50 protein-coding genes and 1 tRNA gene (1 of these 51 running past the window's edge) are annotated in these 57,671 nt (G+C 44.9%); 23 read left to right on the top strand and 28 right to left on the bottom strand.

Annotation, left to right across the window (positions count from 1 at the left end):
* The 3 genes from priA to QT979_RS15260 form a co-directional block, all read left to right on the top strand.
* Positions 1-829: the 3' portion of a primosomal protein N' gene (gene priA, locus QT979_RS15270; protein ID WP_333310849.1), read on the top strand. The gene continues 1,733 nt to the left of window position 1, outside the view; the window shows 829 of its 2,562 coding nt (coding positions 1,734-2,562); its start codon lies beyond the left edge, outside the window; its stop codon occupies positions 827-829.
* 120 nt (positions 830-949) lie between these two features.
* The gene (locus tag QT979_RS15265; protein ID WP_333310847.1) at positions 950-1,258 is read left to right on the top strand and encodes a type II toxin-antitoxin system HigB family toxin; all 309 of its coding nucleotides are present in this window, start codon (positions 950-952) and stop codon (positions 1,256-1,258) included.
* Positions 1,233-1,640: a transcriptional regulator gene (locus tag QT979_RS15260; RefSeq protein ID WP_333310845.1), complete on the top strand. Its 408-nt coding sequence runs from the start codon at positions 1,233-1,235 to the stop codon at positions 1,638-1,640. The genes QT979_RS15265 and QT979_RS15260 overlap by 26 nt, the downstream gene beginning before the upstream one ends.
* A 2-nt stretch (positions 1,641-1,642) precedes the next feature.
* Here the strand turns inward: QT979_RS15260 and QT979_RS15255 are convergent, their stop codons facing one another.
* From QT979_RS15255 to gltD, 3 genes are all read right to left on the bottom strand, one after another.
* Positions 1,643-3,901, bottom strand: a complete 2,259-nt coding sequence (locus tag QT979_RS15255) for a tetratricopeptide repeat protein (RefSeq protein WP_333310843.1) — start codon at positions 3,899-3,901, stop codon at positions 1,643-1,645.
* A complete protein-coding gene (locus QT979_RS15250; RefSeq protein WP_333310841.1) occupies positions 3,879-5,246 on the bottom strand; it encodes a P-loop NTPase fold protein in 1,368 nt (455 codons plus the stop codon). Before QT979_RS15250 ends, QT979_RS15255 begins: the two co-directional genes overlap by 23 nt.
* Positions 5,247-5,587: 341 nt before the next feature.
* A complete protein-coding gene (gene gltD, locus QT979_RS15245) occupies positions 5,588-7,072 on the bottom strand; it encodes a glutamate synthase small subunit (RefSeq protein WP_333253831.1) in 1,485 nt (494 codons plus the stop codon).
* Positions 7,073-7,255: 183 nt separating this feature from the next.
* Here gltD and QT979_RS15240 point away from each other — a divergent pair, with 183 nt between their 5' ends.
* The 10 genes from QT979_RS15240 to QT979_RS29050 all read left to right on the top strand — a co-directional run bounded on the left by QT979_RS15240 (position 7,256) and on the right by QT979_RS29050 (position 16,579).
* The gene (locus QT979_RS15240) at positions 7,256-7,417 is read left to right on the top strand and encodes a hypothetical protein (RefSeq protein WP_333210105.1); all 162 of its coding nucleotides are present in this window, start codon (positions 7,256-7,258) and stop codon (positions 7,415-7,417) included.
* A 172-nt stretch (positions 7,418-7,589) separates the two neighbouring features.
* A complete protein-coding gene (locus tag QT979_RS15235) occupies positions 7,590-8,621 on the top strand; it encodes a sulfate ABC transporter ATP-binding protein (protein ID WP_333210106.1) in 1,032 nt (343 codons plus the stop codon).
* 228 nt (positions 8,622-8,849) lie between these two features.
* Positions 8,850-10,793, top strand: coding sequence for an ATP-binding protein (locus QT979_RS15230; RefSeq protein ID WP_333210108.1), 1,944 nt, complete (start codon positions 8,850-8,852; stop codon positions 10,791-10,793).
* A 156-nt stretch (positions 10,794-10,949) separates the two neighbouring features.
* Positions 10,950-11,681: a serine O-acetyltransferase gene (cysE, locus tag QT979_RS15225; protein ID WP_333231990.1), complete on the top strand. Its 732-nt coding sequence runs from the start codon at positions 10,950-10,952 to the stop codon at positions 11,679-11,681.
* 87 nt (positions 11,682-11,768) lie between these two features.
* Positions 11,769-12,353 (top strand): Crp/Fnr family transcriptional regulator, encoded by a 585-nt coding sequence (locus QT979_RS15220; protein WP_333083957.1) that lies wholly within the window; start codon positions 11,769-11,771, stop codon positions 12,351-12,353.
* 267 nt (positions 12,354-12,620) lie between these two features.
* Positions 12,621-13,577 carry a sulfurtransferase gene (locus QT979_RS15215; protein WP_333231988.1) on the top strand — a complete coding sequence of 319 codons (957 nt, stop codon included), beginning with the start codon at positions 12,621-12,623 and terminating at the stop codon, positions 13,575-13,577.
* A 55-nt stretch (positions 13,578-13,632) separates the two neighbouring features.
* The gene (locus QT979_RS15210) at positions 13,633-13,794 is read left to right on the top strand and encodes a hypothetical protein (protein ID WP_333210116.1); all 162 of its coding nucleotides are present in this window, start codon (positions 13,633-13,635) and stop codon (positions 13,792-13,794) included.
* A gap of 58 nt (positions 13,795-13,852) precedes the next feature.
* The gene (locus tag QT979_RS15205; RefSeq protein WP_333310837.1) at positions 13,853-15,070 is read left to right on the top strand and encodes a YeeE/YedE family protein; all 1,218 of its coding nucleotides are present in this window, start codon (positions 13,853-13,855) and stop codon (positions 15,068-15,070) included.
* Between the two features lie 384 nt (positions 15,071-15,454).
* Entirely contained in the window at positions 15,455-16,336 is an 882-nt protein-coding gene (locus QT979_RS15200; protein WP_445304790.1) for a sulfate ABC transporter substrate-binding protein, read from the top strand.
* Between the two features lie 24 nt (positions 16,337-16,360).
* Entirely contained in the window at positions 16,361-16,579 is a 219-nt protein-coding gene (locus QT979_RS29050; protein WP_445304789.1) for a hypothetical protein, read from the top strand.
* Positions 16,580-16,799: 220 nt separating this feature from the next.
* On the opposite strand, the gene QT979_RS15195 is transcribed toward QT979_RS29050, so the two are convergent.
* A complete protein-coding gene (locus QT979_RS15195) occupies positions 16,800-17,033 on the bottom strand; it encodes a hypothetical protein (RefSeq protein ID WP_333210122.1) in 234 nt (77 codons plus the stop codon).
* Between the two features lie 110 nt (positions 17,034-17,143).
* On the opposite strand from QT979_RS15195, the gene QT979_RS15190 reads away from it, so the two are divergent.
* Together QT979_RS15190 and cysK are read left to right on the top strand one after the other, a co-directional pair.
* Positions 17,144-17,581 carry an Rrf2 family transcriptional regulator gene (locus QT979_RS15190; RefSeq protein WP_333210124.1) on the top strand — a complete coding sequence of 146 codons (438 nt, stop codon included), beginning with the start codon at positions 17,144-17,146 and terminating at the stop codon, positions 17,579-17,581.
* An 18-nt stretch (positions 17,582-17,599) separates the two neighbouring features.
* Complete coding sequence (gene cysK, locus QT979_RS15185) at positions 17,600-18,580, top strand: cysteine synthase A (protein ID WP_333210126.1); 981 nt, start codon at positions 17,600-17,602, stop codon at positions 18,578-18,580.
* A gap of 73 nt (positions 18,581-18,653) precedes the next feature.
* Here the strand turns inward: cysK and QT979_RS15180 are convergent, their stop codons facing one another.
* The 9 genes from QT979_RS15180 to QT979_RS15140 form a co-directional block, all read right to left on the bottom strand.
* Positions 18,654-19,448 carry a sulfite exporter TauE/SafE family protein gene (locus tag QT979_RS15180; protein ID WP_333210128.1) on the bottom strand — a complete coding sequence of 265 codons (795 nt, stop codon included), beginning with the start codon at positions 19,446-19,448 and terminating at the stop codon, positions 18,654-18,656.
* 308 nt (positions 19,449-19,756) lie between these two features.
* On the bottom strand, positions 19,757-20,260 hold the full coding sequence (locus QT979_RS15175) for a hypothetical protein (RefSeq protein WP_333210130.1): 504 nt from the start codon (positions 20,258-20,260) through the stop codon (positions 19,757-19,759).
* 172 nt (positions 20,261-20,432) lie between these two features.
* On the bottom strand, positions 20,433-20,669 hold the full coding sequence (locus tag QT979_RS15170; RefSeq protein ID WP_333114783.1) for a hypothetical protein: 237 nt from the start codon (positions 20,667-20,669) through the stop codon (positions 20,433-20,435).
* A 19-nt stretch (positions 20,670-20,688) separates the two neighbouring features.
* A complete protein-coding gene (locus tag QT979_RS15165; protein WP_333210132.1) occupies positions 20,689-21,135 on the bottom strand; it encodes a DUF202 domain-containing protein in 447 nt (148 codons plus the stop codon).
* A 15-nt stretch (positions 21,136-21,150) separates the two neighbouring features.
* Entirely contained in the window at positions 21,151-21,573 is a 423-nt protein-coding gene (locus QT979_RS15160) for a YidH family protein (protein WP_333083967.1), read from the bottom strand.
* 146 nt (positions 21,574-21,719) lie between these two features.
* A complete protein-coding gene (locus QT979_RS15155; protein WP_333210134.1) occupies positions 21,720-22,385 on the bottom strand; it encodes a hypothetical protein in 666 nt (221 codons plus the stop codon).
* Positions 22,386-22,925: 540 nt separating this feature from the next.
* Entirely contained in the window at positions 22,926-23,588 is a 663-nt protein-coding gene (locus QT979_RS15150) for a cadmium resistance transporter (protein WP_333310833.1), read from the bottom strand.
* Positions 23,589-23,608: 20 nt separating this feature from the next.
* Positions 23,609-24,313: a cadmium resistance transporter gene (locus tag QT979_RS15145; RefSeq protein WP_333210137.1), complete on the bottom strand. Its 705-nt coding sequence runs from the start codon at positions 24,311-24,313 to the stop codon at positions 23,609-23,611.
* Positions 24,314-24,525: 212 nt separating this feature from the next.
* Entirely contained in the window at positions 24,526-26,028 is a 1,503-nt protein-coding gene (locus QT979_RS15140; protein ID WP_333210139.1) for an APC family permease, read from the bottom strand.
* Positions 26,029-26,419: 391 nt separating this feature from the next.
* On the opposite strand from QT979_RS15140, the gene QT979_RS15135 reads away from it, so the two are divergent.
* Positions 26,420-27,334, top strand: coding sequence for a LysR family transcriptional regulator (locus QT979_RS15135; RefSeq protein WP_333210141.1), 915 nt, complete (start codon positions 26,420-26,422; stop codon positions 27,332-27,334).
* Between the two features lie 137 nt (positions 27,335-27,471).
* On the opposite strand, the gene QT979_RS15130 is transcribed toward QT979_RS15135, so the two are convergent.
* Together QT979_RS15130 and QT979_RS15125 are read right to left on the bottom strand one after the other, a co-directional pair.
* Positions 27,472-28,317: a prohibitin family protein gene (locus tag QT979_RS15130; RefSeq protein ID WP_333210143.1), complete on the bottom strand. Its 846-nt coding sequence runs from the start codon at positions 28,315-28,317 to the stop codon at positions 27,472-27,474.
* Between the two features lie 53 nt (positions 28,318-28,370).
* Complete coding sequence (locus tag QT979_RS15125; protein ID WP_333210145.1) at positions 28,371-29,573, bottom strand: EAL domain-containing response regulator; 1,203 nt, start codon at positions 29,571-29,573, stop codon at positions 28,371-28,373.
* 421 nt (positions 29,574-29,994) lie between these two features.
* Here QT979_RS15125 and QT979_RS15120 point away from each other — a divergent pair, with 421 nt between their 5' ends.
* Complete coding sequence (locus QT979_RS15120) at positions 29,995-30,510, top strand: heme-binding protein (RefSeq protein ID WP_333210147.1); 516 nt, start codon at positions 29,995-29,997, stop codon at positions 30,508-30,510.
* On the opposite strand, the gene QT979_RS15115 is transcribed toward QT979_RS15120, so the two are convergent.
* The 3 genes from QT979_RS15115 to QT979_RS15105 form a co-directional block, all read right to left on the bottom strand.
* On the bottom strand, positions 30,497-30,913 hold the full coding sequence (locus QT979_RS15115) for a secondary thiamine-phosphate synthase enzyme YjbQ (RefSeq protein ID WP_333210149.1): 417 nt from the start codon (positions 30,911-30,913) through the stop codon (positions 30,497-30,499). The two genes, QT979_RS15120 and QT979_RS15115, sit on opposite strands and share 14 nt — an antisense overlap.
* Positions 30,914-31,009: 96 nt before the next feature.
* A complete protein-coding gene (locus QT979_RS15110; RefSeq protein ID WP_333310865.1) occupies positions 31,010-32,110 on the bottom strand; it encodes a glycosyl transferase in 1,101 nt (366 codons plus the stop codon).
* A 150-nt stretch (positions 32,111-32,260) separates the two neighbouring features.
* Positions 32,261-33,274 carry a hypothetical protein gene (locus QT979_RS15105; RefSeq protein ID WP_333210153.1) on the bottom strand — a complete coding sequence of 338 codons (1,014 nt, stop codon included), beginning with the start codon at positions 33,272-33,274 and terminating at the stop codon, positions 32,261-32,263.
* 122 nt (positions 33,275-33,396) lie between these two features.
* Between QT979_RS15105 and QT979_RS15100 the strand changes: the two genes are divergently transcribed.
* A complete protein-coding gene (locus QT979_RS15100; RefSeq protein ID WP_333210154.1) occupies positions 33,397-33,963 on the top strand; it encodes a hypothetical protein in 567 nt (188 codons plus the stop codon).
* Between the two features lie 4 nt (positions 33,964-33,967).
* Here QT979_RS15100 and QT979_RS15095 read toward each other — a convergent pair whose 3' ends face one another.
* Positions 33,968-39,307, bottom strand: a complete 5,340-nt coding sequence (locus tag QT979_RS15095) for an AAA family ATPase (RefSeq protein WP_333310830.1) — start codon at positions 39,305-39,307, stop codon at positions 33,968-33,970.
* Between the two features lie 446 nt (positions 39,308-39,753).
* Here QT979_RS15095 and QT979_RS15090 point away from each other — a divergent pair, with 446 nt between their 5' ends.
* Entirely contained in the window at positions 39,754-42,222 is a 2,469-nt protein-coding gene (locus tag QT979_RS15090) for an ATP-dependent Clp protease ATP-binding subunit (RefSeq protein ID WP_333210158.1), read from the top strand.
* A 108-nt stretch (positions 42,223-42,330) separates the two neighbouring features.
* Here QT979_RS15090 and QT979_RS15085 read toward each other — a convergent pair whose 3' ends face one another.
* From QT979_RS15085 to QT979_RS15050, 8 genes are all read right to left on the bottom strand, one after another.
* The gene (locus QT979_RS15085) at positions 42,331-46,380 is read right to left on the bottom strand and encodes a hypothetical protein (protein WP_333310828.1); all 4,050 of its coding nucleotides are present in this window, start codon (positions 46,378-46,380) and stop codon (positions 42,331-42,333) included.
* Between the two features lie 355 nt (positions 46,381-46,735).
* The gene (locus QT979_RS15080; protein WP_333310826.1) at positions 46,736-47,275 is read right to left on the bottom strand and encodes a redoxin domain-containing protein; all 540 of its coding nucleotides are present in this window, start codon (positions 47,273-47,275) and stop codon (positions 46,736-46,738) included.
* A 112-nt stretch (positions 47,276-47,387) separates the two neighbouring features.
* Positions 47,388-47,987 (bottom strand): peroxiredoxin, encoded by a 600-nt coding sequence (locus tag QT979_RS15075; protein ID WP_015178160.1) that lies wholly within the window; start codon positions 47,985-47,987, stop codon positions 47,388-47,390.
* A 126-nt stretch (positions 47,988-48,113) separates the two neighbouring features.
* Positions 48,114-48,186, bottom strand: a tRNA-Met gene (locus tag QT979_RS15070).
* Between the two features lie 138 nt (positions 48,187-48,324).
* Positions 48,325-50,787, bottom strand: coding sequence for a peptidoglycan DD-metalloendopeptidase family protein (locus tag QT979_RS15065; protein ID WP_333310824.1), 2,463 nt, complete (start codon positions 50,785-50,787; stop codon positions 48,325-48,327).
* 582 nt (positions 50,788-51,369) lie between these two features.
* Positions 51,370-51,831 (bottom strand): tRNA (cytidine(34)-2'-O)-methyltransferase, encoded by a 462-nt coding sequence (locus QT979_RS15060; RefSeq protein WP_333210165.1) that lies wholly within the window; start codon positions 51,829-51,831, stop codon positions 51,370-51,372.
* Positions 51,832-52,196: 365 nt separating this feature from the next.
* Complete coding sequence (gene gshA / locus QT979_RS15055) at positions 52,197-53,348, bottom strand: glutamate--cysteine ligase (protein ID WP_333310822.1); 1,152 nt, start codon at positions 53,346-53,348, stop codon at positions 52,197-52,199.
* 9 nt (positions 53,349-53,357) lie between these two features.
* Positions 53,358-53,639, bottom strand: a complete 282-nt coding sequence (locus QT979_RS15050; protein ID WP_333310820.1) for a hypothetical protein — start codon at positions 53,637-53,639, stop codon at positions 53,358-53,360.
* Positions 53,640-53,762: 123 nt separating this feature from the next.
* Between QT979_RS15050 and QT979_RS15045 the strand changes: the two genes are divergently transcribed.
* Positions 53,763-54,806, top strand: a complete 1,044-nt coding sequence (locus QT979_RS15045) for an AI-2E family transporter (protein ID WP_333210171.1) — start codon at positions 53,763-53,765, stop codon at positions 54,804-54,806.
* Positions 54,807-54,962: 156 nt separating this feature from the next.
* Here the strand turns inward: QT979_RS15045 and QT979_RS15040 are convergent, their stop codons facing one another.
* Complete coding sequence (locus QT979_RS15040; RefSeq protein WP_333210173.1) at positions 54,963-55,778, bottom strand: cobyrinic acid a,c-diamide synthase; 816 nt, start codon at positions 55,776-55,778, stop codon at positions 54,963-54,965.
* Positions 55,779-56,102: 324 nt separating this feature from the next.
* On the opposite strand from QT979_RS15040, the gene QT979_RS15035 reads away from it, so the two are divergent.
* The 3 genes from QT979_RS15035 to QT979_RS15025 all read left to right on the top strand — a co-directional run bounded on the left by QT979_RS15035 (position 56,103) and on the right by QT979_RS15025 (position 57,514).
* Positions 56,103-56,345 (top strand): hypothetical protein, encoded by a 243-nt coding sequence (locus QT979_RS15035; RefSeq protein WP_333083077.1) that lies wholly within the window; start codon positions 56,103-56,105, stop codon positions 56,343-56,345.
* Positions 56,312-56,410, top strand: a complete 99-nt coding sequence (locus QT979_RS15030; protein ID WP_445304788.1) for a Mo-dependent nitrogenase C-terminal domain-containing protein — start codon at positions 56,312-56,314, stop codon at positions 56,408-56,410. Before QT979_RS15035 ends, QT979_RS15030 begins: the two co-directional genes overlap by 34 nt.
* A gap of 240 nt (positions 56,411-56,650) precedes the next feature.
* Entirely contained in the window at positions 56,651-57,514 is an 864-nt protein-coding gene (locus tag QT979_RS15025; RefSeq protein WP_333310818.1) for an Npun_R2479 family HD domain-containing metalloprotein, read from the top strand.
* Positions 57,515-57,671 lie beyond the last annotated feature (157 nt).

Raw genomic sequence — 57,671 nt, 5'->3', positions numbered from 1 at the left:
AACAGCAGAAATATTGCGCTGTCACTACTGCAACCACACGGAACGACACCCCCAAAACTGCCCGGAATGCCGTTCTCCCTACTTCAAAAACTTTGGTAGTGGCACTCAGCGAGTAGAACAGGAATTAACCCGATTATTTCCCCAATTGCGGGCAATTCGGTTTGACAGCGATACGACTAGAAATAAGGGCGACCACCGCAGACTGTTAACGCAATTTGCTAATGGGGAAGCTGACATTTTGTTGGGTACGCAAATGCTGACGAAAGGGTTAGATTTAGCTGGAGTCACATTGGTGGGAGTTGTGTCTGCTGACGGGTTGCTAAACTTATCCGATTATCGGGCAAGCGAACGAGCTTTTCAAACATTAACTCAAGTCGCCGGCCGTGCGGGCAGAGGAGACGATCCGGGGCGGGTAATTATTCAAACTTACACTCCCGAACACCGGGTTATTCAAGCAGTTAGGCGGCACGAATATGCGGGTTTTGTGGAAACAGAATTAGCAGAAAGAGCGGCGCTGAATTATCCACCTTCGGGGCGGCTGGTATTGTTGCGATTGAGCAGTGTAGATGCGGCGGAAGTTGCGGTGACGGCGGTACAATTGGCGTCTGTTTGTCAGGAGTATATTGAGCGATTGTCTGTACCGGGGTGTGAGTTGTTGGGGCCTGCACCTGCGGCGATTATGCGGGTGGCAAATCGCTATCGCTGGCAGATTTTGCTGAAGTTGCCTTTGGATGAGTCGGTGGATTTGTCGGATTTGATCGGGTTGCGCGATCGCACGCCGCGTTCTGTTAGTTTAATTATTGATGTCGATCCGTTGAATTTTGGTTGATTGGTGGTGTAATCGTAGGGTGTGTCAGCTTCGACAATTGTATCAATAATCGAAAATCTCCAAGCTGACGCACCTTAAAAGCTATGATACTTATCAAGCAAGGAATAAAATAATTATCTAATGCGTGTCATCAGCCGAAAACCACTGAGAGAATTTTGGGAAAAACACCCCAATGCTGAACCAAGTCTATTAATATGGTATCAGCGTACTTCTGAGGCTGAATGGCAAAATTTTGTCGAGGTACGCCAAGTCTTTCCCTCCGCTGACTTAGTAGGTAATTTTACAGTCTTTAATATTGGTGGCAATAATTATCGGCTAATCTGTTTTATTGATTATGAATACCAAATAGTATTCGTCCGCAGTGTATTAATTCATTCAGAATACGACAAGGAGAATTGGAAAAATGACGATTGGTTTGAAAACTCCTAGTAGCGATTACATTGAGTTAATCGTAGCTTTTCCCCCGCGCCCGATTAGTTGTGAAGCTGAGTTAATTGCTACCCAAAATCGGATTAATTATATTTTGGATCGCCGAAAACTGACGCAAGATGACCGAGATTACTTAAATGTGCTCGGTATTCTTGTCTATGATTACGAACAAAAACATGAGCCAATGCCTGTGCTGAAGGGGATTAAATTGCTCAAGGCTTTGATGGTTGAAGCTGAGCTTTCAGAAAAAGACTTGGTTGATATTTTTGCTACTGAGTCTCTGGTGGCTGAGGTGTTGAATGGTAACAGGGAACTGACGGTGAGTCAAATTCAGAAATTAGCTGAGTTTTTCCACCTATCGCCTGCGGCATTTATTGAGTGAACTTAATCGGATTCCCACTCTCGCTCGATTCTTTCTAAGTCTTTCGCGGCTCCCAATTGTTGAAATATTTGATGGGCACTGTTGTAATGTTGTTGGGCAAGTTCTGGGTTGTTACGTTTGCGGTAAAGTCGTGCTAAATCATAGTTAGCCTCCGCAATGTTGCTAGATTCTCCCAGTTCTTGGAATTTCGCTAAATAGTCTTTTAAAAGTGGTTCTGCCGCATCTAAATTCCCCTTAAGCATTTCGATTTCTCCCAAACAACCGATCGAACTTGCTATATTAGAGCGATCGCCCAATTTTGTCTTAAATTCCAAACATTGTCGGTACAATTTCTCAGCTTCATCCCAATTGCCGAGATTTTTCTCTATATTTCCCAATAGTCCCCAACAAATTGCCATACCAGACCGATCTCCTAATTCTGTCCTTAATTGCAAAGATTGCTGATACAATATCTCCGCTTTATCCCAATTGCCACGTCTTAACTCGATATCTCCCAATAGCTCCCAGCAAGTTGCTATACCAGAGCGATCTCCCAATCCTCTCTCAACTTCCAAAGATTGCCGGTACAATCTCTCCGCTTCATCCCAATTGCCGCGATTTCGCTCGATATCTCCCAATTGTCTCCAACAAGTGGCCATACCAGAACTATCTCCCAATTCTGTCTTAAATTCTAAACATTGTCGGTATAATCTTTCAGCTTCATCCCAATTACCACGCTTTAGCTCAATATCTCCCAATACTCCCCAACTACTTGACATAACAGAGCGATCGCCTAATTCTGTCATAATTTCCAAACATTGTCGGTATAATCTCTCTGCTTCATCCCAATTGCCACGCCATCGCTCAATATCTCCCAATTGTCCCCAACAAGTTGCCATGCCAGAGCGATCTCCTAATTCTGTCCTTAATTCCAAACATTGTCGGTACAATCTCTCAGCTTCATCCCAATTACCGCGATTTCGCTCAATATCTCCCAATTGTCCCAAACAAGTTGCCATACCAGAGAGATCGCCCAATTTTGTCATCAATTCCAAAGATTGCCGGTACAATCTCTCTGCTTCATCCCAATTGCCACGCTTTAGCTCAATTTCTCCCAATAATAAACTAATTATCATAACAAAGGGAACATCTGGCAATTCACTGAATTTTTCTAAAATTTGTTGATAATACCACTCAGCCTCATTCAGATTCCACATTTCTTTTGCTACCCATCCTAACAGTAAATAGGCAATAGCTTGCAAGTAAATATTCCCTACTGCTTGTGCAATCTCTAAATATTCCTGATAAAAAACCTTTGCTTGTGACCAATCCCGCAACTTCTGAAAGACATTACCCAAACCATATAAAGCATTAGCTTCCCCGTGGCGGTTTTCCTGTTTGCGGGCAATTTCCAGCGATTTTTGATAGGCATTCACTGCCGCCAAAAATTGTTGCTCTTGCTGATAAGATTCTCCCAATCCCTGGTATACTTGAGCTTGCAGCGCTAAATTTTTTGTTTCAACAGTCAACTCCAATGCTTTTTCTAAATATTCTCTCGCTTTAGCTGGCTTTTCTTGACTGAGATAAGCAACTCCTAATTGATGTAAAATGTTGCTGCAAGCACTAGGATTTTTTTCAGAACCAGAATGGCTCGGACTGTATTCCATCAACAAAGACTCTAAAAGTTCTATTCTTTCTTTCTTCTCCGGTGGGTTTAATGTCCTAAAAATTTTTTCCAGATCGAGAGTCCTAGCAACGGCATCATCTCTAGTAGCTTGAGTAGTTTTAAAGAGAAACACACCAGATTTCCACGCCCAAAAATCCGGTGCAAACTTCGCCAAACGAGTAATCGCATAGTCCGGCAAAACAAACAGGATCGGATGGGGAACGCTGGTTTTATAAGCATCTCGCACCCAATTAAGGTCTTGTAATACTGGAGGATATTCGTCAAATTTGCCGATCGACTTTTCCAATCCCCGCACAATTAAAACTAATTTTTTATTTGGCTCTCGCTTAATAGTAGGTAAAATCTTGATAATTTCATCTCGGAGAAAACGCAAATTCTCATCAAAACTCACAACTTCAAATTGAGTTTCTTGAGAAATCGGATGATTTTTCAATCCCTCAATTAGCAAATCCGCTTCCGCATTAAAATTAACTTCTGCAAACCCGATAGTCAAATTCTCCGAAAAATCAACAAACGTCAAAAGTTGAGTAAATGCTTGCTGATTGACAGCTAAAAATCGCCCAATTTGTGAATTACGATCGTTCTGGGTTAACATTGGATTCTCTGGCATCTCGGAGAGCTTTTTGGAATTCTTCATTTTGCTTCACCACCGGATTCGGATAGTTCCATCGATTTTTGCCGTTGTATTCCAAAACCGAAAGATTGAATAACATCAACTCACTGATTTCATCTTTATTAATATTTTTTGTCAAACAAACTTGAGCTAAAAGTGGATAATGATTTTGCGGGATAATCCGTTCAAAATTAAATTGTTCTTGTTTGATTGCATAGGTAACATCTTCAGCCATTATTTTATCGTGACCGCGACCTCTAGCTGTTATGGAAGCAGTTCGCATAATCTGGATGAGTTGGCGAACATGACCACCGCTGGCTTTTGCCACTTCCAGCAATTGTTCGCGGGACTCAAAGATTGTGTCAACTTCAACTCGGCGTTCGATTAAACTAGCCATAGCATTTAAGCTAACTTCATTGTAGTTTAAGTCACAGCTATCTCGATTAAATTCATAAATATTGACCATCGGGACTATGTGAGGACAGTCAAAATTCTTGACGGCATTTTGAGACGAGTACAGAGCTCCCAGCGGAACTGTATAAATCATCGTACAGTTCAGTTCTTGAAGTTGAGCGGCATAGTCAAAAAATAAATGGTTTGCCACCTTGGGAGGAACGCGGTCTAAATTATCAAAGATAATTAAAAAACCTTTATAGTTAGGAAACTTTTTACGCAGCTTTTTGAGAGCATCATTTAACAGCAAGTTGATATCGGCTTTCAATCGAGAGATATCTTTTTCTAAAGTTTGGCGAATTGTTTTTTTCTGCTTATCAGAACCTTTAATTTGTGCCAGTAATTTTACCAACAACTTCGCTAAAAATGGAGCTTCCGGCCCCAAAGTTGCTTCTCCTTCGATGCTGATGGAACTTTCAACGGTTCGTTCTGTTTCTTCGGTGACATCCTTAAACCAAGCCTCAAAATTATCCATCAGCCGAGAATCTAATTTCAGCCCCAGCCGGCGCATTTCAAACTCAACTCGCTTAATGGCAATTAAATAGAAATCTGTATAACCGACATCATTAATATCTGTCTCTTCGTTGACTTCCAGATAAATGACGCGATAATCTTTTTCCCACTCTTTTTGAATTCGCTTCAATTCGGTACTTTTGCCAGAGCCGCGATGTCCGGTAAACAGGATTGTGGTAAACTGTTCTGGTTCTTGACAGTCTAAAATATTACTGACACCTGCGATCGCTTCGGTTTTGCGAACTTCTGATAAATCGACATAATAGCGATCGAGATCTGCACCTTCTAAGGATTGGAGAGGATTACAGACTTGATAGGCAGTTTTGAGGGTAGTGGCGCGGTTGATAGGATGAGTAGTCATAAGTTTTTAATTTAGTATATTTGTTGCAGGAAACCTGAACAATTTATCAAAATTATGTTATTTTTGTACTTCTATTTTCTCAAAAACTTGGGCGATCGAGAATAAGTTCGCTCGCAATTCCTGTAGGGGCGGGTTCGCCAAAATATCTGACACCCAACCACAAATTATCTAAACCCGCCCTCCCCCACCCAAATATTACGATTTCTCAGGATTTCGGTTATTTCGTAGGGTGGGGGCGGGTTTACAAGATTTACGGTTTTTTCCTCGAAATCTCGGCGAACCCGCCCCTACCAGCCCATGAACCAGCGGAAAATGAATAAGGGCGATCGACCCCCTACCAACTAAGGCAAATCCGTGCTCCCCATCAGATAAAGGTCGCACTCCCGGGCCACGCCGCGCCCTTCATTAATCGCCCAAACCACCAAACTTTGTCCCCGGCGACAGTCTCCAGCCGCGAAAACTCCCGGAATGCTGGTTGTATATTTTTCGTGTTCGGCTTTCACGTTGCTGCGGGCGTCGCGTTCCAATCCCAGCGCATCCAGCAAGGGCTGTTCCGGGCCGAGGAAGCCCATCGCTAGCAAGACAAGCTGTGCGGGCAACACTTTTTCGGTACCCGGGATGTGGTTCGGAATGAACTGCCCTTTCTCGTTTTTCGCCCACTCCACCTCAACGGTGTGCACAGCTTTGACATTGCCGTTTTCGTCGCCCTCGAACTTTGTCGCCGTGGTGAGATAGCCGCGGGGGTCGTCGCCGAATTTGGCTGCGGCTTCTTCTTGGCCGTAGTCGAGGCGGTAGACTTTTGGCCATTCGGGCCAGGGATTGTTGGCCGCCCGTTCCGAGGGCGGTTTGGGCAGGATTTCTAGCTGTACCAGGCTTTTGCAGCCGTGGCGAATGGAGGTGCCCACGCAGTCGGTGCCGGTGTCGCCGCCGCCGATGATCACGATATCTTTGCCTTCGGCGGAGATGAAGTTATCGTTGGTGCTCTTGTCTAAAACTGCTTTGGTGTTCGCAGTCAGGAAGTCCATTGCGAAGTGGATGCCTTTTAATTCGCGGCCGGGGATGCCCAAGTCGCGGGGTTTGGTGGCGCCGGTACAGAGGACAACGGAGTCGTATTCTTTTAGCAGTTGTTCGGCTGGTAAGTCTTTGCCGACTTCGGTGTTGCAGACGAATGTCACGCCTTCGTCCTCGAGGACTTTGAGGCGGCGCATTACGACTTGTTCTTTGTCTAGCTTCATGTTGGGGATGCCATACATTAGCAGGCCGCCTGGTCGATCGGCTCTTTCGTATACAGTTACCCAATGACCGGCTTTGTTGAGTTGCGCGGCGGCGGACAAACCGGCGGGCCCGGAACCGATAACGGCGATTTTTTTGCCGGTGCGTTTGGCGGGTGGTTCGGCAGTAATCCAGCCTTCATCCCAGCCTTTATCGATAATTGCGGCTTCGATGTTTTTAATCGTGACTGGCGGGTTGTTGATGCCGAGCACGCAAGCGCCTTCGCAGGGGGCGGGACAGACGCGGCCGGTGAATTCCGGGAAGTTGTTGGTTTTGTGGAGTCTGTCTAGGGCTTCTTTCCAGAGTCCGCGATATACGAGGTCGTTCCATTCGGGGATGAGGTTGTTAATGGGGCAGCCGCTTGCCATGCCGCTGATAATTGTGCCCGTGTGGCAAAACGGAATGCCGCAGTCCATGCAGCGCGCGCCTTGGGTGCGGAGTTTGTCCTCTTCCATCGGCAGGTGAAATTCGTCCCAGTTGTGGACTCTCTCGACTGGTGAGAGTTCGGAGGGCAATTCGCGCAAGAATTCGATAAAGCCTGTTGGTTTTCCCATAGTGGTGTTCTGGTTAGAATTTACTATTCTGGTAGTTTGTCAAAGCTGAAGCCTGTATGCTTATGAACTAACTATTGTCATATAAATTGTGGGCGATCGCACCTCAGATTGAGCAATTTGTACATGAAATCTTTAATATCGCCGGGAGTCGGGGAATTGTCGGCAGCGGTAAAATATAAATAGATGGACAGCAAAGAAACCGGGTTTTTTACGGGGATTAAAGGTTTTAAAGGTTATGAGGCTGTATTTGCGTCCATCAAACCCGGTTTCTACGTAATTTCAGCATTGGCTTATTCTCCGACGATCGCACGGCTACAGCCACATCTGGAAACCCTCGCGGGTTAACTCAGACGCCTTGCCAGCGTCAACTTTCAAGGGCCGTCCCCATCAGCAGGGCTCGAAATACAATACAAAAAGTTACAGGCCTTGCCAAATATTAATTTCAGGATATACTACTGTAAATCGGTCAGATATATGGAGTTAATACCATCAACTCCTAAAATAGGTACACAAAGTCATGAGCATTACAATTGAGAACGTATCGAAACACTTCGGCTCCTTCCACGCCATTGACAACGTGAGTTTGAAAATAAAAAACGGCTCTCTAGTCGCGCTTTTAGGGCCTTCTGGTTCGGGGAAATCGACTCTGCTGAGGATGATTGCGGGACTCGAACCGCCGGATAGCGGTCAGATTTACCTGATCGGGGAGGATGCTACCCAGCAGTCGGTGCAGGAACGGCATATTGGTTTTGTGTTTCAGCACTATGCTTTGTTCAAACACATGAGTATTCGGAAAAATATTGCTTTTGCGATGGAAATTCGCAAAGTTCCTAAAGACTCTATTCGCAGGCGGGTGGATGAACTTTTGGATTTAGTGCAGTTGACAGGTTTGGGCGATCGCTATCCTTCGCAACTTTCCGGGGGCCAGCGGCAGCGGGTTGCTTTGGCAAGAGCTCTCGCAGTTCAACCGAAAGTGCTGCTGCTAGACGAACCTTTTGGAGCATTAGATGCTAAAGTCCGCAAAGAATTGCGATCGTGGCTGCACAACCTTCACAAAGAAGTTAATATCACCACAGTTTTTGTGACTCACGACCAAGAAGAAGCTATGGAAGTAGCCGATGAAATTGTGGTGATGAACAAAGGTAGAGTCGAACAAGTTGGCTCTCCTGCTGAAATTTATGACAAACCGGCATCAGCTTTTGTGATGAGTTTTATTGGGCCGGTCAATGTGCTGTCGAATGCTGCGGGTTTGTTCGCCAGCAACGGCACAACGGCTCACAAGAACGGAGCAGCTCATTCTGAAGTAGTATTTTTGCGCCCCCACGATGTGGAAATTCAAACTAAGCCACAGTCGGGTTTTGCATTAGCAAAAGTCAGCCGCATCATTCATTTAGGGCGGGAAATACAAACCGAGTTAGTGTTAGAATCGGAGCAGGTAGTAACAGCTTACGTTAGTCGCGAGCGCTTCGATTCTCTACAGTTAACGCGAGATCAGCAGGTTTACGTCAAGCCCAAACACGCGATGACTTTCCCTGTTTATTCAATTTAAATCAGCGGCTGCATCTTACTCAAAATACTATCGGGGAGCTTCTACAAAACACTGCTGCCACATCGTTACCAGGCTCGTGCCTGGTAAAGCTGTCTCATGGCTCTAAATCGGAGATAGAGCCTCCTGAAATTCATTCCCAGGCAGAGCCTGGGAACGAGAAAAAGAGAAAAAAGAGAAATCTCAGGCAGAGCCTGGGACGGAGAACTAGAAACAAGATAGGTGAAGAATATGACTGCTAACAAATTCTTGAATTTAGCAACTAGCACTTTACTTGCTTATCGCCGTTACATCCAGGCAGGATTAACACTTTGTGCAGGATTGGGATTGTCTGCGATCGCCTCTTCAGTTGCGTACAATTGGGAATACAAATCCATGCAAGTCGAACTGCAAGACCGGCTGGACAAAATAGCTACAGACATTCAGAGGGATGTTAGCGGCAATTTAGAAATAATTCGGGCTGCTGGAGCATTTTACAGCGTATTTGACGGCGTTAAAAAACCAGAAATGAAGACATTTGTTGGTCCTGCCCTCTACCGGCATCCGAGCCTGAAGGCGATCGCTTGGCTGCCCCGTGTTTCTTACTCTCCCGAATTCCTAACAGATGAAATAGATTTAGGTTTAGACTTAAAAGCCAATCGGGTAGCGTTAGAAAACGCCACAAAAAGACAAGAAATTACCGCGACTGATCGCCAAAAATGGTCTTCCCAAAATCAACCCACCGTCTTCGTCTTCATGCCAATTTTTACTCAAAGTTCTGCTGACGATGGCGCAGAATTGCCGCCAAATTTACCTGATCGCTCACCAGAAAATTTGAAAGGTTTTACTTTTGGCGTTTTGCTGGTTGATGCGATTGTCAAATCGGCTTTACAGGAAACTAACCTCAACTTTGTTAACGTTTATCTTCAAGATGCCATGGCTCCTGAAACCGAAAAATTTCTTGCTTTTTATGAAGCCAAGACAAAAAGGATAATTACCGATGAAAACATTAAAAATAACATCCAAATTGGGGAAAGAGCTTACTGCCCGGACGGCAGCAGTTGCACCCGCATTCTCAATATTGAAAATCGCAGGTGGTTGCTGCAATTACGGCTAACACCCGAGTACATTAATCCTCTAAAATTTTGGCGTTCTTTGACTGTTTTGATTTTGGGGATAATCTTAACTTTGGTGGCGACACTTTATCTCATGAGCTTGTTAAATTATACCGAAAAAATTGAAAAAATAGCAGCAGAACGCACGGCTAAATCTAAACAACTAGAGCAAACTTTGCAAGAGTTGCAACAAACTCAAGCTCAACTGATTCAGCAGGAGAAAATGTCTAGTTTGGGTTTATTAGTTGCTGGTGTCGCCCACGAAGTCAACAATCCTATAAATTTCATTTATGGCAATATCCACCACGTCAGGGCATATAGTAGCGATTTGTTAGAGTTGGTAAAACTTTACCAAAAACACTCTTTATACCCTCAGTCGGAAATTTCAGAATATTTACAAAATATTGACTTTGACTTTCTCAGCAAAGATTTGCCCCAACTGTTGTCTTCGATGAAAATAGGAGCCGATCGCATTGTTCAAATTGTTCAATCTTTGCGGAACTTCTCTCGCTTAGACGAAAGCGAAATGAAACCTGTCAATATCCATGAAGGCATTGACAGCACTCTGCTAATTCTGCAAAGTCGCCTGAAAGCTACAGCCGATCGCCCGGCGATCGAGATTATTAAAAACTACAGCCATTTACCTTTAGTAGAGTGCTATGCCGGACAATTAAATCAGGTGTTTATGAATATTCTGGCTAATGCGATCGACGCCCTTGAGAGTTACAACCTCGATCGCGGGCCCACAGCAGCGAAAGCCAATCCGATCGCGATCGCCATAACCACAGAATATTCGATCCCCGACAAAATAATTGTGCGGATATCTGACAACGGCCCCGGTATGGCAGAAAATGTCAAAAAACGGCTGTTCGACCCCTTCTTTACGACGAAACCGGTCGGAAAAGGGACAGGATTGGGACTGTCCATCAGCTATAAAATTGTCGTAGAAAAGCACAAAGGTACGCTGCGCTGCGATTCGACACCGGGATTGGGGACGGAATTCTCGATCGAGATTCCGCTGCGACAAGAAGTCAGACAAGCACTACCGTTTGTTTCGCGGAAAATATCGGAGGCAGCTTAGAAGGGGCTGGGAAAGGAAAATTTTTTTCTCATTAACTACTGTAATTCGGTCGGATTACAGTATTATATGTAATAATGCCAAAACCAATACTGCTTTAAGCAGCTTAAACCGTCGGCACTGCCGATACTGTATAACCCAAGCACGGCGAGACTAAATATGTTCAGTGACTTGCAAATTATTTACGAACGCGACCCCGCGGCGCGCAACTGGCTGGAAGTATTATTTTGCTATCCCGGACTGCAAGCACTTTTTTTGCACCGGATAGCAAACTGGCTTTATTCGGCTGGCCTGCCGTTTATACCGCGCTTGATTTCCCAAATGAGTCGCTTTTTAACAGGTATTGAGATTCACCCAGGAGCAAAAATTGGTAGGGGGGTGTTTATCGACCACGGTATGGGGGTGGTCATTGGCGAAACGGCGATCGTTGGAGATTATGCTGTAATTTATCAAGGAGCGACCATTGGCGGCACGGGTAAAGAAATAGGAAAACGGCATCCAACGCTGGGAGAAAATGTAGTGGTAGGAGCAGGTGCTAAAGTTTTAGGCAATATTCAAATTGGCAATAATGTTCGGATTGGTGCGGGTTCGGTAGTGCTGCGGGATGTCCCTAGCGATTGCACAGTTGTGGGAATCCCCGGCCGCATCATCTCTCGGAAAAAGCAGGTGGAAGATGCTCAAAATTCTCAAGGTCTACCGGATTTGGAAGCTCAAGCGATTCGAGCTTTGTTCGATAGAATTAAGAATTTAGAAGAGCAGGTTGCTTTTTTGAAATCTCAATTATCTCCGCTAACAATAACTGGATCAGAGCAAAAAGAGGCAGAAAAACATGAATTATTTATGTATTCTAATTTATTTATTACAGATTTTTTAGACGGTGCAGGAATCTAGTTAAATTTCAATTTATATAGATTTTTTCCGACAAGACTATCCTGCTACCCTGGTACAAACTAACTTTAATTTATTCAGTAACTGGCTATGACTATTGCTTCTCTCTCCACTAAAACATTTGATGAAACGAGCAGACATATATTCTCTCGCCGCTCGCACTTGCCGAACAGAAGCAATGCTTTGTGGCGAATTGAAACTGGAGTAGTGCGAACTGTAACGTGGCTTGAAGATGGCACAATTATCACCTTGGGATTGTGGGGGCCTGGTGATACGATCGGCAAACCGATATCAAAATGCGATCCTTTTCAAATTGAATGCCTCACTAAAGTCGAGGCAATTCTATTATCTGGCGATCGCTGGCTCAATAGAGATATTTTGCTCACTCACATTCAGCAGGCTGAAGCTTTTATGGTAATGCGAGGTTACAAAAGAGTTGATTTTATGCTCTATCAACTATTAACTTGGCTGGCTAAGAGGTTTGGTTCTGAGGTAGAGCAAGGACATCTGATAGATATGATTTTAACGCATCAGGACATTGCAGAAATCATCGGCACAAGTCGCGTAACAGTCACTCGCACCCTCGGTCATTTTGAGCAGCAAGGCTTGATAGATCGTCTGCCACTCCACCGGATTATTCTGCAACCTTCCGAGGTGTGGCACTACGAAATCTAAGGGTAGAATCAATGTCTCGCACGCGCGTGCTCGCGAGCACGCGCATGCGAAGCTATTCCGAAGGGAATCGCCCCAAAATTCCTGTATCCTTCGCTACTAAAAAAAACTATTGACTTTCTGAGACTGTCTGTGCAACAATCAACAGCTATACCTATAATATACGGTAAATCAATCAACTTTAAGGTGATTACTGGAGAGAGCGATCGACTCTCTAGCAGCGAGGAGCTTTTTGTGCTTTTCGACAGAGACAATACAAGAGGAAAGAAAATGAAAACTAAATCCCTGAAAGCTCGATTTAAAAGAAACAAAATAGGGGCATTAATTGCCGTCCTAGCGGTGCTGGCGATCGCAATTCCTCTGTTCCCATTTTTCCAAACCCAAGCAGCGGAATCAAAAAGTAAAATTCAATTCGTTTCCCCCGCATGGGTTGCCCAAAACGCCAGCGACAAAAACCTGCGAATTCTCGATGTCCGTACCAATCCAATGGACTACTTTATCGGGCATCTTCCCAACGCAGTCAACATCGCCGACAACACCTTGCGCGGGCCGGACAGTGGTTTGCCAGTACAGTATCTAACGCCGGATAAACTGGGGCAATTACTGTCGCGGGCAGGAGTAACAGACAACAGCCGCGTCTTAGTTTATTCCGACGGCAGAGACATTCTCGGCGCGACAATGGTTGCTTACGTATTGGAGCGATTGGGACACTCGGACATCGCAGTTATCGACGGAGGTTATGCGGGTTACAAAGCAGCTCAAACTGTGACGAAAGAGTTTCCAAAATACGCGGCTGGTACACTGACTGTGCGCGACAACAAATCAATTCGTGTTACCCTAGATGAAGTCAAAAATTTAATTGGCAAAACAGGCGTCACATTCATCGATCCCAGACCGGAAAAACTATTTCAAGGGGAAGAAAAAATCTGGACGCGCAACGGACACATTCCCGGCGCTCGCAACCTTCCCTGGCCGACTTTTACCGATGCTGAAAACCCTCACAAGTTGAAGTCTCTCGACGAAATCAAGCAGATTTTGGCAGCTAAAAAGATCGATCGCAACAGCGACATCATCGTTACTTGCAGTACGGGGCGGGAAGCAACGCTGCAATATGTAGTTTTGAAACACTTGCTGAACTATCCGAAAGTCAGAATCTACGAAGGTTCTTGGACTGAATACAGTCAGACTAATTTACCTGTAGAAACTGGTCCGGAACAAGCAGTGTAGAAAACAAATCTGTAGTTAACAGCAATTTTGGCTAAAAATTGACCGAAGAGGTAGAATGAAAACAGCAATTATCTCGATATCAATGCTCGGAATAATCAGCTCGATGGGCTTGGGTTTATCAACAATAGCTGAGCACCGACAAGCAGATAATTCCGTTGCTTGCACTCCTAGCGAACAACCCGATGAAAAATCGGAGACTTCGCCGCGAAACACTTAGCGCTAAAATGGAGGCTCTGCCTCGCTTTACAGTTGTTTCTCGAGTCAAGTATCTTATTGTGAATAACACCGCAGAAATTGCTTTTTCACCCCTGACAAAAACTTCGCCACCCCGATCGCAGCGTCCGATCTTAGCTCTGATACTGACGCTATTTGCTGCTGGTGCGGCCGGTTTGAGCGCCTACGGCTGGCGGCAGAGCGTTTTATTTCTGATTGGAGGCTTGCTGGGCGCGAGTTTGTATCATGCAAGTTTTGGCTTTGCTTCTGCTTACCGCAAATTATTTGCCGATCGCGATATTACAGGTGTTTTAGCGCACTTGTTGATGTTAGGAATTGCTACTGTACTTTTTGCTCCCGTACTTGCATCAGGAGAGGCATTCGGACACAAAATAGCCGGGGCTGTTGCGCCTGTTGGCTGGCAAAATGCGATCGGCGCTTTTCTATTCGGAATTGGAATGCAATTGGGCAGCGGCTGCGCTTGCGGCACGCTTTGGACAATTGGCGGCGGCAGCACGTCAATGCTGTTAACGCTGCTGACTTTTTGCATCGGTTCTTTTGCAGGAAGTTTGACCAGACACCTGTGGAATTTGCCATCGCTGCCACCGATATCTTTAGGAAAAACTTTGGGATGGATGCCCGCAGTCATCTTGCAGCTAAGCGTATTTCTGTTAATTGCGATCGCCCTCTGGCATTGGAATCGCACCAATGGCAAGCAACCCTTAACAGCAGATTTTATCATTAAAACTCCTCAATCTCAAATCAAGAATCAATGGCTTTACGGGCCTTGGTCTCTCGCTGCCGGAGCCTTTTCTCTTGCCTTTCTCAACTGGGTAAAACTGTTAATTGACGGCAGGCCTTGGGGAGTGACTTGGGGGTTTACTTTGTGGGCCGCAGAACTTGCTACTGCTTTTGGGTGGAATCCCGCAAATAACCCGTTTTGGAATACTCCCGACAAGTTGGAATCCTTGCAAAAAGGCATTTTTGCTGATGTTACTTCCGTGATGAATTTTGGCATTGTTTTGGGAGCAGTTTTAGCGGCGGCTTTGGCTGGCAAATTCACCGTCAAAACAAACCTTTCGTTACCCAAAGTTACAGCCGTTTTGAGCGGCGGTTTCATGATGGGTTATGGAGCGCTGCTGGCTTTTGGCTGCAATGTTGGCGCTTTTTTTAGCGGTATTGCTTCTACCAGTTTGCACGGTTGGCTGTGGATTGCGACTGCTTTGTTGGGCAGCGTTGCGGGAATTAAATTGCGATCGCTCTTGCGACTTGAGAATTAATTTCCAACATGAATAGGCGATCGACCTGCGGGTAGGGACAAAGGCCAAGCCTTTGTCCCTACCCGCAGGTCGCGTTTTCCCGCCAAGCGCGCCTAAAACAATAAACCACTGTTTACCTATAGACATTAAGTATTTAATAGTGTAATGTATGAGATTAAGTAGAGAGAGGTGGCAAGCGCACTCAAAGATCGATCGCCAAACTTTTAGCACAACAGTCTCTCAATCTCGCCACTGTTGCCATTAATAAAAATTGCCACATCAGCGAAATCTTATAGATTATCCTGGCAAATCTCATCAGGCTGCATTTGCTCTATATCAAGCGCATTAAACTTAATTGTGCGCTCAATCCATCTGAGAAAAAATAAAAGGAACTAAGAAGCATCAATGCGGTATCATAATCTCCCAGATATTGTCTTGCAGCCATTAAATAAAAAACCTGGTTGGCCAGTATTTTCTATTAAATCAGCCGCTCTGCTAAAATCGTCCCTGTTCAAAGCTTTTACTTTCTTTTTTGCAGTAGGTTTAGGCTTGAGCTGGTTAATTCCTCAGCCTGCAATCAGCCAGGCAAAACCAAAAGATGTCGAACTCACCTTAGTTTCCTTTGCTGTTACCAAATCCGCTTACGACAAGATTGTTCCCCGCTTTGTAGCGAAGTGGAAACGAGAAAACAACCAGAATGTCACTATCAGCCAAAGCTACGGGGGTTCAGGTTCCCAAACCCGCGCTGTGATTAGCGGTTTGGAAGCCGATGTCGTACACTTAGCCTTAGCTTTTGATACCGATCGCATCCAAGAAGCCGGTCTAATTAAACAGGGTTGGGAACGAGAAGTACCCAATAACGGGATTGTTAGCAAATCAGTTGCAGCATTAGTAATGCGAAACGGAAACCCCAAAAAAATCCAAGGCTGGGCCGATTTAGCCAAACCGGGTATCAAAGTAATTACTGCTAATCCCAAAACCTCTGGTGTCGCGCGCTGGAACTTCTTAGCTTTGTGGGGTTCCGTAACTCGAAACGGAGGAAACGAACAAGCAGCCCGCACTTTTGTCAGCCAGGTTTACAAAAACGTGCCAGTGCTTCCCAAAGATGCCCGCGAAGCATCTGATACCTTCTACAAACAAAACCAAGGCGATGTACTGATCAACTACGAAAACGAAATTCTCTTGGCGAAGACGCAGGGCGAAGCTGAACCTTTCATCATCCCCCAAGTGAATATTTCCATTGACAACCCCGTGGCTGTAGTTGATAAATACGCTGCCAAACATTGAACTACTAAGGTGGCGGAGGCTTTTGTGAAATATCTTTACACGCCGGAAGCTCAGCGAGAATTTGCTAAAGCGGGTTTTCGACCTGTTAACTCGACGGTAGCGGGAGAATTTAGCAGTAAATTTCCCAGAATTGGCAAACTGTTTACTGTCGCCGATGTAGGCGGTTGGAATGCGGTGCAAAATAAATTCTTCGCTGACGGTACAATCTTCGATCAAATTCAGAATGGTCTGGGCAACAGATAATTTGTATCGAATGTGCGTTAATTAAATTTTCTCATCGACTCGTCAATAAGTTCAAAAGCAAGTGCGATCGTCGCACTTGCTTTTTTCTTTGTGTTGATTTCTTTCTTCTCACTGCCAACAGATCCGATATCTCGCACCTGTTGAGTGCCGTTAAGTAGCTGAGTATGAAGAAACTTAACGATGAGACAGCATATATCCGCCTACCTACTTAGTAGTTACTTTAAGGGGGCGGTATTGCCTCTAATATACTCGCTCCCTGCAACATTTGAGACTTTCGGGCTCTACCCGCTTCTGGGTATTCCCAAGACGGTGCAAAGGGTGGAATCAAAAACGGACAAGCTTTCCACCCACCCTTTACCCCCACGCCGAGCATCCGGCAGTTTCCGCCCCTGTGCCCGTGCTGCTCGTAATACCGACAGTGCCGACAGCTTAAACCTACATTTACGTTGCTCACGGGATTTCTCCAACCGTTTTTGTAATAAAAATATACTAACACCTGTATATCTACCGGAATTATGTACTATTATATAATGTACAATTTAAACTCGATCGCCAGTGGGGAATGTGGAACTATCTTCTAGAGTAGAATACGCCCTGTTAGCGCTCTTGGAATTGGCGAGTCACCACCCGAATGATTCGCCCCTAACAGTGAACGAACTTACTGCTTCTCAAGAGATACCGGAACGTTATCTAGACCAAATTCTTGCCGTGCTCCGGCGTGCAAGTATTGTCCAGAGTTTGCGGGGTGCTAAAGGCGGTTATTTGCTGGCGAAAGAGCCTTGGCAGATTACTTTGCTAGAGGTGTTTTCGACACTCGAAGGCGAAGGGAGCTGCAAGACCCAAAAAGTTTCGGAATCTGTAACAATAGAAAAAACTGCGGTGCTAGAAATCTGGCAGGAAGCTCAACAGGCATCTTGGGCTGTTTTGAGCAAATACACATTACAAGATTTGTGCGAACAGCGGGATGTTCGCAAACAAGCACATCCCATGTACTACATTTAATTGGAGAGAAATTAAGCCATGAAAATTGCTAAGGATGTTACAGGAATAATTGGCAGAACTCCTTTAGTTCAGCTCAATAAAATTCCCCAAGCCGAAGGAGTAGTTGCTCAAATTGTGGCCAAATTGGAAGGGATGAATCCGGCTGCTTCGGTGAAAGATCGGATTGCAGGGAGCATGATTCAGGCTGCAGAAGATGCAGGGTTAATTCAACCGGGGAAAACTATTTTAGTTGAACCGACTTCAGGAAATACTGGAATTGCTTTGGCAATGATCGCGGCGGCGAAAGGGTACAGTCTGATTTTAACGATGCCGGATACGATGAGTTTAGAGCGCCGATCGATGCTGAAAGCTTACGGAGCTCAGTTGGAATTAACTCCGGGACATGAAGGGATGTTAAGCGCGATCGCCCGTGCGGAAGAAATTGTAGAAGAAACCCCCGACGCTTTCATGCTGCAACAGTTTCGCAACCCCGCTAATCCGAAAATTCACCGGGAAACCACGGCTGAGGAAATTTGGGAAGATACAGAGGGTAAAGTAGATTTTTTAGTGGCTGGAGTTGGCACCGGCGGTACGATTACGGGAGTGGCTGAGGTAATTAAACAGCGGAAACCGAGTTTTAGGGCGATCGCAGTTGAACCCGCCACCAGCCCCGTGCTTTCTGGAGGTAAATCTGGTGCTCACAAAATTCAAGGGATTGGCGCAGGATTCATCCCAGAAGTCTTGAAACCAGAGTTAATTGATGAGGTTATCGCAGTTAGCGACGCAGATGCGATCGCCTACAGTCGCCGACTTGCCAGAGAAGAAGGATTGTTGTCAGGAATTTCTGCCGGCGCCGCTTTGTGTGCTGCAATTCAAGTCGGCAAGCGTCCCGAAAATGCTGGAAAATTGATAGTTTTTGTGCAGCCTTCTTATGGCGAACGCTACCTCAGCACAGTCTTGTTCAAAGATTTAGAATTGCCTTCAGTCCGCGAACTCGAAGCATTAGTCAGCAATTATTAATACGTAGTAGGGGCAATCCCCGTGGTTGCCCTTGCAAAGTAGGGGTAGGTATTCTTGGCACTACCCCTACTTTTCAGACTTGATACAACTTCCAACTCGCCATTGCCAACATTCCGTAAATCACAAACTTTAGCGGGCGTTGAGGCATAATTTGGCAGAATTTAGCCCCTACCAAAACTCCCGGCACCGAACCCAACCAAATTGGCAATACTAAACTCCAGTCTACTGTTCCGAGGCTGAGGTGTCCCAGAGATGTAAACATCAACAAAATTGCCGCCTGCGAAATATCTGTACCCACCAATTTAGAAGTATCCAGGCGGAAAAAAGCAATCAGCAACAATGCAAACATCGAACCGGAAGAAACGCTAGTGATTCCCACTATGCAGCCTAAAATTGCTGCTGCACCCACAGTACAAAAACGACCATAATTAGTATTTAAGTCCCATTTAGGAGGCGAAGGCAATTTAAACTTAGGGAAAAATGTTTTGACCACTAATTGGGTCAGGGATAAAGCGACAATTAGTGCGATAGCTACTCCGAGAAGGCGCAGCAATATGCTGTCTAAGTCCTGACTTCCGCTGGATTTGATGTAGTGTAAAACCCACACGCCAGTCAGGGAACCGGGTACGCTACCCAATGCCAGCCACTTAACTACTTGCAAGTCGAGGGTTTTTTGCTGCCAGTGTTTGAAGCCACCAACAACTTTCATCAGTGTAGCAGCTACGACATCCGAACTAATGGCAATTGATGCCGGAATCTGGAAAACAAAAATTAACATTGGTGTTATGAGCGACGCTCCGCCAACTCCGGTCAAACCAACAATAATGCCAACAAAAAAGCTGAGAAATGATAGTAATAAGTAGTTCACTGTTATGCCAAAAAACTGTGTAATTAAGCCCTGCCAACCAACCAACAAATAGATAACTGGCGCGGCTCCGGCAACACAGCTACACAGGCAAAATCTTACTCGCATTCCAATCTTTCTAGCCAGGAATTTTGCTATTCAACGCTTGAGACTTACCGCGCGTTCAGCTACAAAATTTTTGGTAAAAGTAAGTAAATGCCAATAAACAAAACTACATAATTTGTAGTGTAAAAGCTCCCTGATTTTCTGATATCTACCTGTGTAACTGATTAAAAACCCTCGATTTATTTATGGGGTTTATATTCGACTTTCTACCTTGAAGTGACGAGCGTCACAGGTAAAGCAGAGCTGAGGTTAACCGACTGTTGGCTGGAAAAGAAATCGGGAGTATCGAGAACATTAAAATGAATCAATGCCACAATGACAACTGTGAAGGCGGTTGATGATATTAAACCCGTCAATAACTCTTTTTTGAGGTTTTTTTCCTTGGGTTTGTCTGTAACAACATCTAAAGTTCCTAGCTGCATCAACAGAATTCCCACAATATTGGAAAGCCAGTAGCCGACAATTGTGCAAGGAAACAGCAAATCTGGGGAAAGCCAACTAAAGATATACCCAAAGGCGTAGGCAATTGGCAGATTGAAAAATATGTCGTTCCACCAACACAGCGGTGATAGCAAATATCCAATTGCCAGAAGCAACCCGCCTCTGATCTTTTTAAACCAGACTTCGTTAAAGCCTTTAGCTTGTGGCAACTGTTGGCTTAGTTGTCCTGCAATCTGGTACTCTTCAATGACTTTTTTAGCGTTTTCCACGTTAATAGCTCATTACTCGATCGACTTACCGTAGTTTAACAGCAAAGCTGAGTTATGTCTAGTAAGTCAATCGAGTTACCGTATTTTCTTGGTGATCGGCTGAATATACTTTGTTTCCGGTATAAAAATATCTATCCGGGAGAGGTTGTTGAGAATGCTGCCTGGTGTCGGTTTAGGCTGCGATCGAGAAATTGAAAGCTTCAGGCAAATGCTTGACAGTTTGCCAAAGATATGCAATATCGATACCCCAGTAAAATTGCAGGTAAACGAGCAAAAGCCCGATCGCAACTGTCACGCCTAGCAATTTAGGGACTATTTTCGCGACAGTCTCCAGCACTACGAATGCGGCCCAGATAGCAGCACCTAAGATGAGAATGGAAGCACTCGTGGCAACTATATCGCTATTCATGATTAACTCCTGTTGACAATCAATCGGGTATTACAAAACTACTTGGGCTCAGGGCAGTTGCCAAAATTGAATAAATTACTCCAATTCCCAATAAGCCCACAGCGGAACTGAAAAATAAAACCATGGCGTCTGGGGGATTGTAGGTATCGTGGTCAATTTGGTGGCGAACGGTGAAGTAGTGCTTAGTTGAGATTAAGACTGTCACCCAACCTATTAGAGAGAAGATTAAACCCAACTTCCACCCCATCGCCTGACGGTAATGTACGGGCATTTGCACGACGCGAAGTCGGATGATGACGACGCCAAAAGCCATGAGGGCGATCGCGGCCCGCATCCATGCTAAGAAGGTGCGCTCATTTGCCGATCGATCGATCACCCGCGACAGATTGGGCTGCTTTGGTTTCTCATCATCTACTTGCATCGGTTTGAACGATAATTGCACGCGATCGAACTCTTTAATATTCATATTAAACGGCTACCATTATTCAGGTGCCATCAAACCTTCTAAGCTAGAAGGAACGGTGAACATATAATAAATTACCCCAGCGCCTAAAATGGCGATCGCCAGACTGAAAAGAATTACCCACCGATCCGTAGGTTCATAAGTATCGTAATCAATATCGTGGCGGACGCCGAAGTAGTGCTTAGTTGAGAATAACACCGTCAGCAAACCCACTGCTGAAAAAAGCAAACCCAACTTCCAACCATTGCCGGGAGTTGGCAGCAGAGGGGCATGGAAGGTGCGAAGGCGGACGATAACTACGCCAAAACCCATCAGCGATATTGCTGTCCGCATCCATGCTAAATAGGTGCGCTCGTTTGCCAAGTGATCCCGCACCCGCGACGGATTTGGTCGCCTAATCTTTTCTGTATTTACTTTCGTGGATTTCCAATTTAATAGCATAGATTAGCCTTTTAATATTAACTCCAAATATGAAGGTAAACTGATAGATTTCCGCTGGGACGATTATCCGCCGGGGATAGCTCCCCGGCGGGTTGTTGCGTTGGAACAGGCTTTACACAGCCGATCGCATTACAACTTCACCAAAACTAATCATTTTCCTCAGTTGGTGCGTTGGGAACTTGCGTATCTATGTAAGCCTGAGTCACATCAGGAACAAACCAATTCGCATCCCCAGGCTGGAAAACCTTAGCAGTAGGAACGTTGAATTCTACAGCCCCCGTATCGGGATTAGCTCTGGCTACAACTTGAGTTCCGTCAACTATCTTAACAGCTATACCGCCCGTCAATTCTTCTGAAGGTTGATCGGTAGTTCTTAAATCGGTTGCTTTGATATCGCTGGGTAGATAAATTCCATCGCAATCCCATTTATGTTCAGTTGTTTGGCCGTCAGCTAGAAAATAAAGGGCATTCTCGTAAGTAGAAGAAGCGGCTTTTTTGCCTTTCGGGCCGTAGACAGCCAGGGTTTTTCCTGTCTCGTTGCGGCACTGACCCCAAGGCTTTCCCGTTTCTAAAGTGTATTTTTGAAACTCCAATTGAGCGATTTTTTGCTGAAGTTGCTCAGGGGTATAAGTCGGGGCGGTATCGGGTGCATCTTTCGCTGTCCTGAGAGTGTTCAAAGCTTGAGTCACCTCTATGTAGTCGGGATTGCTCGCATATTTTGGCGTTTTTGGAGCGTCTGCCCAGGAGGGGGGAACGAATACTAAATTGGCGGTCATTACCAAGAGCACTAAAACAAATTTGAAGATTTTCACAATTTTTGTCCTTTTCTAGATTGTCAGGTTTTTTTCAACTTTCTGTTGGCTTGCTATCTTAAGACTTAGGCAAAAACGAACTATCTTTAACTGGTTGGCCTGAGAAACCAAATTTGGCAGAATCGCAAAATCTGGTTTTTTAGGATTAGACCTATTGTCAAAGTCGATCGGTGTGGGGTAGTGGCAAAGTGTTCGGGCGATATTTTAAGGATTCCTCCTCAAATTTTTAGCTGAGTTGGATTCACCACTACAGGATTTAGTGAAATGACAGGTATATTCTTGCCTAAGTCTGGCAACTTGCTAGCTCACAAAATGGCTTGAACTTTCGTAAAAATTCGAGGCTAAATTAGTTTGAAGCTGCTTTTAGCTCGGTTAATTAGTTCATTATTAACTTAGCATATTTGGTGATATATGGCAAGTAATTTAGACACCATTTTAAGAAAACAATTGGCAAGGTAAAAATGATGGCTTATAAATTATGAACATCGGAAAAGTTATCTGCCTAGAGAGGGATATAAGTAGCGGAACCGAGGCTAATTCTTAGTTAAATTGAAATGCCGGGAGCAGGTGATAAGTACCGCTTTCAATCAGAATAAATATTCCCAAGCCAATTAATACAAAAGGGACAACAGCCTTGGTATAGCGAGTCAAAATAGGGGCGATCGCCCTTTGGCGAGTTAATCGGTAAGCGACATAAGACCAAACACCTACCATCACCGAGAAAACCGCCAAAATCACCACCAAGCTCGGCAAATCGCTGCTAGCAAACAGCGGCAAATAAATGCCGATGTTGTCTCCGCCATTGGCCACTGTTACCGCAGCCACATTCAAAGTTTGGGGATTGAAAAGATTGGCGAGTTTTGACAGCAAAGATGAGTTAGATTGACGGTTAAATTCGCCAGATACGGCTTGTACGTCATTTTCCTCATTATCTCTCCTGACTAAGTGACTGATGCCGATCGCGATCGGAACCAAACCCAGCAAACCAATCCAAGCTTTGGGCACAATTAAACCACCAAAAAAACCGGGCAAACTAGCAGCGATGAGTGCTGCAAATCCGAGGTACTTACCGAAAAAGATATGCCGGGGGCGGAAAGTATCATTTACCTGGGCGAAGAACAGCATCGAAAGCACCATATCGTCGATATTGGTTGCGGCAAAAGATGTAATCCCGGCAATAATCGCTGCTGCAATCCAATTCATGTGCTGTCCCTGCAATTTTTCTAAACTTCAGTTTCGCTGGCGTTACTTCTACTCATAGTTATCAAACAGAAACAGCAACCAACTAAAGATATTATACTTAAAGTTGGACTAGCCAGAGTGCCACTTTTTACCAGAATCGCCATTCCCAATCCGATCAAAACAAAAGGCACAAGCTGATTGCCGTAGCGAGTCAAATTATCCGCAATCGCCCGCATCTGAATTAACCGATAAGCAGCGTAGCACCAAACGCCCACCATCCCGAAGAATACAGTGAGAACCACCGCCAAACCTTCTAGAGTATTGCTAGCAAAAAGTGGCATATATATCCCGATATTGTCGCCCCCATTTGCCACCGTCACCGCTGCTACGCTGTAAGTTTGAGGAGACAAAAAACTTCTAAAAAAAGATTTCTCAGATTGCTCTACTTCTGTCTCAACTTCGGAATCGTCGGTTTCTGGATTCAGCAAGCGGCTAAGCCCGATCGCAATTGGCAGCAAACCCAGCATTCCGATCCAATCTGGCGGAAATATTAAGCTGCCAAAAAAGCCGGGAAGACTAACAAAAACCAGCGCAGTAAAGCCCAGAAACTGACCGAAGACGATATGCCTGCGCCGAAATACTGCATTCACCTGCGAGAAAAACAGCAGCAGAATCAGAATATCGTCTAGATTCGTAGCCGTAAAAGCTGTTATTGCCGTAGAAATTGCTGTTAGTAATTCATTCATTTCTGTGTCTCCTCAGATTTTTTATTGGTTGTACTTGCTGGGTTCGTATCTTCGGAACGGGCAAGATTCCCGTTCCACAAAAATTAAATTTTATTGTGAGCTGTTGATCGAAGCAACGCCTTTGAAATGCTGATTGACAATGCTGCAATATCTCAGTAAAAACCCAGTTGCTTAAAAACTATTTCTCCGAACAGCGCACTGGTAACTGCTAATCAAAAACGCTCACTGTCAAAGGGGACGGCTTTCAATCGAACACCGCCGTAAATTGCATTTTCTTCCTCGAACTTGGCATGAATTGCGTCAATACCCTGCTGCATCGATCCCGCGAGTTCAGGAGAACGCAGCCGTTGCCAGAAAAACCATCCGCAAGTAGCCGCCAAGTACATCAAGAACAAGTAAGGAAAGGCATTGTAAGGAGCTTCTGGAGGTGGGAACGTAGTGCTGCCGGGAATGCCAACGCTGCCCGCAATCGGAATCATCATAAATGCGATCGCCACCACGGAGAACAGCACATCTCGCAGGCGCAACTTACCAATTTTGTGCAGGTAAACCGGAGCTGCGATCGAAATTAAGACGTACACGGTTAAAAATCCGTAGCTGCAAATTGCCCCCAAATAACCCATACAATCGAACAGTTTGATGTTAAACATAGACATCACAGCCGGCACCAAAAATGTCATAAATGTACACAGGGTTACTGCAACGTGGGGAGTTTTATTAGACGAATGCGCTACACCTAATGAAGAGTGAAACAAACCGTGGCGCGCCATCATAAAAAACACTCTCGCCGCTGGATTGATGCTGCCGAGCACGCAAGCAAAAAAGCTAAATAAAGCGCCGAAAGCCACTAACTCTCCCAACCAACCCATGCCCACTTGTTGCGCCAGAAAAGTCAGAGGTTCTTCACTATTAGTAATAGAAACTCCAGTACCGCTAAAACCCAAAACCTCAATATAGGTCATCAGAATGAAGAATAAGCCTGCCATCACAGCGCTGCCCATGACAGCCCTGGGGATATTTTTTAAGGGTTTTTTCGCTTCGTCGCCCAGAGATGTCGCACTTTCAAAGCCAGAGAAACCGAACATTACTAAGACAAGTCCTGTCGCTATGTTCCCCGGAGTTACGCCTTCCAAAGTCAGTTGGGACATATCCAGGGCAAAACCTTTGTGCGCCCAGATGATCATTCCTAAAAGTGCGATCGCGGCCACTGATGCCCCCTCTAGCCACAGCATCGCCATAGCTGAGAGTTGGATATCTTTATAACCTGCATACCAAGCAACCCCGGCCCCGATCGCTAACAGCGTAATCGGCGAGGGATGGATGCCTAAATGACCGATGAAAGTACCCGTAAAGTTGGCAAAACCACACAAAACGGACATTGCAGTAAATAGATAAGCCAGTACCAAACTCCAGCCACAAATTACGCCGGCAGTCGGGCCTAGTCCTTTAACAATATAAGAATAAAGAGAACCGGCAGAAGCCGATCGACTCGCAAATTGGTTGATATTGATGCTGACAAATACTAAGCCTATCAAGCCGATGAGAAAGCTCAGCCAAGCCCCGTTACCCGAAAGAGCGACAATTAACCCTAGATTAGATGCGGGTATAGTTGTAGGTGCAATGACAGCAAAGGATTGAGCTAAAACCTCCCCAAACGAGAGGCAGTCCGGCTTTAAGCCGTGGGGACTGTGATTTTTTGGCGTTTTCTTAGTCATTTATCTTCTCTCTTGTTGTCGATCGACTTTTGGCGATCGGCTTAAACTTGTCGGTGCTGCTTCAGCATCGGGCCCTGCGTTAGAAGCTTAAGTATCACCTTAAGGCTCTTGACAGGTAGAATCAAATGGTCTTGTTTATCGAATTAATAAATACAAGTGATGCAGTGCCGTGGCAAAAGAACTGTTGGAAGACGAGACCTATCTGTCGCCACCAGCCCAAACCCTTGATGTTAAAAGGAAAATTTAAATAGCGGCTAACAACCGTGCTTTTCTGGGAATTCCAGTCTGTACCAGATACTCGAAAAGTTCAGGTCAAAGTTTAGCCGGCAAAGATTTTTATTTCAAAAAAAAACTGTCTGTATTTAGTAAAAGGGTACTCAGCATGGCCGGAATGACGCTTGACCAACTGCGAGTTTTTCTAGCTGTCGCGGAACACCTGCACTTCAGCCGCGCAGCAGAGGAACTTTACATCACGCAACCCGCTGTCAGCGCGACAATCCAAAGCTTAGAGGCGCAATACGGAGTAAAACTATTTCACCGCATCGGCCGCCGCATCGAAATCACAGATGCGGGGAAGTTGCTGCAAGTTGAAACTCAGAAAATTCTCGACCAAGTTGCTTTGACTGAGAGAGGTTTGCGGGAGTTGAATGACTTGCAGCGAGGCGAATTAAACTTGGGTTGTAGTCTGACCATTGGCAATTATTGGTTGCCTGATAAACTTAGCAAGTTTAAACAGCAATATCCTGGTATTTCCGTGAATTGTACTCTGGCAAATGCCGAAGAAATTTGTGCAGGGACGGCGACGGGAACATTTGATTTAGGTTTAGTGACGGGAGACATCAAAGCTTCGCTTAAGAACACTCTGGAGGAAGAAGTTGTAGGCAGCGAACGCTTGCTGATTGTAGTTGGCCAATCTCACCCTTGGTTTGAACGTGCAGAAGTGAGTTTAACGGAAATTGCGAAAACGGATTGGGTGATGCGAGAAGCTGGTTCTGGAGTTCAGCAAATGTTGGAACAAGCTTTGCAAAGTTGGGGCGTTAATCCCGATGAATTGAATGTAACTTTAGTTTTGAACAGCAGTGAAATGGTAAAAGCAGTGGTGGAAAGTGGCACAGGTGCAGCGGCTATTCCTGAATTGATGGTAAAAAAAGAATTGCAGCTATCTACACTACGAGCGATTAAAATTATAGATAGCCAACCAAGTTCTAATGTATGTTTGGAAATAATTAAACCCGTTTTAAAACTGAAGCACCGACAGCGTTTTCAAACTGGAATTACTAAAGCTTTTGAACAGATATTAACTTAAGGTGCTGGTAATTGGTAATTCAGGACTTACGCACCAATACTCAAGAAAGCGGGTTTTTTACCCACATAAAAAGCTAAACCCCGTGTATTTTCGTAAAGAAACCCGGTTTCTGGCTACCCCTGCGTGCAGGATTATAATTATCTCTCAACCAATTTCCTCAAGTCCAATATATTTTTACCCCCATCACCAACAATCAGCGGCAATTTCCCATCCCATTTTTCTATAGCCTGCCTTTCCAAAAGTTCCGGAGTCAAATTGTCCCGCAGCAACCTTTGCACTTCGGCTTCTCCCTTGGCTAAATTCACCTTAGCGTCCGCCTGTTTTGCTGCTTTTAGCGCTAAAAACTCCCCTCTTTTTGCCTCCTGTTCGGCAATTTGTTTCGCCTCCACCGCCTCGCTAAACCGCTCAGAAAAGTGAACGTGTACTAAAGAAATATCGTCAACGGCAATGTGATATGTAACTAGCCTCAAGGTCAAAGAATCATCAACTGCGGCTTTAACTTCTCCCCGCTTAGTAATAATTTCTTCAGCCGTGTATTTAGCCATAACTGCTTTTAATACTTCTTCAACAGCCGGCTCGATAATGCGAGCCACGACTTCTTTCTCGTCACCTATTTGTTGAAAAATAGCATTGGCTTCTTCTGGGATAATATGCCAGTTGAGCGCTACATCCGTGAAAACATCTTGCAAATCTTTTGAGGAAGCTTCAGCGGAACTTTCCTGTTTTTGTACCCTGACGCTCAACTTTTTTACACTATAAACTGTGGGGACTATTACGTGAAGTCCTTCTCCGAGTACCTGTTCTTGCACTTTACCAAACTGCATCAGCACGCCTCGTTCTCCAGCGTTGACAATGATAAAAAATCTGGATAAAATAGCTAAAAACACTATCAATAGAGCTAGTTGAATAGCTAGGTAAAAATCCTTATTTTTTTTATTGCTTGATTTGAGTGAGTCAACGTTTTTGCTGGATTCTACAACCATATTCCACCCCGATCGCACTTAATTCTCTGCTCAATATTGACTTAATAGATATTCTATTTTCCTGCTATCAACAATTGTTCAAAATCCGCTGATGCCAAAGGAGGACTAAACAAATATCCTTGCATTATATCGCACTTATAGCGCCATAGAAAATCTTTTTCGGCTTCCGTTTCAACTCCTTCGGCAATTACCTCAAGACAGAGACTGTGCGCCATTTCAATAATAGCTTTCACAATCGCTGCATTTGTGCAACCATCGGTTATATTGCTGATAAAACAGCGGTCTATTTTTAAAGTATCGAAGGGGTATTGCGTCAGATAGCTTAAAGAAGAATACCCCGTTCCGAAATCGTCAAGAGATATACAAACTCCCAAATTTTTCAAGTGTTGCAAAGTGGCGATCGCACTTTCGGCATCTTCTACCATCAAACTTTCTGTCAGCTCTAATTCCAAACTGCTCGCTTGCAAACCAGTTTCTGCTAAAATTTGGGCAACTCTGCTGCTGAGATCCGGTTGGTGAAATTGGCGCGGCGACAGATTCACCGCTATCCGAAGCGAAAAACCAGCATTTTGCCAAACTTGCATTTGCTTGCAAGCTGTGTGCAAAACCCACTCGCCTAACTCTACAATGAAGCCAGTTTCTTCGGCATGGGGAATAAATTCTGCAGGCGAAATCAGCCCTTTTTCTGGATGTACCCAGCGCACTAAAGCTTCGGCGCTCATAATCTTACCTGTCTGGACATTGACTTGTGGCTGATAGTAAACTTGGAATTCTTCTCGTTCCAGTGCGTCGCGCAAACTTGTTTTTATCTGCTCTAATTTGTCGGTGGCATCTTGGTTGAATTCGCTGCTTGGCGATCGCAAAGTATTGTACTGTTCGGCGACAGCTTCTTGTTTTTTCAAGCGGCTCGATATCGCGCCCACAAGTTCAGCTTTACTAAAAGGTTTAGTCAGGTAATCATCTGCTCCCAATTCCATACCTTGCCGCATTTCAGAGCGATCGGCTTTACCGGTCAGAAAAACAAAAGGTACTGTAGCAGTAACCGGATTAGATCGCAAGGCCACCAGCACCCCATACCCGTCAAGTTCTGGCATCATCACGTCGCAAATAATCACGTCGGGAACATTTGACACCGCCGCATCTAAACCTTTTGCTCCATTTTCTGCACCCGTCACGTCGAAACCTTCAGCTTTGAGGAGTTTGAGAATATTTTCCCGAATTACTTGCTCGTCCTCAATCACTAGAATCTTTTTCATACGTCATTCCCTGAAAGCGGTATAATTGATAGGCGTTATTGAACGCGATAAGCGTGGCAATAACTGAGAACGCACAGCTCGATCGGCCCAACAGCCGAATATTTTCCGACACAAATAGCAAACACCTGAAAAACGCTAATTTTTCAAGCACAACTAGATTAATGTTTCTCTGCTTACTCAGTGCCGTCCGTATTATTATGAGGTTAATTAATAATCTCTCAACTAATTCTAGGCGATCGATAGTTAGCAGCGCCTTAAATAACTGCTAAACTAATTGTGCCACCTGAACGATTGTCTGCAAACAATCTCAGTCTATTTATACCAGTTGTCAAAAATAATGCAACTGCAAGCAAGTTCCAAACCCTTGCGGAGTCAGTATTCCCCCATTTTTCAATGTAAAATCTCAACTTTTAAATCTCAAATGGTATTACCTACTGGATTCCCTGAACCCGCACAGATTGGGGTCATAGAAGTTAAGCAATATCCTCACTACCGCGCTGTCACCTACACCCACGCGGGCGATTTGCGACAAGCAACTGGCATCGCCTTCAATCCCTTATTTCAACACATCAGCAACAACCAAATTGCGATGACAACGCCAGTAGAAGCGCGCTACACGAAAACTTCCGGGCAAATCGATGCAGTTCCTCAAGCTGAAGTTTCGTTCCTCTATCCCGCACCAAATATCGCCCCCAGCAGCGTTAACTCCGCTGTAGAAGTTACGGATACTTCGCCCATGATGGTTGTCAGCATCGGCGTGGGCGGGGCCTACACTTGGGAAAGCTACGAAAATAACCTCCAGAAACTCAAAGATTGGCTTCAAGAACATCCTGAATACGAAATAGTCGGGCCGCCGCGCCGCTTTTTTTACAATTCCCCGATGACGCCGGAAGCAACTAAAATCAGCGAGGTACAAATTCCGATCAAGTGCCGCTGACGTGAACAACTAATTCGCGAATATGACCCCGCTGACGATGTTCCCACAGGTAAATTCCCTGCCAAGTTCCTAACAGCAACCTGCCGCGGTCGATCGGGATTTGTTCAGAAGTATGAGTCAGCGCAGTGCGAATATGCGCCGGCATATCGTCTGGGCCTTCCGCATCGTGAATGTAGCGATCGTCCTCCGGTACCAGTTTAGCCAAAAAGTTAGCCAAATCCTTAAGTACATCCGGGTCAGCATTTTCTTGAATCACCAAACTAGCAGAAGTATGGCGCAAAAATAAACTACAAAGTCCCGTTTTAATACCTGAATTCGCCACCACATCTTCTATCTTAGGAGTGATTTTGGACAGAGATTTTCCTGTAGTTTGAATCTTGAGTATCTGTTGATAGTGATTCATTCGATTTTAGATTTTAGATTTTGGATGAGACTGATGCAAAAGTCTTCTGTCGGCGGAGGTAGACTTTGTTTGTGTAAGATCGATTTCTAATCGCACTTATGAAAAATAGTCTACAACAGCTTGGGCGAGATCCTCCGTACCATTTTTATCCAATTTACCCGACAAACGGGGCGGATGCAGCGGTTGCCGCAAAAACTCCCAATCCCCCTCAAAAAACTCCGTCGCCGTCAAGATTTGATGTTCCGCATAATTTTGAATCCCTTCCAGCAACACCCCAGCTTCTGCAAAACCTTCTCTCATTATAGAAACGACAGGTATTTCCAAGCGCAAAGCTTCCGCAAAAGTGCTGTATCCCGGTTTAGAAACTAAGCGCCCGCAGACAGGCATAATATCAACCGGACGGGGTAAAATCGGGAGAGATTTTGCAAACTCCTGATTTTTGACTTTAATCAAATTCGGCAAATCGGGAGATCCCGCATCAAAAGTAATAAATTGCCAGTCGCTAAATAGCTGTAAATTTTGATAAGGAATTTCCTCTAAACCCAATCCGCCGAAAGTCAACAAAACAGTTTTTTCCAGGGGTGTTTCAATTCCGAATACTTCCCGAATTTTCTCGTTACTGTAGCGAGGATTGCCGCCAGTCAAGCCAACATCTTGAATATTGGGGAAAGCTGTCATCGGTTCGTGCAAAGGAAGACGAAAAAGCCGATCGCACATTCCGAAACATTCACCAATCCAATCTGCCATTTCTACAAATTCCCCGCCCCACTCGCGATAGATAAAATCCCACCCGAAATTGCTCATCATCCAGCAGGGAACCCCAGCCGCTGCCGCCATTCGCGTTGCCAAAGGAGGAATATCTGCCAGCACCAAACCCACCCGATTTTGCTTGATAAAATTAACTTCGCTGGCAATTAGGGAATTTTGCTTTTTCCGGATTTCCCGCAATTTTTCCAGCGTCGCGTCTTTATCCATATTCAAACTGTCAGCTTGCACCACACCCACATCAAAAGCGCGGGGACGGTGGATAAAGTCGCCACCAATATAACATTCTAGCAGCCAGCGAGGTGCTGTTGTTGTGATAATTAGTAAAATCTCTGGATTTAATTCTTGAATTTTTGCAGCTACGGAGGAGACTCGGACAGCGTGGCCGAATCCGTGATTTGTGATGGCAATATATAATGTTGGTCGAGACATTGATAATAGGGAATGGGGAATTGGGAATTGGGCATCGGGCATCGGGAATTTGAGGTAGAGACTGAAAGGCAACAAGGCCAAGCTTCAAGCGACGCACAACCAACAATGACACAATGAATAACTAATGACTATCGAATATGCAAGAACTCATCAATCGTGCGCGCCCTCAGACCAAACAGGCAATTGATTAATTTTGTCCAGCGTTATATCTACATACTTTTTACCATCCGCTGCTAGATTTTCCCCAAAATATCCCTCATCGCCGTCGTGCTTGTGAGGGCCGCTCACAGCTTCTGCATAGCGGCCTTGCAAACGAGCTTGATTGAAAGGAGAAGTAGCGTACCAGTACCAGCGAGTCGGAAAAACTATGCCGCCAATATCCTCAATAGAATCGCGAGTGCCGCGAAAGTGGAAAATGCGATCGGCTTCTGCAAAACCATTTTCTCCCGAAAACACCCCCCCAACCGAAACAACCGTAATTTCTGCCTTCAGCCATTCTTTAAGATAACGAGTAGCACCTAAAGCAACTTGTGCGCCGCCGCTAGTGCCAATTAAAATAACTTTTAAAGGTTGTGGAGAATTAACTGAAATGGGGGATTTAGCATTCATCCGCTCGATAATTGCATTAGCTATTCCCTGATTGTATGCAAAGCCGTAGCGATAATCTAGAGAAATTGCAAACCTCCAGAGATTGCGAATTTTAATGAATATATTCCCCGCAATCGGCCCTTTTTTTGCCTGTTCTGCAAACCGCCAAAAAGGAGCTAGCCACCGCTCTCCTCCTAAACTTTTGTTAGAAACTGAGTAAGGAAAAACATCGCCCACTGCTACGCATTGCGGGTGAATTTTAACTAAGCGCTTGAGAAACAACTCTTCGCCCGGCGTTAATTCGTCCCCCGAAAAATCGCCAACTCCCGGTAAAAAGATGATATAGCAATTAAGTGGCGAAGACTTACGCGCTTCTAGATTGCCCTTCTTAGATGGCAATATCTCCGGTGGATTTTTCTTGATACCAAAAGTTTCGGCACTTTGATTCAGCCACCATATAACAGTGCCCACTGGCGAAAGAATGCCCCAAATTATCAAAATTACACCTGCGATCAGCAACAAATTTAAACTTCCCCCGCGCAGCCATGCAAGTATCCGTAAAATCAATCTTAGCATTTAATAAAATCTGGTAGAATGCCAATTAATTACTTAATTACCTAGAAATAGTTCGGTGATGCTGCTGTATTAGAGCTTATTTTGTACAAGTTGTCAACTATCTTGAGGAGCAGGAGTTCAACGTGAAGGGAGAAGATTCAATTGCAGGTTTGGGCGCAACGCTTTGGAACGCGCTTTCTTTGAACGGCAATTTTTACGAAAAAACTCCCTACACTCGCAGAACTAAGCGAATAGCTTTAACAATTGTAATTTTAGCTGCGCTGTCCCGCGTGTTGGGCAGTTCTGTCATCTTGTTAATCAACCGAACTGAGCTATCAATATTATTTCTAGGACTTTTCATAGAGGGTTTGGCAGTCGCGGGGGGTTATTATTTTTGGACTTTCACTATCTTTAAAATCGGGGAGTGGCTGAAACCGGGTCACGTAACTTATCGGGAGCTGCTGGTTCCAATCGGATTTGCCTATGCCCCCCAAGTTCTGAGTTTCTTAACCTTAATTCCCTTGCTGGGAGAAGGAATAGAGCGCATATTAGTTGTCTGGAGTTTGCTAGCTGTAATTGTGGCGGTTCGGCAAGGTTTGGATATTCAAACTCGCTGGGCGGTGTTAATTTGTCTGGTGGGTTGGCCATTGATTCAACTTGCGATCGGCTTTGTGGAAGTATTTGAGCAGTTGCTGTCACGATGGCTTTAATTAATCAATACGGCAGCAGTATAGTAAACTCGCTGCCCTCTCCAGGTTCCGACTTGCAAATTAACTTTCCTCCATGCTGTTCTACCACAATTTGATAACTGATAGACAATCCCAAACCCGTCCCCTTACCTACCTCTTTAGTAGTAAAAAACGGGTCAAATATTTTACCCAATACCTCCGAACTCATCCCCACACCATTATCTACAATGCGAATTGCTACTTGATTTCCTTCGGCGACTTCAGTGCAAATCTGAATTGTCGAGTCAACTTCCCTCCCTCTTTTTTCGTGATACAAAGCATCAATAGCATTAGTCAGTACATTCATAAATACCTGATTAATTTCTCCCGGATAGCAGTTCACTAAAGGCAAATTGCCGTACTCCTTGAACACTTGAATATCAATTAATTTGTGATCCAAAATCATCAACGTGCTGTCGATACCTTCGTGGAGATTCACCCATTTCCTATCTGATTCATCTAGCCGAGAAAAGTTTCGCAGCGACAACACAATATCGCGAACTCTCGCAGCACCCACTCTCATTGAATCTATCATTTTAGTGAAATCATTCATCAAAAAATCTAAATCAATTTGCTCGGTTAAATTTACTATTTCTGGTCCGGGATTTGGGTAATTATTTTGGTATAAACGTAGTAGATTTAGTAAGTTTTCCGCGTATTCATTGGTATAATATAAATTTCCATAAATAAAGTTAATCGGGTTATTAATTTCGTGAGCCACTCCCCCGACAACTTGCCCTAAACTGGACATTTTTTCACTTTGAATTAGCTGCAATTGAGTGTGGCGAAGTTCTTCTAATGCAGTATGCAAATTCTCAGTTCTTTGGGCTACTCGCGTTTCCAGAATACTATAAAAACGAGCATTTTCTAGAGAAATAGCGGCTTGTGCAGACAGGATTGCCAAAATTTCTAGCCTGTCGCTAGTAAAAGCACCTTTGGTTAAATTATTTTCTAAGTAAAAAATTCCCGTAAGGTTGCCTTGATGGATAATTGGCAATACTAGGATAGATAGGGGTTGATTGACCGCAATATAAGGGTCAAATTGGAATTGCTCGGATCGGGTAGCATCATCTAAAACCAAGTATTTTTGCGTTCTTTCTACATAGTTAATCAAGGAAATTGGGAGGATATCCGATTCGGCAATCGGGAGAGATGGTAACACGGTTAGATCATTAAACTGACCGGTAAGTCCAACTTCTATGAATAATTGATTACCTGTCTTGGCAAGAAATAATACTTTTTGAGCGCCTGCATTTTCCTTGACAAGCTGTACAAGTTTCTCTAGCAAGCGGCTGAGAATAATTTCGCTCGAAACAGCTTGTGATGCTTTAACAACTGTTGAAAAATCCAGCACCAAACTATTGTTAATAGTAGTTTGGGCAGTGCTGATAACATTTTTATGTATTGGGTATTGATGGCGATCGACTAAATAATGATAACGGGATTCTAAGTATTTAACTTTTGCTATAGCTCCCCAGCGGATATAGGCATAATAAGCTTTTGTCAGATAAGTTCGAGCAATTATCTCTTTATCCAAAGATTGATAAAACTCTCCAGCTAATTCATATGCTAATGCTTCTTCTTGGATGTAACCGTTAGCAGCCGCTCCTTTAATAGCTAAGTCATAATAATCCATTGCTGTAAGAAGTTTATCGCTGAAAATTCTAGCTTTCTCAGCTTCAACTAACTCGTACTTGTGCTGATAATTCATGGGTGCATGGTAGGCCCACTTTTGCATAATTTGCTGATGAGAGTTAACAATAGCTAGGTATGCTTCTTTATTGTCACTGTCAGGATAGTGAGCGAGGAGAGCCAGCGAATAGTAGAAATTGTGTACCCCAACAGTGATTAAGCCGATCGCCCCATCTGCGTATTCTGCCGCTAATTTACCGCTGGCCACAGCCGCAGCATAATCTTTAAGTAAATAAAGCAGCATCAATTTAGCAACATAAGCTGCAAACAGCGACATTCGATTATTTTCTTTCTGCCAACGGGACATCACAGCAGGTTCATCCAACCTGTCGCTAACTAATCGTACTTGCTCTGATGTTTTGCTTCTTAAGCTTGAAGCAGTTACTTGCCAAATTTGAGCATAACCTATGGCAAATTCGTGTTTATTTTTTTGCAAAAACTCCATACAAACGCTTTGTTTTTCTTCGACATATTCTAACTGTTCTCCCACTAACACTAAATTAGTAATATAGTGCATAAAATTATAAACCGCCCATTCTAAATCACCATTTTCTACACCAAACTTCATCCCTTCTAGAAATGAATTAAGTGTGTTTTTAGTAGACTCTTTCCAGATTCTTATATGAGCATTAAACATTACATAAACCTTAGCTTTCTGTTGGCTAGCATTAAATTGTTCTAGCAGCTTTAAAGCTATTAATCCAGCGTAGTAGCCAGCTTCGATGTCGCCTTCGATGCCGCACAGCATCATTCCATAAAGAGTATAGGGAAAACTAGCTAATGGTGAATGACCGCGATCAATACAAAGATTGACCATAGTCAAGACGAGGGAGGACACAATTTCAGGTTTGGCAATATAAGCAGGAGGATAGAGGGCTGTCAGGATTTCCATAGCTGCCAGTTGATAAGGATCTGTCATAACTGGCAGATTGGCTAATTCCTCAATTCGCGGCAATTTTGGCACTGCAATGGTCTGCTTATCTAAGAGGTTGACTCCCAGGATTTCCAGCACTTCTAGACCTGTTTCAACAGCTTTTAGCATCTGGCTTTGAGCCTGATAAAATAGGATTTTGAGCTGATACACTTTCACTCTGTCAAGCTGGTTTTTAGCCGATCGCAAAACCACTTCCGCCAAATTTTCTGCTTGAGCGAAGTTGGTGTTTAAATATTCCGCTTCCAGTGTCTCTACATACAACCGCAGCGTCATGCTATAGTTGCGATCCCAGCTATCAGGTGGTAATAAGGAAATTCCCACATTCAAATACTTAACAGCGGGTTCATAAGCATTAGCTGCTTTGGCCTTATGTCCAGCGATTAAATTTAATCCTGCTAACTCATCTTTTTCGGATTGCAGGCTGAGACAATCAATTCCTACATTCAACTGGTTGATAATATCAAAAATTTTCTCTTCTACTTGATCGGCGGGCGTATTTTTAAGTAGCAATTTACCTATCTTAAGATGAGTGGCTTTCTTTTCATAATCAGGAATCAGCGAATATGCAGCTTGCTGGACGCGATCGTGCAAAAATTTATAGCTGACTCGCGAAGAATCGAAAGTTAAATTAACTCCTGCTTCTCCATCTAAAAATAAAGGAATGAGGTAACTCTCATTCAATGGAAGTATTAACCCCGCTTGCAAAGCATCCCAGAGTTCAGTCGCAGTGACTGATGGAGATTTTGCGTTGACAGTAGAGAGAACATCTAGAGTGAAACTGTCCCCAACACAAGCCGCCAATTTCAAAATTTCTTGTGTAATCTCTGGCAGTTGTTGGATCCGACTGGCTACCAGTTCAACTACACTCTTATCTGTGATGCCAATAGCCTGAATCTCCTCAATGTTCCACTGCCACTCCCCTCTTCTTGCGGGAGACAGCAGCTTGGCAAAGTCAAATTTCAAAAGTTTTTCTTGATAAAGAGTGTTGAGTAATTGCGTCAAGAAAAAAGGATTCCCACCAGTCTTATTCCAAATTAGCTCCGCTAAAGGTTGAATTCTTTCTGAGTCATTCAATGTCTCAGAAATTAACTCAGTCACCTGGGGTAAAGAAAGATGTTCCAGCACTAAAGTGTTAAGAATAATCCCCGTTTCTTGAATGTACTCTACTGTCTGCATTAAAGGATGTGTAGAGCTAACTTCATGGTCTCGATAGGCTCCAATTAATAGTAAATATTTGCTATCGGGGTCAGTCGCCAGCAATTCCATTAATTTCAAGGTTGCTGAATCTGACCACTGCAAGTCATCGATAAATATGACTAAGGGATGCTCTTTTTGCGCGAATACGTGGATAAATTCTTTGAATAGTCTGTTAAAGCGGTTTTGTGCTTCTGTGGGGGCAAGTTCCGCAACGGCAGGCTGTTTGCCTATTACCAATTCTAGTTCGGGAATCACGTCAATAATTACTTGTCCGGCATCGCCTAGTGCGGCTAAAAGTTTATGTTGCCAATCTTGTAATTTTTTGTTATTTTCGGCAAGTAACTGCTGGATCAAAGATTGAAAAGCTTGAATTAAAGATGCGTAAGGTATATTCCGCTTGAATTGGTCAAATTTACCTGAAATAAAATAACCCCGCTGTCTGGTGATGGGTTTTTGAATTTCGCTAACTACGGCAGATTTGCCTATACCTGCATAACCCGACACTAGGATCAGTTCAATTTGGGAAGAGGAAGAAATTTCCTCGCAGGGATTTGCTACACGTTCAAATGCTGCCAATAGTTCGCTGACTTGTGCTTCCCGACCGTACAATTTTTGAGGAATCAACAACTGACTCAATATATCTAAGTTTCCAGGGGTAAAATCGACTATCTTGCCTGTAGTTTCTAACTGATTTAAACAAATTTCTAAATCGGCTAATAATCCGCCTGCGCTTTGATATCTATCTTCGGCATTTTTTGCCATCAATTTCATCACGATTTGTGAAATTGCTGGTGGAATTTCTGAATTAATTTGATGCGGTAAAATTGCTTGAGAAGCTATGTGACTGTAAACTATTTCTAAAGGGTCGTTGCTCATAAATGGCAATTGACCTGTCAGCATTTCATATAAAGTGATTCCGACAGAATAAAAGTCTGTGCGGTAGTCAAGAGTGCGGTTCATTCTCCCGGTTTGTTCGGGAGACATATAAGCAAAAGTACCGACGATCGAGTTAATATTATTAATTTGGGGAGTTTCTTTGGACAATCGTGAAGCAATCCCGAAATCTGTCAGTTTAATAATTCCTGTTTGGCTGTTGAGGATGATATTGCTAGTCTTAATATCTTTATGAATGATTTTTTGAAGATGCAGATATTCTAAGGTTTTTATGAGTTGAATACCAAACCTCAAACACGTGATAACTTCGAGCTTTTGTCTGGACATCAGGCGATCGAGAGATTCGCCATTAAAGTCTTCTAAAAGCAAGCCGAGACGGTTATCAAAGGTTTCTAGGCTAAGGACTTTAACTAGGCCCGGATGGTCTAAATGTTGGCGAATGCGATACTCGTGCTTGATCCTGGTAATTGCATCGAGGGTGGGATATTCAGCTTTGAGGATTTTGAGTACAGTTGTCTCCTGCTGGGTGGGGATTTTTCCTCGATAAATAATTGTTTCGATACCTTCGTGGAGAGTAGAGTGGATTTGGTATTGCGAGAGAAATTGCATGGAGTTCTGCTCAGAGTTGAAAATATATCTGATTCTAGTCCCTGTTCGCTGTTGACTGTTGGCTGTTGGCTGACGGAACGAGCATCCTCAACCGTCAAAAGTCTTGACATGGCAACTGTTATATGCTTAATTCAACTATGTACTTAGGCAAACAAAAATCAAGCTTTATTTACTCGGACAAGAATCTATTTATAGATAAAGTGATAGTATTCATGGAATCAAGCCATTTTGCTACTATTATTCTCAATTAATATCCGATCGACAGCGGACGGCAACCACACCCCTACTATTCGGCTCTCCCCACTGTCCCTACCCCTTTAGCAAGATACATTGTTAAAGAAGGAAATACACAAAAATTTACATCTATAATTTGTGTAGTGTTCCAAATCGCTCCTCACCAGCAGCGATACAGCCCTCGCCAAGACAGACAGTAGGATAGAAAAAATATGTTTGAACGCTTTACAGAACAAGCCATTAAAGCAATCATGCTAGCCCAAGAGGAAGCGCGACGCCTCGGTCACAATTTTGTAGGCACCGAGCAAATTCTTCTGGGACTCGTCGGCGAAGGCACTGGCATCGCTGCAAAAGTATTACTGGATATGGGCCTCAACTTGAAAGAGGCGCGCAATGAAATCGAAAATATCATCGGTAGAGGTTCTGGGTTCCTCCCGCCTGAAATTCCTTTTACGCCCCGCGTTAAGCGCATTTTTGAGACGGCGCTGAACGAAGCGCGGCAGTTAGGCCACAATTACATCGGCACCGAGCACATCCTGCTGGGGCTGATTCAGGACGATGAAGGGGTGGCGGCGAAGGTGCTGCAAAACTTGGGAATCGATCGCCAGAGAGTCCGCACGCAGGTAATTCGTGCCGTGGGAGAAGTCGCTGCAGTACCCGGAGGTAGGGGAGATAGCGGCGATCGCAAAACCCCGACTTTAGAAGAATTTGGCACAAACCTGACCAAGTTAGCCGCAGCCGGCAAACTCGATCCCGTGGTAGGCCGCGAAAATGAAATTGAGCGTGTAATCCAAGTGCTCGGCCGCCGCACGAAGAACAATCCAGTCTTAGTGGGCGAACCGGGAGTCGGCAAAACAGCCCTCGCCGAAGGCCTAGCCCAGCGGATTGTTAATAGAAACGTCCCGGAAATTTTAGAAGATAAACAAGTAATCAGCCTCGATATGGGTTCGCTGATTGCTGGTACAAAGTTCCGAGGCGAATTTGAGGAACGCCTGACGAAAATCATGGCAGAAATTCGTGCTGCCGGCAACATCATTCTGGTAATCGATGAAATTCACACCTTAGTCGGTGCAGGCGCAATTCAAGGCAGCATGGACGCCTCCAATATGCTCAAACCCGCCCTTGCTAGAGGCGAATTGCAGTGTGTCGGCGCCACTACCTTGGATGAATATCGCAAACACATCGAGCGCGACGCTGCCTTAGAACGCCGCTTCCAACCGATCAAAGTCGGTGAACCGAGTGTGGCTGAAACAATAGAAATATTGTACGGGTTGCGATCGGCTTACGAACAGCATCACAGACTGACAATTTCCGACGCAGCTTTAGAAGCAGCGGCCACACTGTCAGACCGGTACATTAACGATCGGTTTTTGCCAGACAAGGCGATCGACTTAATTGACGAAGCAGGTTCCCGCGTCCGTGTGATGAATTCACAAACCCCGCCCGAAGTTAAAGAGCTCAAAAAGCAACTGCCTGCAGTAACAAAAGAAAAAGATGCAGCAGTGCGCGAGCAAGACTTCGACAAAGCTGGAAAATTGCGCGATCGCGAATTAGAGATTGAAGCCGAAATCGCCGAAGCTACGATCAACAAAAGCCAACTCAAAACTTCTCCCATTGTCACCGAAGAAGACATCGCCCACATCGTGGCTAATTGGACGGGAGTACCAGTCAGCAAGCTGACAGAATCCGAATCGGAATTGCTGCTGCACATGGAAGATACTTTGCACCAGCGTTTGATCGGTCAAGAAGAAGCTGTCAGCGCAGTTTCTAGGGCTATCCGTCGCGCGCGGGTAGGCTTGAAAAATCCGAATCGCCCGATCGCCAGTTTCATCTTTTCCGGCCCCACAGGCGTCGGCAAAACCGAACTTACAAAAGCCCTGGCAACTTATTTCTTCGGTTCCGAAGAAGCCATGATTCGGTTAGATATGTCCGAATTTATGGAACGCCACACGGTTTCTAAACTCATCGGTTCGCCTCCGGGTTACGTTGGCTACGATGAAGGCGGTCAACTAACAGAAGCAGTCCGGCGTCGTCCTTACACAGTCATCTTGTTCGACGAAATCGAAAAAGCTCACCCGGATGTCTTCAACATGATGCTCCAAATCTTGGAAGACGGCCGCTTGACCGATGCCAAAGGTCGGACAGTAGACTTTAAGAATACACTGCTGATCATGACCTCCAACATTGGTTCGCGAGTGATTGAAAAAGGCGGCGGCGGTCTCGGTTTCGAGTTTGCTGAAAGTGCTGCAGACGGTCAGTACAACCGCGTTCGCAGCCTGGTAAACGAAGAACTGAAACAGTTTTTCCGTCCCGAATTTATCAACCGCTTGGATGAGATTATCGTCTTCCGCCAGTTGAACAGGGAAGAAGTCAAGCAGATTGCGGACATTATGTTGCAGCAAGTCTTCAGCCGCTTAACCGAACAGGGTATTACTTTGTCGGTGACAGACCGGTTCAAGGACTTGTTAGTTACAGAAGGCTACAATCCCAGCTACGGTGCTCGACCTTTGCGCCGCGCCATCATGCGGTTGTTGGAAGATGTACTGGCTGAGGAAATGCTGTCTGGGAAGCTGAAAGACGGCCAAAAGGCAATAGTTGATGTGGATGAAAACGGTCAGGTTAAGGTAGTGCCCGATGGTTCATCTGAGCCAAAATTGCCAGAGTTCGCATTAAGCCATTAATGCACTCTACCAACGGATAAATACTGTTGATTAAAAACCCGGTTTCTTTGAGAAACCGGGTTTTTAATTAAATAATACCCGTAAAAAAAATGCAACTTATCGACGAATCTAATCCCACGATTGTAATTGCACAACCCAATGCTGCACAAAAGCAGAAATGCGATCGCGCCGAGTTTCAAAAGTAGCAGCAATCCAGATAAACGCAATGCCAAAAGCTAAACCAATCGCCCATTTAATCAGCGGATAATCGAAAATCAGAACCACCAACTGATAAAAAACATTGATTAAAAAAATTCCCGTTCCCACAAACAAAAACGCCCGAACTCGCAGCGCCAAACCCGCTGCAATAGCCACCAAACTAAAAGCCCCCGCAACTAAACCGTGGCTTTGTTGAGTCAAAAGAGGCATCCCGCAAATCAGCGCAGTTGCGATTATTCGCAGAGTGTGGCGCAGCGGTTTTTCTGCTGGTAATTTGAGAGTGCGATCGAATTGAGTAATGTAAAGTAAAGAAAGTCCTAAAGGAGTAACATAAAACTCTGGCTGAGTCAATCCTATTTGCCAGAACCACCGCAGCATTATCCAGTCAATTATTGCCACACTCACATAGGTAAAACGGACTTCCTCCTTTTCCCAAGCCAGGAAAAAATACAAAGTAGCAGCTATCAGTAAGCTAATCGGATAAAACTTAGCCGGACTTTCTAAAATAGTAACTATTGGAATCAGCGAAGCAATTACCTGCCAAGGTTTTTTTGACCAACCCCAGTTGTCCCAAGGCAAAATGTAAATGAAATAAGCTAATAGAGAAGCGAGGGCAACTTTCCAAGGCCCCAGCGGCCCGGAAATATACTTAACTAAAGGCGTATTGATCCAATAAAGCCGGATGCCAAAGGCTTCTAGCCAGCCCAAGTAAATCCAAATTTCTCCCCATTGGCGATCGAGATTATTTCGCCCTTGCAAGAAAGCGTATTGAACTAATAAAGCACCAGTGACTAATCCTAAACTGAGGCCGGACTTAATATCATCGGCAGAAGCCCAAATCAGCAGCAAACTGCTCAAAACCCAGTGCAGGTGAGCAAATATTTTTAACTCTGCATTAGTTAAATGTAAATAATTGCTGAGCCAAGGAGATAAAATGCGATAGATATATGTTAATGTTGTGCCGAGAGTTGCCAGGACAATTAAGCCGTCGCCAAAAGCTCCTCCTGCTGCTTGAAAAAGTTGATATAGTAGCGATTCGTAAGCAGCAACGGAAACGCCAATTAATCCTAAATAAACCAAAGGTTTGAATTCTGGCTCCCGCCTACCAATGCCGATCGCAATTAAAGACGCACCCAACACAGTTAAACCAGTCCAATTTGCAAAAGTGTGCGATCGGAAAGTTAAACCCAATACGCCGTAAACCAAAGGTATAAAATGAATGCTAGGTAAAATTGTTGAATCGGGGTGTCGGCGCCGCCACCAATCCCCCAACAATTGCGTAAACAATCCGAGAGCAATATTAGCAACTGCCAGATTAATAGTATTTTGTTCTACCAAACTCAAACCCACTGCTGTCAACAACTCCAAACTCCAAGCCAAAGCATAAATTGCCAGAGGGGAAAGTTGGCGTAAACTTCGGAAAATAATCGCAGCCATTATCACCAAAATAGCAGCCAAAACTTCAGTAGAGGGCGGAAAACTAAAGCTACTGGCTGCGTAGAGTTCAAAGGAATAAAAAGTAATAGTTGTCAACAGTAAGCCTGCAAGTAAGATTGCCCACCCATCTAAAGCTCGATCGTAAATTTGAGCTAATTGAGAAGACTCAGGTAAACGGCTGGAAAAACGAACAATCATGCTGCGAAGTAACCACAGACACAAAAGAGCGATCGCCCCGGCAATTCCCCAATCCCAACCCGACACAAAACCTAATTGATCGATCGCCGCAGCTACGAAAGTCAAGCCAAATCCCACTCCAATTGCAGCCGCTGGTATCTCGACTAAATAGTAAGTATTGACGAACATTAATCCGGCGGCCAAACCCAAACCAATTAACCGATATCCCGGAAAAATAAAAATTAGAATTTGTGCAAATATTAGGGCGATCGTACTAAAGGTACTGGCAACTTTTTTGTGAGGAACCTCAGTATATTTAGCAACAGCAGTCAAAGCCAAAGGAGTCGCCAGCCAGAGCAACCTCCACTGAGGGCGATCAGTGGCAGTACCCGCAATCACATAATTTTGCAACAAGACAAAGCTAAATCCTGCTAATACTAAGCCCAGATACCAGGAACTTTGGAACCATGCAGGATGGCAGCGTAAAAAGGCAGAGTTTTCTTGGGAATTTGCCGCTTTCATCCAGACAAAAAATACCCATTCACTAGCCATAAACATCAATAATATTGCTGACCAAATATTTGGTGTCAGACTTGGGAAAAATAGGTCAATTGCCGAAGCGATCGCCCCTAAACCCATAATGTGAGTTATGGGAACCAAAATTTCCGGATTTCCCTGTTGTTCAGCCGCCGAAGCCTGCCTCGAAACTCGCCGGGAATTATCGGGAATTACGTATTTCCAAGTGATCCAAGCTAAAATTAAAGTAGAGACTAATAAATTGAGCGATCGCCAAAACGGATTGACAAAACTAATAACAGTTAAAACACTACCCAAAACGAGAGCAAGGTTTTCGCCAAAATAGGCTAGTTGAAACTTTCGCTTGCGGTAGAGCCACTCGGCTGCTGTTAGCATTAACATTAAATAAGGCAACAGCAGAACACCCCAAAAAGCCCAAGGAGTTTCCTGAGAGTTTGTAAGCTGAGTTAAAAATGCCACAACTTGTGTCTTAATCCCTAAAGGAAGCACTCGCCAAAACAGCCAAATACTCTGAAGTCCCACCGCCTCCAGCATTACCAAATCAAACTCTTGCCAAAACCGCACTAAACGGTTATAAAAAAACCAAACAGCCAATCCGCTAACTGCGATCGCCTGTAGCGGAATGTCGCGAAAACAAACCAGGTATCCCAAACCCAACAAACCCATTCCCGCTAATTGCCAGTGAAAAAAGTTGCTGGGATTTGGCGGGTCGGATATATTGTTTTCAATAGTCCCAGATGGCCGGGGTTGCTGCCAATCTAGCCATGCTAAAAGCACGCCACAAATCGCCAAAGCTAAACCCATTTCAGCGATATTTACATCCTTGACAAATATCGCTCGACCCAGTAAAATTCCTAATGAATAAGCTACTAAAGTCGCTTTTTTGTAAGTCAAAAAATCTTTGCTCAAACTGAAAGCAGCGGGGAATGTTTCAGTATTTCCCCCAAGTTGGATAGATTGCAATCGTTGTTGCTGAACTTGATAAACTGTAATAGCAGCAGTTCCCACTGTACCCACATAAACCGCAGTAAGGGCAAAGCCGGCCAATGCCCACCAAGAGTGCAAATAACTCAATCCCAAGTGATTTAGGGCGATCGATCGAGTGATGTTTTTTCCTGAACAGCTTTGATATTGATATTTGATAATCCGGGCAGTTATCCAAGTCAAAATAAGTGCCGCTGCGATTGCTACCGCCCAATCCCAAGGATACCGCCACAATCCAAAAGTATCCATCGCCCAAAAATTGATCGGCACTAGCAACAGCGTCACTTCTTGCAAAGTTTGAGCAGTCAAGTGCAAATTCTGCTGTCTGTTAGCCCAACTGCTAATTGCCCAAAAGGTTAAAGTATAAGCTAATAAAACTCCATATTGTCCGGCGGCAGGAAATCTTTCCCACTGACTGGCAGCTAAGACTCCAGAGGAGACAACTACCATGAACACTCCTAAAAACAACAGCCACACCACGCTAATTTCTGCCATTAGCGAGTGCAAAATTTGAGCGATAAAATTAGGGGCTTGAGTAGTTTCTGTGGGTCTAGCAACGCTTTCTCTGCTGCTAGGTACTGCTTTTTGCGTTGATAAGGCAGGTACTTTTGGCTCGGCAATAGGATCTCGCGGGTTTTCAATTTCAGAAAAATCTACAGCGGGCTCTCTGATTGGGCAGACTAAATACTGTCGGCACAATTCCTCAACCTCAGCGGGCGAAAGTAAACCTAGCCGCAGCCACGCATCTAAACCTGTCAACAACTCAGGATGCGACGCTAAGATGCTCAATTCAATTTTGCTCGATCGATCTTTGGGAGACGACATTGGCTTAAACTTGTACTAAGTACCTTCAAGCTATAGCCTAGATTAATGTCGAGCCAACATGGCAACATTCCGCCATCGAAATTGGCACAATAAGTATTTATGACTAAAGGGCTGTCGCAGCCAGTGTCAATCGATTTTAGATTTTAGATTTTAGATTTTAGATTGACTTGCGCGAGATAAAGGCGGGGGCTTGAGGATTTTAGATTTTAGATTTTGGATTGATTCCACGGATAAATCACGTGGCGGGTACCATCAAGAAATTCTTGGTCAACCGGTGAAAAAATCCCGCTGATGGGCCTAAACCAGCGTACATCAGCGGTAAAAAACTCCTAATTAGGACACAGCAGCGGTGTCGTTACCGATCGACATATTTCAATAAACTGTCCACACTAGCATTGTGGTCTATGAAAGAAAACAAATGTTTGAAGAGGAGTTTTCCATCTGCATCCAAAACAAACTGAGCAGGCAAAGGAGCACCTAAAGCCTGACCGACTTGATAAGCCCGAAAAACTTGACAGCCTGGATCAGAAAGCAGAGGCATTTTCAAGCCTAAATCTCTAACCACAATTTGGCTTTGGCGATCGTCGGTACTGGCAACCATCAATAATTCTATATTGCGATCGGCAAATTTTTCCCAGTTTTCATTCAAAGCTTTAATGTGAGGAAAACAGAAAGGGCAATATTGCTTTTCTGTAAAAATCCGCGTAAAAGCCAGAATTACAGGCTTATCGCCCCGATAATTCGACAGCCGCACCAATTTGCCATTATTAATATCCGGCAATTCAAAATCTGGCGTCCTCTGTCCCAGCTTCAGAACATTACTCGCCGGAACAGGCAATAAATTTTGGAAAAACCGCTCATTTAACAAGCCGCTAAAATTAGTAGAAGTCAGCATATTTCCTAATTTGGTAATTGCTAATTGCTAATTGGTAATTAAAAATCCGCTTAAATAAATGCCTCTGCGGGTACGGACACGGCAGCGCCGTGTCCCTACACATATAATCTGCTTAAACCGCAGCAAAGAATACCTTAGACTTGACAGGATCGGGAGTCATGGTCTTGTCACCGGGCTGCCAGCCGGCGGGACAAACTTCATCGGGGTGAGACTGGACGTGTTGGATAGCTTGCAGAGTTCGGAGAGTTTCGTCCACGTTGCGGCCGAAGGCAAGATTGTTGATAGTAGAGTGTTGGATGATGCCTTCTTTGTCGATGATGAACAGACCTCGAAGGGCAATACCTGCTTCTGGGTCGAGGACGTTGTAGGCCGAACTAATTGTTTTTTTGAGGTCAGCAACTAAGGGATAGTTGAGGTCGCCAACACCGCCAGATTTGCGGTCTGTTTGTATCCAAGCGAGGTGAGAGAATTCACTGTCAACGGATACGCCGAGGATTTCGGTATCGATTTTCTTGAAGTCCTCGAAGCGATCGCTAAATGCTGTAATCTCAGTCGGGCACACAAAGGTGAAGTCCAAGGGGTAGAAGAACAGGACTACATACTTTTTGCCTTTATAGTCGGACAGTTTAACTGTCTTGAATTCCTGATCCACTACGGCTGTTGCTGCGAAATCGGGTGCAGCTTGACCAACCCGGAGGCATTCACTGGTCATAGATTTTGTTTCCTTTTTTACGAACTGTTACAAATATATCATACTCATAACGACTACAAGTATCTTCTAGAGAAACCAAAAAAAAACGCTCTCAAATTTGAGAGCGCAATTTTTTGGATTAAATAATGGCTCAGGCGGGATTTGAACCTGCGACCTTGGGCTTATGAGTCCCCTGCGCTAACCACTGCGCCACTGAGCCAAATCTACTTCACGATTTACTATCGTAGCACGGTAGGGCTAGCTATGTTCTCTTTTCAAGCAACACAATTTCTAATGAATTCCAGTAAAAGTTATGAGTTTTGCTAATCATTCAAAACCCATAACTTCCGACCAGTAGTTACCGAGAAGCGCTGGAGGCATCGTCGGGCAGTAAAGCCATTGGGTTGATAGCACCCTGTCCGGCGGGATGAATTTCAAAGTGCAAGTGCGGCCCGGTACTGAAGCCAGTGCTGCCCATTTCTGAAATCTGTTCCCCTTGAGCGACTCTCTGACCCTTTTGCACCAAAATTCGGCTGTTGTGGGCATAGACAGTCTCAGTGCCGTCAGGATGGGTAATTTCCACCAGATACCCGTAGCCGCCGTCGTTCCACTGAGCATAGGTAACCACCCCGTCTGATGCTGCCACAATTGGCGTGCCGATCGGCCCTGCAATATCAATTCCTTTGTGCATCCGTCCCCAACGCCAGCCGTAGCCAGAAGTCAGAACGCCCTTAGACGGCCAAATAAACTGGTTAGCCGACTGTTGTTTGCCGTTAGGCAGATAAGTATCAGGGCTCGAAAGCGGAGGCAGTTCTGGAGAAACCATGCGTCCCAAAGACGGGTTGCTTAGGGGATCGTAACCGTCGGCTCCCAAAGGAGCAGTTGCTACCACAGGCCGCTGCCCAGCAGAGTTCGGCGTCAGGTTGATCGGTTGCAGTTCCGCTGCGCGAGCGGGGTCTAAACGCTCTTGCTGCTGCTTCTGAACCTGCTCAGACCAGGCTCTCGATGGCGGTCTGCTGATTTCATTTTGCACCGCCTCAGTATAGTCAGGGGTGTAAAGATAGGGATTGGCACTTGGCATATCCTCAGACGGGTTGACCGAGGACCCGTCATTTGGAGCCAAGGACACCGCATTGGCGCCGATCGAATTGCGCGAGGCACGATATTCCTCTCGCAGCCTGACAACTTCTGCCCTCAAGCGTTCGGAATAAGGGTTGAGAGCTTCTGCGGTAGGGAGAGGCTCCGATTTCGACTCTGGTACAGCACTAGTTGGCTCCGCATTTGAGCCCTGGGCGCTAGTATTTGCCACGAAGCTGATCGGCTGCGGGTATTCTCCCGTAGCGATGGCGGTAGCAGTTGCACTGGCTGGCGAGGGCAGGGCACTGGTGTCAACTGCACCTGTAAATGTTGGTTCGCCTTGAAGATCCAGCTTCCGTGGATCGCTAATGGTTTGGGAAACTTGAGTCAGCGGAATGCTGTTAATTTGGGGAACCATCGGCGCTGAAATATTGTTCAGACCTTCCAGGTTCTCCAGCGGAGAGACAACAGGCACTTTGGGCGCGGGTGATGCAACGCCAGCACCGGCTATTTCCGAGGTAGACGAGCTGGGGTTCAAAGATGCGGGAACCGAACTCGCCGCCCAGACAGATGTAGAGTTGGAGGCAGAATAAGAGGCTGCCGCCTGCACCCCTGGATTTTTAAACCCAACTTGGGGAATTTTCAGCCGTTGATTGACATTCAGCAAGTTGGGGTTGCCGAGCTTGTTGACGGAGATCAGATCTGTGGGCGATACGCCGTGACCTTTGGCGATCGCATCTAGCGTATCTCCCGGACGCACGCTGTAGAGAACCTCAGCCGGCGCGGCGGTACTTCCCGCAGGGGGGACTAGCACAGTGGGTGTTGCCAAAGACTGTTCAATTGACTCTAATGCTTGATCGGGCGATGCTACTTGACCTCCCCCGGAATTGGGAATTACAGGTGTGGCATCGAGGTCAGGAATAGTGGTCCCAGTTGCATATCCGGGGGAGGTCAGCGTCGGTGCTGACTCCGGCAAAAATGCCGCAGGTGTAGATAAATTTGCTCCCCCCTCCGACCCGAACATAGTTCGACCCGATTCTGTGGTGCGGTTTTCCTGTTTTTTCAAACTGTCGATCGCCCCGTCTGCATTCGGGATCTCGATCGAACTTTGTTCCGGTACCGTCGTGACCAGCGGGGTCGCTGCGGTTGATGGCAGCGCTGTCATGGCTGCACTATCCAATGGCTCGGAGCCAGTCAGATTTAACTCTTGTTCGGGATTGACCGTCGCTGCGCGATCTAGCGAAGCCGATGTGCTATAGCCGGCGTTCTGTTGTGGTGTGGCTTCCGTCGCAGTCGGAATTCTGAGCTGTTGGCCAACTTGGAGTATGGTATCGGGTTGGATGTCGTTGGCAGTTGCTAGTGCCAACGGTTCAACTTCATAATCCCGAGAAAGCTCCCAAAGGCTTTGCCCCTCCTGCACCTTAACCGTCGCGGGTTCATAAGGTGATCCGGGCTGTTCGGCCCTGGAACCGTCAACTTGTGCCGACGTAGCGGGCCCGTTGGCCGATACTGGCTGTACTTCAGCGGTGGATTCTGATGTCGGTGCGAGTTCAGACGCGCGAGCGCTGTCTCCATTTCTCGGTAGCAGGATGCCAGAAGCACCTACCGATATTGCCAGCCCGATCGTGGCGAGAGAGCGAACTCTGCCTGTGCTGAGCGTTGTCTGTTTGGATGGTTCCGCAGAACCGTCTCTGTCGATTTCACTAGCCTGAACAGGCTTAATTTGGGGATATGTTCGTTTCAAAAAAACGACCTCCTACTGAGAAGCGCTAACTGTCCTTGGAAACACTCAAGGGGATCGCATGACGCTGAGTTTAAATCAACAAGCAAAAATATTCTGATTGTTGACAGCTATCATGCTTAGGCCAGATTACCTTGCTTTTTTAATTTAGACAAGCTCAAACCGTCAGAAATTTTAAAATTCTCGGTCAAACCTGCTGCAATTAACCCCACAAGCCTTACACCGTAATAGCTGGAACGAATACATAAAATCTTCGTTCCGGTAAGGCTCTGAACTCTCACCTATTATCAAACTTTAGGCTAATTTCCGGACAACCTACAACCGTATATTTACTAGATATAGTGTTCAGACCCAAGCTGGTACTCGCTCACGCCCTAAATCCCTAAAATCCTCTGTTTTTGTTGCTGAATCATCTTGGGAGTAATTTTGTGTTGCTGATAACAATCTGTTTTTGACTGAATAAAATATATTAATGTCGGCTATCTAGATTTTCACCCCTTTGATACAAATTTCTTATATTTAAATGCAGCTTTGCCAGCCTCCGGCAGCTATTAAATATCTATATATTTATGTGTTGATAATGATTTATCCCAGCTCCCCCAACTGTCGTTTAGCCTCAAATAAACCCACAGCCGCGCTGACGGAGAGGTTCAAACTCCTGACTCCAGGCTGGCTCATCGGAATAAAAACTGTGGCGTCGCAGGCATCCAAGACGAATTGGGGAATGCCTACAGTTTCCGAGCCAAACATTAGCCAGTCGCTGGGCTGAAATTGGAATTGCGCGTAATTGCATCGCCCGCCAGTGCTGAATCCGATCGCTCGTCCCCCGCGCTGGTCCCGATAGGCCCCAAAAGCCGCTAAGTCTTCGTGGCACTGGAGATTGACGTAGGGCCAGTAATCTAAGCCGGCCCGTTTCAGGTAGCGATCGCTAATTTCAAACCCCAGCGGGCCAACTAAATGCAGTTCCGTGCCTGTGGCAGCGCAAGTGCGGGCGATATTGCCAGTATTCGGGGGGATTTGCGGGTGAATCAAGACAAGTTGGGGCATGAAGCTAATTAAAAGCGAAAAATACAGCTCTTGGGAAATTTATAAAACTACCCACAGGTAGATATACCTTATAGCTTTTATTTATAACCTTTGTCGAACTCCATTGATTAAATATTCTGATTTGTTTTAAGGGTGGCGATCTGCAACTTTGGACAATCAAGCATCCAGGATATAAGCCCCCGGATTCATCCGTCCAGAAATAAAAAACCTGTATCCGATAAAGGAGTCCCCGAATTTATCCGTGGGGTCAATCTAAAATCTAAAATCTAAAATCGATTGACCGGGAGGTTCGGGCTATTTCTATTGGCTGAGTACGCATAGCCAGGGGGCTAGTGAAAGCCCCCGTTATAATAACGGCGGGTACTTCAGGCAACTAACTGGGCGCACAAGTTGTCTTCTAGCTCCCATTCTTGGTGAGCCATGCCCTGAATCCCTTGCAGAATAATACTGCGGGTGTCCGAACCGCCCTCGTGTAGCTTCAACCACTGCTGGGCCGTGTTGCCTTCCCGGAGAATCTTTTTGAGTGGCGAGAGAAAGCAACTAAAGCCGCGTTTTTTGGCTATAGGCCACACTTCGCGGTAAATTTCCTCAATCCAATCTCGTGCCAGAATAGTTCTGCCGTCTTGCCAGTGGGTGAGTTCGGCATCCAAACTTTGCCGGGATGCAGCAATTTCGTTGGCGTCTGTGAGGGCAACTAAGTCTTCGTTGCGGGTGGCCGCAGGCAAGGTGCTGAGATCTAAAGGGTCTAAGCTGGGGTCTTCCATCATCTGCCAGATGCGAGCTTCTAGTAAGGCAGTAATGGCCAACAAAGCCAGAGGATTGACTTCGAGGTCGCAAATTCTCAGTTCGAGGCGATTGAGACAGTAGGGGCGACGATCGCCATTTGGTCGCACTGCAGACCACAAATGGCGGACGTTTTGCATAGTACCGAGTTCTAGCTGTTCTTCAGTCCACTGAATGTAATGCTTGTGACTTTCAAACAGGGGAACGATGGCGGGAGTTTTGGGAAACAAACCCCACCGAGTCGAATGATAGCCCGTCACTTCGCCGTCTAGGAAGGGGGAAGAGGCGCTCAAGGCAAGGTATAGCGGTGCTTCGACGCGGGCGAGGCGGATGGCGCGCATCAGCATTTCTGGTTGGGAGATGCCGATGTTGATGTGAATGCTGGCGGTGACGACTTTGGTGCCGTAGGTTTGCTCGATGTAGGTGTGGTAGGGGTTGTTGGGATCGGATCGGTAAAATCGATCGCTTCCTCCAAGAGACAAGGTACTTCCCGGCAGCAAGGTATAGTCGCCCAATTGTTTTAAATACTCGCGCAGCCGAACTCGTGGCTTGACTAAGGCACACAACAGGCGATCGTAGCTGCACAGCGGGGCGGTCGTGTACTCCACATTGCGGCTATCAGGCTCCCGGACAAATCCCTCTAGATCAGCAACTATGCGATCGGATAGACCGACAACCTCACCTTCGGGAGTGCCGGTATACATTTCTACTTCAAAGCCTTTTGATAGCAGCACGTTTGTTCCTCAGCTAAGTTGAGTGCTAGTTTCTAGTATCCCAAAAATTGACCTGTTCATACTATCTTCCACGGGACAGAGTAGAACTTTTTCGCCACGGGCACTGAAACCGGATTTTTCGGCGCCGGCTAGTTTGAGCGTTTGTGTGTTAGTTGCGAGCCCGCCACGACAAATACTCCCCTCGCAAAGAGTTTCCGAGGCGGTTTTAGACTCAGAAAGGCTGTTTGTTCGATCGCGGGCGTGTTTCATTAGGAATTCGTGACGATCGAACTTATGGTGAATAGAACCCACTCCTGCCTCAGTTCGTCATCTGCTTTCAGCCTTGAGGGGGATAGCCGCAGATATATCTTGGGTGCGATGCTAAAAGATCACTCTGCAATAGTTTTGAGCTATTATTAACCCCTAAAAATCCCTGTGAAAGAGCAAGAAAGAACCCCTCCCAATTTTTGGAATATGCTCAGCAATTTAGCCTTAGTCCGGTTTTTGCTTTTATTTGCTTCTGGTTGGGCTGGACTGCAACTTTTAGCTTACTTTGAAACTGCAGTCGCGGTTTTCACCATTGCTGCACTCGTGGCTTTTTTGCTCAACTATCCGGTGCGAACTCTCCAGAAATTTTTACCGCGAAGTTTAGCTGTCGCCTTCGTTGTCTTGCTCACCATTTTAGTTTTTGGCGGTCTCACCGTCACCGTAGGCGTCACTCTTTTATCTCAAGGGCAGCAATTAATTGACAGCATGACTGAATTTGTGAATGCTCTAGCGCCTCTGTCCGAGCGCATCGAAGCATTCCTGCAGGCGAGAAACCTGCAAGTTAACCTGCGAGTTATTGAGGAACAACTGCGAAATCAAGCTTTGGCTGGAGTTGTATCGAGTATTGCTTTTTTACAAGTATTTTTAACCAACTTATTGAATTTAATATTAATTATGGTAGTGGCTTCTTTCATGTTACTTGATGGAGAGAGGCTGTGGCTGTTAGTTCTCAAGTTTATACCTCGACACCTGCATAGGCGTTTAAGTGTAACAATAGAAAAAAACTTTTTAGGATTTTTTCAGGCACAAATCCTGTTAATGTTATTTTTGACAACAGCAAGTTTTTTGATTTTTCTGCTGTTAGATGTGAAATTTCCCTTAATTTTAGCCTTTATTATCGGATTGTTTGATTTAGTTCCAGGAATCGGAGCGACGCTGGGGATTAGCTTAGTTTGTTTTATTGTATTGTCTCAAAATGTATGGCTAGCTTTAAAAGTATTGGCAGCTTGCATTGTTTTGCAGCAAGTTCAAGACAACTTTATTCATCCGAGACTCATGCAAAATTCTCTTAACCTCAATCCGGTAGTGGTATTTTTTGCACTGTTAGTTGGGGCAAGATCAGCAGGACTTTTAGGTATATTTCTGGCGATTCCGCTAGCGGGAGTGATAGTTAGCTGGTTTGACATTGAAGAAATGCAAGCGGAAAGTTAATTGATACAGCCCTCCTATTTTATATAAAATCAGGCTGAAAAATTCAGTTTTCACTTGCCGACTAGAATTCCCATGCTTCAAAAACTCTCCTGGGCCCAAAGCGCAACTAAAAGTAAAGAGAAAAAAGCAACTTATGGTAAACCTTACTGGGTCAAGTTAATGAATAAATTGCAAGTCAGTAGGAAATCTTTCTTCTTCTGGTTCTGGATCATAAATGTAATCGCAGTCAAAACGCAGAGCTTGAGAGTGGCGACTGATAGAAAATCCGCAATTACTCACCATTTCTGTAGTAAAAGTTGCCATGACTAACTCAATTAGCCTTCTGTAGGAAATGTTAGGTAGTTGAACGTAATAGGTGCGCCTGGCAAAAAAGATTCTCTCATCTTTCGGGAGAATTATGCCATTAATTCTGTGTGCGTGTTGAATCGGCTTGATGTAGGTTTCAATAAACTGCGACTGATTTTTTTGCAGTCTCGCTAATCTTTCGTGTTGCAACCAGCTCATTTGAAACACAATTTTAATAAATTCAAAGCCCAAAATGTAGTTAAAAACATTATTACGTTCTTCTGTACTCAAGACGAAGCGGAGTGCTGATTCTAAATATTGGTCAGTTTCTCGGAGCGATTGTTGAGCTGAGTGGATATAAAATTGTTTGATGTAGCTTCTTAAATCTGATTCGTTTAATTGTTTTTTGACCCGAAATCTGATTAAATACTCTTTGACTCGGTGTAGAGTATCTACATCTTCAAACATTTTTGAGACTAAACCGTCGGCTGTATAATTATCTAAAAATTCTGCTTGCAAGTCGGGAGTAGATGCACACAATATGTAGCAGAGGGACAAGACATAGCGCCGTTGGTTCCAAGGCAAGCTTTGGGCCCATTCTTTAACTTCTACAGGGAGTTTTTGGAGCACGGTATCTGTGTGGGGGAGTTGAGCAAGGTCGGCATATTTATGTTTTTGTTTAATCATTGCCGGAAACCTTATATTAGTAAGTATACAGAGTCGTAGATCGCAGATGATGGGAGAGGGGAACTGCGAGGGAGGGCTGCTAGTTATTCTGTCTTATTTTCTTGCCATCTATCTAAATATACATTCTGGAGGGAACATAAGCCGTGATCTGTCTCACACTTTAGCGAGTTTTAAATCACAAATGCTAGCTCTTTGCATCACTTTTTGCGACTATGAGTGTCACTCATAAAACTTATTCACGTCACCGGATCAACAGTGGGTCTCGTTGAGGATTAAGTCGGGTGATTCATAAGTTTTTGTTAGTAATGATTACTGAGATCAATCATGAACTTGACTACAAGTATTTTCCCGGAAAATCAGTGCCAAGACTTAACTTTTTGCGATCGCCTCGTGCAACAAGTGCGACAGTGGCTTGATAGCATTGCCGTGGGAGAGCCGCAAGTAACTCAGTGGTGTGCCAACTTATACCCGCACGGTGTCCTTTTGAGAGAGATATTCCGTTATAGGGACACCATATTTTCCACATACCGCCTATGTGCAAGCTTAATCCTGTGTATGAGGAATTAGTGCGGTTGCGTTTTCTATCGCCCTCGTTTTTTCCTAACCTATACGGGGAAGATGTAACGCCGTAGCTAATTGAGGGGTGTCATACCTCGATCGCCCATTGATATCAATTATTTATGGGGTCTGTCGCTCTGGTAGTTGCGAGAGCCATAATTTAAGCCATAATTGTTGATAATATCAATGGATGCCTGTCGATAGGAGTGGGTATTCATCGTGGCGCTTAAGCCAAAAATAACATCAAACGGTAGCAGCAAAAACAATAAATATAAAAATAATTTAATAATCTACATGGGCTCAGGGAAGTGAATATGTTTAACGCAACTGAACTGCTGATTAAGGCTTTTGTCAATCGCCTGATTGAAGGCTACCGCCACACTTATGGCGGGTTTAAATCTGACTATGGCGAAATTATTGCTTGGGTGGCGAGTATGGCTTTAGAAAATATTGCTAATAGCGATGCTCTTTACCATAATGTCGAACACACTATTTTAGTGACCTTGGTGGGACAAGCAATTCTGGGTGGGAAGCACATCCGCGAAGGGGGTGTTTCCTGCGAAGATTGGCTGCACTTCCACATTGCTTTGCTATGTCACGATATCGGGTATGTTAAAGGTGTTTGCCGACAAGATAGAAGAGATTTGGGACTGTATGCGACGGGAATAGGCGACCTGAAATTAACGCTGCCTCCGGGGGCGACGGATGCTAGTTTGATGCCTTATCATGTCGATCGCGGAAAAATGTTTATTGACGAGCGTTTTGGCGGTCACAAACTGATTGATGCTGAGCTGGTTAAGCATAATATTGAGCTGACTCGTTTCCCAGTTCCTGCAAATGAAGATTATCAAGATACTGTAAATTATCCTGGTTTAGTTCGGGCTGCTGATTTAATTGGTCAGTTGAGTGATCCGCGATATTTGCAAAAGATTGCGGCGCTGTTTTACGAGTTTGAGGAAATTGGGCAAAATCGGGTTTTGGGCTATCAAAATCCGGGGGAGTTGCGGGATGGTTATCCGAAGTTTTATTGGAATGTGGTTTATCGGTATGTGAAGGATGCGATCGGCTATTTGGAACTGACGCAGCAGGGAAAACAAGTTGTTGCTAATTTGAGCGCGAATGTTTTTCGGGTGGAGCATTCTCAGGTTCCAAAGTCTGCGGTGGCTGTAGTTAGCTAGGGTTGGGGTAGATGTAGGGCGATCGTTCTTTTCAAATGATTCGCGGTCAAGGTTACTTTAAGTTAAAACCTGTAATTGCTCTGGGGGGGTGACAAAGAGGCCTAGGAGATAGACCGAATCAGGGTTGCAGCCCGCATACCTTGTTGATAAAAGCGAC

Source organism: Microcoleus sp. w2-18bC1, assembly GCF_036700365.1.
Lineage (GTDB): Bacteria > Cyanobacteriota > Cyanobacteriia > Cyanobacteriales > Microcoleaceae > Microcoleus.
This window is presented reverse-complemented; position numbering and strand designations above follow the sequence as displayed.

Excerpts from the sequence above, each read along its gene's own strand:
- QT979_RS15265 (WP_333310847.1), top strand. The coding sequence starts at position 950 with ATGCGTGTCATCAGCCGAAAACCACTGAGAGAATTTTGGGAAAAACAC.
- QT979_RS15260 (WP_333310845.1), top strand. The coding sequence starts at position 1,233 with ATGACGATTGGTTTGAAAACTCCTAGTAGCGATTACATTGAGTTAATC.
- QT979_RS15255 (WP_333310843.1), bottom strand. The coding sequence starts at position 3,901 with ATGTTAACCCAGAACGATCGTAATTCACAAATTGGGCGATTTTTAGCT.
- QT979_RS15250 (WP_333310841.1), bottom strand. The coding sequence starts at position 5,246 with ATGACTACTCATCCTATCAACCGCGCCACTACCCTCAAAACTGCCTAT.
- gltD (WP_333253831.1), bottom strand. The coding sequence starts at position 7,072 with ATGGGAAAACCAACAGGCTTTATCGAATTCTTGCGCGAATTGCCCTCC.
- QT979_RS15240 (WP_333210105.1), top strand. The coding sequence starts at position 7,256 with ATGGACAGCAAAGAAACCGGGTTTTTTACGGGGATTAAAGGTTTTAAA.
- QT979_RS15235 (WP_333210106.1), top strand. The coding sequence starts at position 7,590 with ATGAGCATTACAATTGAGAACGTATCGAAACACTTCGGCTCCTTCCAC.
- QT979_RS15230 (WP_333210108.1), top strand. The coding sequence starts at position 8,850 with ATGACTGCTAACAAATTCTTGAATTTAGCAACTAGCACTTTACTTGCT.
- cysE (WP_333231990.1), top strand. The coding sequence starts at position 10,950 with ATGTTCAGTGACTTGCAAATTATTTACGAACGCGACCCCGCGGCGCGC.
- QT979_RS15220 (WP_333083957.1), top strand. The coding sequence starts at position 11,769 with ATGACTATTGCTTCTCTCTCCACTAAAACATTTGATGAAACGAGCAGA.
- QT979_RS15215 (WP_333231988.1), top strand. The coding sequence starts at position 12,621 with ATGAAAACTAAATCCCTGAAAGCTCGATTTAAAAGAAACAAAATAGGG.
- QT979_RS15210 (WP_333210116.1), top strand. The coding sequence starts at position 13,633 with ATGAAAACAGCAATTATCTCGATATCAATGCTCGGAATAATCAGCTCG.
- QT979_RS15200 (WP_445304790.1), top strand. The coding sequence starts at position 15,455 with ATGCGGTATCATAATCTCCCAGATATTGTCTTGCAGCCATTAAATAAA.
- cysK (WP_333210126.1), top strand. The coding sequence starts at position 17,600 with ATGAAAATTGCTAAGGATGTTACAGGAATAATTGGCAGAACTCCTTTA.
- QT979_RS15170 (WP_333114783.1), bottom strand. The coding sequence starts at position 20,669 with ATGAATAGCGATATAGTTGCCACGAGTGCTTCCATTCTCATCTTAGGT.
- QT979_RS15165 (WP_333210132.1), bottom strand. The coding sequence starts at position 21,135 with ATGAATATTAAAGAGTTCGATCGCGTGCAATTATCGTTCAAACCGATG.
- QT979_RS15160 (WP_333083967.1), bottom strand. The coding sequence starts at position 21,573 with ATGCTATTAAATTGGAAATCCACGAAAGTAAATACAGAAAAGATTAGG.
- QT979_RS15150 (WP_333310833.1), bottom strand. The coding sequence starts at position 23,588 with ATGAATTGGATTGCAGCAGCGATTATTGCCGGGATTACATCTTTTGCC.
- QT979_RS15145 (WP_333210137.1), bottom strand. The coding sequence starts at position 24,313 with ATGAATGAATTACTAACAGCAATTTCTACGGCAATAACAGCTTTTACG.
- QT979_RS15140 (WP_333210139.1), bottom strand. The coding sequence starts at position 26,028 with ATGACTAAGAAAACGCCAAAAAATCACAGTCCCCACGGCTTAAAGCCG.
- QT979_RS15135 (WP_333210141.1), top strand. The coding sequence starts at position 26,420 with ATGACGCTTGACCAACTGCGAGTTTTTCTAGCTGTCGCGGAACACCTG.
- QT979_RS15130 (WP_333210143.1), bottom strand. The coding sequence starts at position 28,317 with ATGGTTGTAGAATCCAGCAAAAACGTTGACTCACTCAAATCAAGCAAT.
- QT979_RS15125 (WP_333210145.1), bottom strand. The coding sequence starts at position 29,573 with ATGAAAAAGATTCTAGTGATTGAGGACGAGCAAGTAATTCGGGAAAAT.
- QT979_RS15120 (WP_333210147.1), top strand. The coding sequence starts at position 29,995 with ATGGTATTACCTACTGGATTCCCTGAACCCGCACAGATTGGGGTCATA.
- QT979_RS15115 (WP_333210149.1), bottom strand. The coding sequence starts at position 30,913 with ATGAATCACTATCAACAGATACTCAAGATTCAAACTACAGGAAAATCT.
- QT979_RS15110 (WP_333310865.1), bottom strand. The coding sequence starts at position 32,110 with ATGTCTCGACCAACATTATATATTGCCATCACAAATCACGGATTCGGC.
- QT979_RS15105 (WP_333210153.1), bottom strand. The coding sequence starts at position 33,274 with ATGCTAAGATTGATTTTACGGATACTTGCATGGCTGCGCGGGGGAAGT.
- QT979_RS15095 (WP_333310830.1), bottom strand. The coding sequence starts at position 39,307 with ATGCAATTTCTCTCGCAATACCAAATCCACTCTACTCTCCACGAAGGT.
- QT979_RS15090 (WP_333210158.1), top strand. The coding sequence starts at position 39,754 with ATGTTTGAACGCTTTACAGAACAAGCCATTAAAGCAATCATGCTAGCC.
- QT979_RS15085 (WP_333310828.1), bottom strand. The coding sequence starts at position 46,380 with ATGTCGTCTCCCAAAGATCGATCGAGCAAAATTGAATTGAGCATCTTA.
- QT979_RS15080 (WP_333310826.1), bottom strand. The coding sequence starts at position 47,275 with ATGCTGACTTCTACTAATTTTAGCGGCTTGTTAAATGAGCGGTTTTTC.
- QT979_RS15075 (WP_015178160.1), bottom strand. The coding sequence starts at position 47,987 with ATGACCAGTGAATGCCTCCGGGTTGGTCAAGCTGCACCCGATTTCGCA.
- QT979_RS15060 (WP_333210165.1), bottom strand. The coding sequence starts at position 51,831 with ATGCCCCAACTTGTCTTGATTCACCCGCAAATCCCCCCGAATACTGGC.
- QT979_RS15040 (WP_333210173.1), bottom strand. The coding sequence starts at position 55,778 with ATGATTAAACAAAAACATAAATATGCCGACCTTGCTCAACTCCCCCAC.
- QT979_RS15035 (WP_333083077.1), top strand. The coding sequence starts at position 56,103 with ATGAACTTGACTACAAGTATTTTCCCGGAAAATCAGTGCCAAGACTTA.
- QT979_RS15030 (WP_445304788.1), top strand. The coding sequence starts at position 56,312 with ATGTGCAAGCTTAATCCTGTGTATGAGGAATTAGTGCGGTTGCGTTTT.
- QT979_RS15025 (WP_333310818.1), top strand. The coding sequence starts at position 56,651 with ATGTTTAACGCAACTGAACTGCTGATTAAGGCTTTTGTCAATCGCCTG.